The organism is Enterocloster aldenensis (assembly GCF_003434055.1).
Classification (GTDB): Bacteria; Bacillota; Clostridia; order Lachnospirales; family Lachnospiraceae; genus Enterocloster; species Enterocloster aldenensis.
Genome location: NZ_QVEX01000001.1, coordinates 1 through 57,671 on the forward strand (window position 1 = coordinate 1; position 57,671 = coordinate 57,671).

42 protein-coding genes and 1 riboswitch (1 of these 43 running past the window's edge) are annotated in these 57,671 nt (G+C 52.4%); of the genes, 10 read left to right on the top strand and 32 right to left on the bottom strand.

Annotated elements, in window-relative coordinates:
- Window positions 1-106: 106 nt before the first annotated feature.
- From DWX59_RS00005 to DWX59_RS00020, 4 genes are all read right to left on the bottom strand, one after another.
- Complete coding sequence (locus DWX59_RS00005; RefSeq protein WP_117555272.1) at window positions 107-991, bottom strand: ribokinase; 885 nt, start codon at window positions 989-991, stop codon at window positions 107-109.
- 119 nt (window positions 992-1,110) lie between these two features.
- On the bottom strand, window positions 1,111-2,211 hold the full coding sequence (locus DWX59_RS00010; RefSeq protein WP_117555273.1) for an alginate O-acetyltransferase AlgX-related protein: 1,101 nt from the start codon (window positions 2,209-2,211) through the stop codon (window positions 1,111-1,113).
- A gap of 21 nt (window positions 2,212-2,232) precedes the next feature.
- Complete coding sequence (locus DWX59_RS00015; protein ID WP_117555274.1) at window positions 2,233-3,645, bottom strand: MBOAT family O-acyltransferase; 1,413 nt, start codon at window positions 3,643-3,645, stop codon at window positions 2,233-2,235.
- Between the two features lie 32 nt (window positions 3,646-3,677).
- Window positions 3,678-5,039, bottom strand: coding sequence for an MATE family efflux transporter (locus tag DWX59_RS00020; protein ID WP_117557093.1), 1,362 nt, complete (start codon window positions 5,037-5,039; stop codon window positions 3,678-3,680).
- Between the two features lie 448 nt (window positions 5,040-5,487).
- On the opposite strand from DWX59_RS00020, the gene DWX59_RS00025 reads away from it, so the two are divergent.
- The gene (locus DWX59_RS00025; protein ID WP_117555275.1) at window positions 5,488-6,045 is read left to right on the top strand and encodes a manganese efflux pump MntP; all 558 of its coding nucleotides are present in this window, start codon (window positions 5,488-5,490) and stop codon (window positions 6,043-6,045) included.
- A 190-nt stretch (window positions 6,046-6,235) separates the two neighbouring features.
- On the opposite strand, the gene carB is transcribed toward DWX59_RS00025, so the two are convergent.
- The 3 genes from carB to DWX59_RS00040 all read right to left on the bottom strand — a co-directional run bounded on the left by carB (window position 6,236) and on the right by DWX59_RS00040 (window position 12,156).
- Window positions 6,236-9,454: a carbamoyl-phosphate synthase large subunit gene (gene carB / locus DWX59_RS00030; RefSeq protein ID WP_117555276.1), complete on the bottom strand. Its 3,219-nt coding sequence runs from the start codon at window positions 9,452-9,454 to the stop codon at window positions 6,236-6,238.
- Window positions 9,454-10,608, bottom strand: coding sequence for a carbamoyl phosphate synthase small subunit (locus tag DWX59_RS00035; protein ID WP_117557095.1), 1,155 nt, complete (start codon window positions 10,606-10,608; stop codon window positions 9,454-9,456). Before DWX59_RS00035 ends, carB begins: the two co-directional genes overlap by 1 nt.
- A 297-nt stretch (window positions 10,609-10,905) precedes the next feature.
- Window positions 10,906-12,156: a peptidoglycan-binding protein gene (locus DWX59_RS00040; RefSeq protein ID WP_117555277.1), complete on the bottom strand. Its 1,251-nt coding sequence runs from the start codon at window positions 12,154-12,156 to the stop codon at window positions 10,906-10,908.
- Window positions 12,157-12,304: 148 nt separating this feature from the next.
- A riboswitch (FMN riboswitch) is annotated at window positions 12,305-12,419 on the top strand.
- A gap of 322 nt (window positions 12,420-12,741) precedes the next feature.
- Between DWX59_RS00040 and ribD the strand changes: the two genes are divergently transcribed.
- From ribD to ribH, 4 genes are read left to right on the top strand one after another with little or no spacing between them, the layout of a single operon-like run.
- Entirely contained in the window at window positions 12,742-13,854 is a 1,113-nt protein-coding gene (gene ribD / locus DWX59_RS00050; protein ID WP_117555279.1) for a bifunctional diaminohydroxyphosphoribosylaminopyrimidine deaminase/5-amino-6-(5-phosphoribosylamino)uracil reductase RibD, read from the top strand.
- Window positions 13,836-14,486 carry a riboflavin synthase gene (locus DWX59_RS00055; RefSeq protein ID WP_117555280.1) on the top strand — a complete coding sequence of 217 codons (651 nt, stop codon included), beginning with the start codon at window positions 13,836-13,838 and terminating at the stop codon, window positions 14,484-14,486. The genes ribD and DWX59_RS00055 overlap by 19 nt, the downstream gene beginning before the upstream one ends.
- Window positions 14,487-14,519: 33 nt before the next feature.
- Entirely contained in the window at window positions 14,520-15,722 is a 1,203-nt protein-coding gene (locus DWX59_RS00060) for a bifunctional 3,4-dihydroxy-2-butanone-4-phosphate synthase/GTP cyclohydrolase II (RefSeq protein WP_117555281.1), read from the top strand.
- A gap of 42 nt (window positions 15,723-15,764) precedes the next feature.
- On the top strand, window positions 15,765-16,271 hold the full coding sequence (gene ribH, locus DWX59_RS00065; RefSeq protein ID WP_117555282.1) for a 6,7-dimethyl-8-ribityllumazine synthase: 507 nt from the start codon (window positions 15,765-15,767) through the stop codon (window positions 16,269-16,271).
- Here ribH and DWX59_RS00070 read toward each other — a convergent pair.
- Window positions 16,249-17,556, bottom strand: a complete 1,308-nt coding sequence (locus tag DWX59_RS00070; RefSeq protein WP_117557097.1) for an MATE family efflux transporter — start codon at window positions 17,554-17,556, stop codon at window positions 16,249-16,251. The genes ribH and DWX59_RS00070 overlap by 23 nt on opposite strands.
- Window positions 17,557-17,836: 280 nt before the next feature.
- On the opposite strand from DWX59_RS00070, the gene DWX59_RS00075 reads away from it, so the two are divergent.
- Complete coding sequence (locus DWX59_RS00075) at window positions 17,837-18,565, top strand: phosphatase (protein WP_117555283.1); 729 nt, start codon at window positions 17,837-17,839, stop codon at window positions 18,563-18,565.
- A gap of 61 nt (window positions 18,566-18,626) precedes the next feature.
- Here the strand turns inward: DWX59_RS00075 and DWX59_RS00080 are convergent, their stop codons facing one another.
- The 4 genes from DWX59_RS00080 to DWX59_RS00095 all read right to left on the bottom strand — a co-directional run bounded on the left by DWX59_RS00080 (window position 18,627) and on the right by DWX59_RS00095 (window position 25,583).
- Entirely contained in the window at window positions 18,627-21,509 is a 2,883-nt protein-coding gene (locus tag DWX59_RS00080) for a hybrid sensor histidine kinase/response regulator (RefSeq protein WP_117555284.1), read from the bottom strand.
- 172 nt (window positions 21,510-21,681) lie between these two features.
- Window positions 21,682-22,200 (bottom strand): anaerobic ribonucleoside-triphosphate reductase activating protein, encoded by a 519-nt coding sequence (nrdG, locus tag DWX59_RS00085; protein WP_117555285.1) that lies wholly within the window; start codon window positions 22,198-22,200, stop codon window positions 21,682-21,684.
- A gap of 1 nt (window position 22,201) precedes the next feature.
- A complete protein-coding gene (gene nrdD, locus DWX59_RS00090) occupies window positions 22,202-24,361 on the bottom strand; it encodes an anaerobic ribonucleoside-triphosphate reductase (RefSeq protein WP_117555286.1) in 2,160 nt (719 codons plus the stop codon).
- Window positions 24,362-24,554: 193 nt separating this feature from the next.
- The gene (locus DWX59_RS00095) at window positions 24,555-25,583 is read right to left on the bottom strand and encodes a LacI family DNA-binding transcriptional regulator (RefSeq protein ID WP_117555287.1); all 1,029 of its coding nucleotides are present in this window, start codon (window positions 25,581-25,583) and stop codon (window positions 24,555-24,557) included.
- A 295-nt stretch (window positions 25,584-25,878) separates the two neighbouring features.
- Here DWX59_RS00095 and DWX59_RS00100 point away from each other — a divergent pair, with 295 nt between their 5' ends.
- The 3 genes from DWX59_RS00100 to malQ are packed head-to-tail and all read left to right on the top strand — an operon-like array spanning window position 25,879 to window position 30,609.
- On the top strand, window positions 25,879-28,110 hold the full coding sequence (locus DWX59_RS00100) for a PTS transporter subunit IIBC (protein WP_117555288.1): 2,232 nt from the start codon (window positions 25,879-25,881) through the stop codon (window positions 28,108-28,110).
- A 46-nt stretch (window positions 28,111-28,156) separates the two neighbouring features.
- A complete protein-coding gene (locus tag DWX59_RS00105) occupies window positions 28,157-29,092 on the top strand; it encodes an endonuclease/exonuclease/phosphatase family protein (RefSeq protein WP_117557099.1) in 936 nt (311 codons plus the stop codon).
- 17 nt (window positions 29,093-29,109) lie between these two features.
- The gene (gene malQ / locus DWX59_RS00110; RefSeq protein ID WP_117555289.1) at window positions 29,110-30,609 is read left to right on the top strand and encodes a 4-alpha-glucanotransferase; all 1,500 of its coding nucleotides are present in this window, start codon (window positions 29,110-29,112) and stop codon (window positions 30,607-30,609) included.
- 44 nt (window positions 30,610-30,653) lie between these two features.
- On the opposite strand, the gene garR is transcribed toward malQ, so the two are convergent.
- The 18 genes from garR to DWX59_RS00200 all read right to left on the bottom strand — a co-directional run bounded on the left by garR (window position 30,654) and on the right by DWX59_RS00200 (window position 53,768).
- On the bottom strand, window positions 30,654-31,538 hold the full coding sequence (gene garR / locus DWX59_RS00115) for a 2-hydroxy-3-oxopropionate reductase (RefSeq protein WP_117555290.1): 885 nt from the start codon (window positions 31,536-31,538) through the stop codon (window positions 30,654-30,656).
- A gap of 124 nt (window positions 31,539-31,662) precedes the next feature.
- On the bottom strand, window positions 31,663-32,592 hold the full coding sequence (locus DWX59_RS00120) for a transketolase family protein (protein ID WP_117555291.1): 930 nt from the start codon (window positions 32,590-32,592) through the stop codon (window positions 31,663-31,665).
- Window positions 32,593-32,594: 2 nt separating this feature from the next.
- Complete coding sequence (locus DWX59_RS00125; RefSeq protein WP_117555292.1) at window positions 32,595-33,437, bottom strand: transketolase; 843 nt, start codon at window positions 33,435-33,437, stop codon at window positions 32,595-32,597.
- Window positions 33,438-33,449: 12 nt separating this feature from the next.
- Window positions 33,450-34,472 carry a zinc-dependent alcohol dehydrogenase gene (locus DWX59_RS00130; protein WP_117557101.1) on the bottom strand — a complete coding sequence of 341 codons (1,023 nt, stop codon included), beginning with the start codon at window positions 34,470-34,472 and terminating at the stop codon, window positions 33,450-33,452.
- Between the two features lie 47 nt (window positions 34,473-34,519).
- On the bottom strand, window positions 34,520-36,298 hold the full coding sequence (locus tag DWX59_RS00135) for a glycoside hydrolase family 2 protein (protein WP_235844822.1): 1,779 nt from the start codon (window positions 36,296-36,298) through the stop codon (window positions 34,520-34,522).
- Between the two features lie 2 nt (window positions 36,299-36,300).
- On the bottom strand, window positions 36,301-37,809 hold the full coding sequence (arfA, locus tag DWX59_RS00140) for an arabinosylfuranosidase ArfA (RefSeq protein WP_117555294.1): 1,509 nt from the start codon (window positions 37,807-37,809) through the stop codon (window positions 36,301-36,303).
- A gap of 80 nt (window positions 37,810-37,889) precedes the next feature.
- On the bottom strand, window positions 37,890-38,723 hold the full coding sequence (locus DWX59_RS00145) for a carbohydrate ABC transporter permease (protein ID WP_235844824.1): 834 nt from the start codon (window positions 38,721-38,723) through the stop codon (window positions 37,890-37,892).
- 14 nt (window positions 38,724-38,737) lie between these two features.
- Window positions 38,738-39,634: a carbohydrate ABC transporter permease gene (locus DWX59_RS00150; RefSeq protein ID WP_117555296.1), complete on the bottom strand. Its 897-nt coding sequence runs from the start codon at window positions 39,632-39,634 to the stop codon at window positions 38,738-38,740.
- A gap of 123 nt (window positions 39,635-39,757) precedes the next feature.
- A complete protein-coding gene (locus DWX59_RS00155) occupies window positions 39,758-41,113 on the bottom strand; it encodes an ABC transporter substrate-binding protein (protein ID WP_117555297.1) in 1,356 nt (451 codons plus the stop codon).
- A 213-nt stretch (window positions 41,114-41,326) separates the two neighbouring features.
- Window positions 41,327-42,859 (bottom strand): response regulator transcription factor, encoded by a 1,533-nt coding sequence (locus tag DWX59_RS00160; RefSeq protein WP_117555298.1) that lies wholly within the window; start codon window positions 42,857-42,859, stop codon window positions 41,327-41,329.
- Entirely contained in the window at window positions 42,834-44,690 is a 1,857-nt protein-coding gene (locus tag DWX59_RS00165; RefSeq protein WP_227116629.1) for a cache domain-containing sensor histidine kinase, read from the bottom strand. Before DWX59_RS00165 ends, DWX59_RS00160 begins: the two co-directional genes overlap by 26 nt.
- Window positions 44,668-45,864 carry a galactonate dehydratase gene (gene dgoD / locus DWX59_RS00170; RefSeq protein ID WP_459208978.1) on the bottom strand — a complete coding sequence of 399 codons (1,197 nt, stop codon included), beginning with the start codon at window positions 45,862-45,864 and terminating at the stop codon, window positions 44,668-44,670. The genes DWX59_RS00165 and dgoD overlap by 23 nt, the downstream gene beginning before the upstream one ends.
- A gap of 216 nt (window positions 45,865-46,080) precedes the next feature.
- Complete coding sequence (locus DWX59_RS00175) at window positions 46,081-47,643, bottom strand: xylulokinase (RefSeq protein WP_117555300.1); 1,563 nt, start codon at window positions 47,641-47,643, stop codon at window positions 46,081-46,083.
- Between the two features lie 33 nt (window positions 47,644-47,676).
- Complete coding sequence (locus DWX59_RS00180; protein WP_117555301.1) at window positions 47,677-49,647, bottom strand: oxidoreductase; 1,971 nt, start codon at window positions 49,645-49,647, stop codon at window positions 47,677-47,679.
- A 9-nt stretch (window positions 49,648-49,656) separates the two neighbouring features.
- A complete protein-coding gene (locus DWX59_RS00185; protein WP_165642290.1) occupies window positions 49,657-50,712 on the bottom strand; it encodes an NAD(P)-dependent oxidoreductase in 1,056 nt (351 codons plus the stop codon).
- Between the two features lie 5 nt (window positions 50,713-50,717).
- The gene (locus DWX59_RS00190; protein ID WP_117555302.1) at window positions 50,718-51,938 is read right to left on the bottom strand and encodes an MFS transporter; all 1,221 of its coding nucleotides are present in this window, start codon (window positions 51,936-51,938) and stop codon (window positions 50,718-50,720) included.
- A gap of 26 nt (window positions 51,939-51,964) precedes the next feature.
- Window positions 51,965-53,110 (bottom strand): iron-containing alcohol dehydrogenase family protein, encoded by a 1,146-nt coding sequence (locus tag DWX59_RS00195; protein WP_117557107.1) that lies wholly within the window; start codon window positions 53,108-53,110, stop codon window positions 51,965-51,967.
- 19 nt (window positions 53,111-53,129) lie between these two features.
- Window positions 53,130-53,768 (bottom strand): class II aldolase/adducin family protein, encoded by a 639-nt coding sequence (locus DWX59_RS00200; protein ID WP_117555303.1) that lies wholly within the window; start codon window positions 53,766-53,768, stop codon window positions 53,130-53,132.
- Between the two features lie 197 nt (window positions 53,769-53,965).
- On the opposite strand from DWX59_RS00200, the gene DWX59_RS00205 reads away from it, so the two are divergent.
- Entirely contained in the window at window positions 53,966-55,915 is a 1,950-nt protein-coding gene (locus tag DWX59_RS00205; RefSeq protein WP_117555304.1) for a BglG family transcription antiterminator, read from the top strand.
- Window positions 55,916-55,993: 78 nt separating this feature from the next.
- On the opposite strand, the gene DWX59_RS00210 is transcribed toward DWX59_RS00205, so the two are convergent.
- Window positions 55,994-57,319: an MFS transporter gene (locus DWX59_RS00210; RefSeq protein ID WP_235844826.1), complete on the bottom strand. Its 1,326-nt coding sequence runs from the start codon at window positions 57,317-57,319 to the stop codon at window positions 55,994-55,996.
- A gap of 279 nt (window positions 57,320-57,598) precedes the next feature.
- Window positions 57,599-57,671, bottom strand: partial view of an N-acetylmuramoyl-L-alanine amidase gene (locus DWX59_RS00215; protein WP_117555306.1) — the end only. The gene runs 710 nt beyond the window's last position; only the last 73 of its 783 coding nucleotides appear in the window; the start codon falls outside the window, past its right edge; the stop codon is at window positions 57,599-57,601.

A 57,671-nucleotide genomic window follows, 5' to 3' on the forward strand; every position in this document is an offset into this window, starting at 1 on the left:
AAAAACTCCGACATACTCAACAGGCTAAAGCCCATAAACAAGGCAGAGACCGTGCAGCCCACGGCCGCCCAGCTCTGCCCCTGATTCCTAACCTCAATCCCAATTCCTAAAACCGGTCCACTTCCTCCTTACAGGGAATTGAAGGCGCTGCCCCTGGCCGTGAAACCGCAATGGCTGCCGCCTTAGCCGCCCATTCAAGCGCATCCGCGGCGTCCATGCCCTGGACCAGTCCTCCGATAAAGAATCCGGTAAAGGTATCCCCTGCCGCAGTTGTATCTGCCACCTTGACCTTGTATATGCCCTGCTTTAAGATCCGGTCCCCATCCCAGTAAAGGGAGCCGTCTCCGCCTAATGTCAGTACGATTTTGGCGGATGGGAACTTGGAGGACAGTTTTTTAAGAAGTTCCCCTCCCTCTCCCTGTTGGCCGCAGATATCCCCTGCCTCAATCTCATTTAACAGGAAATAGTCCACACACTCAAGGGGATAACCTGCAATCTTGTCATCCATGGGCGAGGGGTTCAGAACGATCTTCATCTGCTTTTCATGGGCCTTCTCCATGATATAGCCGATTTCGCTTATCTCATTCTGAAGCACCAGATAGTCCCCTGCCTCAAAATGGCTGATGACCTCATCCACCATTGCCTTTGTTATCATCTGGTTGGCGCCGCCGTATAAAAGGATACAGTTGCCCCCGTCCTTTGCCTTCTGGATGATGGCATGTCCTGTCTTTCCTTCCAGTACCGCAATCAGCTCTGTATTAACCCCTGCGCTTTTAAGCTGCCCTACCAGGAAATCCCCGTCCCCTGTACCGATTGCCCCTGCATGCCATACCGCTGCCCCGCTCCTGCTCAGGGCAATGGACTGGTTCAGTCCCTTTCCGCCTGAAAACACATTCATGGTTTCTGAGGATAATGTCTCCCCGCCTCTTACAAAATGATCCACGCTGTAGGTGTAATCAATATTCAATGACCCAAAATTCAAAATCTTCATGTCTGTCCCTCTCCTTTACTTAAAATATGCCAAGCCACTCCATCTGATTATACGATATTTCACCGGAATGCAAAAGTCTTTCTTCACCTTTTCTGCATAAATTTTACAATTTGTTCCTGTTAACCGGCATCCCCGGGCACCATTTTTGCCACATCCTGGGGAATCCTGGTCAAATCCCTCTCCACAATTTCATAAATCACTGCATCCGGCGGATTTTCCTCCAGCATGGTATAATCAAATGCCTGCCAGTGATAAAAATCCACATTGGCAAAATACCTGGGCAGCTTGTCCATCAGGGCCGTGCCAAAGGAGTCACGGATCACGGCAATGCGCCTGCTGTCCGGCGCCCCTGGCGTGGACATGTGGAGGATGTTCTTATCCCCCAGCACATCCTCCACATGGACGGCCAGATGGTCGCCAAAGCCAGTGATGACCGCAGTTTCATCACTGCAGTATTTTTCCGGCAGATGGAACAGGTTCACCAGGTCGCCGGGCGCCCCCTCCTCATAGGTTACGGTTACATCCTCTATGGGAACCCCGGTTCCCCCCAATGCTTCAATGATCATCTGGGAACCCACATATCCCCCTGCAAAGTTCCAGTGGGTATCTGTCTTATAGTACCATGTATAATCCCGGTTGGTATTAAAATACTCCCTGGGGTCCAGCACCGTGATACCGGAATGTTCCCTGAGATATTCCTCCAGCTGGGCAGGGCGGTTCCCATCCCATACCCGCTCATAACAGTCCGGCATATATTCCCTGTAAACGCCTTCCTTGTTGGGCGGGATCATCATGAGGAAGGGAATCCCCCTGCCCTCATAATAGTTGGCGGCCCGGATGATTTCATTGCCGATCATAGCCACATCGTCCTGATAAAAAGGCTCTGTGCCAAGGGCGTCAAACAAGCTCATCCCGCCTGCAAAAAAGTACCAGCCCTCTTTCCCCCGTATGACGTCCTGGGAATCCGCATAACCGAACAGCTTCAGGTTAAGCACAGAATTAATGCTCAGGAAACGGTTCCTGAACGCTGCATGGTCATTGATGTAGCTGTCCACTTCGGAAGGATATGCCTCAAAGTCCTTTGCCTGAAAAACCGGGAATTCAGCCAGGGTCCGGTTCTCCGCGCTGCCGCTGTCCCCGCTCCCCTTTACCAGCGGGAACAATAGGTTGGGGAGAAGCACAAGGGCCCAGAAGCCTCCAATCATTATTTTCTTTATCATAAATGTACTCCCTTATATGTGTCAGAATCTGAAGTAGATAAATGCCTGATAGGTGCTGCTTACCATCAAGACAGTGCATAACAGGAGAAGGCCCGCCATGACAGCCACATCCACCGCCCCCGTCTGTTCCCCGTCATACAGATGCTTTGTAAGCCCCGGGAACCGTTTCTGCACAGGCCCGCAAAAACAGACCGCCAGGATCAGCAGGAAGATAATCCGGTTGTCCATGAAAATCCTCAGGTTCCACAGCCCGGCCCTGGGCACCAGCATGGCTGTTGCCAGCACCTTGGCCTGATGCAGGCTCCCGGCCCTAAACAGCAGCCAGCCAAACATGACCACCAGCAGCGTATATACATGATTCAGGGCCTTGCAGGGATTCTTTTCCAGAATCCTGCCAATCCACAGCCGCTCCGCCACAATGAAGATCCCATAGTAAATCCCCCAGCAGATAAAATTCATACTGGCCCCATGCCACAGCCCGGTTGCCATGAATACCACAAACAGGTTGATGCAGGTCCTTGTAAGCCCCTTGCGGTTGCCGCCCAGGGGTATGTAGAGATACTGCTTAAACCAGGTGGACAGGGATATGTGCCACCTGCGCCAGAACTCGCTGATGGAGGCGGACAGGTACGGATAATTGAAGTTCTCCTGGTAGGTAAACCCAAACATCCGCCCCAGCCCGATTGCCATGTCCGAGTAACCGGAAAAATCATAATATATCTGTAAGCTGTAGAGCAGGATTGTAAACCAGACAACGGCCGTGCCCAGCTGTTCCAGGGGAAGTCCCCATATCCGGTCCACCACCTGCCCGAACATATTGGCAAATACCATTTTCTTGGCAAGGCCGTAAACAAACCTCCGGATGCCATATGCGTGCATGGAAATGCTTTCCCTGCGCCCTTCTATCTGCGGCTCCAATTCGTTGTATTTCACAATGGGGCCTGAAAGGATCTGCGGGAACAGGGATATGTACAGGGCCAGCCGGAATATATGTTTCTGGACCGGCTTCACGCCCCGGTATATGTCGGCAATATAAGAAACAGCCTGGAAGGTATAAAAGGAAATGCCAATCGGCAGCGCAATATTCCTGGGTGTGAAGCCCTCCTTTCCCAATACGGTATAGGCAAGCTCCAGGAAGAAATTAAAGTATTTGAAATATCCCAGAAGGCACAGATTGGCCCCGACGCAAACGGCCAGCGCTGCCCGCCTAAGGCCCTTCCTGCCCCCAGCCTTTCCAATTGCAAGGCCAAAGAGGTAATTGAACAGGATGGATAAGAGGACCAGCGCCACATACCGTGGCTCGCCCCAGCTGTAAAACAGAAGGCTGGCAATGAGCAGGACCGCATTTTTAATCTTCCTGCCCGGCGCCAGATAATAGATGAGGGCCAGTGCAGGAAGGAAAAACCACACAAACGTAAGTGAACTAAAAAGCATATGGTACTTCTACCTTTCTTTTGTATCGTATTCTACGCCAACGGCACCGCGTCCTGCCTTGGTATCTTCCTGCGTATCTTGCGGAAGGTAATCATATGGGCAATGGCCGTGATGGCCCAGGACACCGGATAGGACAGATAAAGCACGTCCAGGGAACGGTATGCCGCAAACACGGTAAATACCCACAGCACACGCAATCCGCAGGCGCCTGTCAGGGAAACGAACATGGGAATGACGGAATATCCAAGGCCGCGCAGGCTGCCCACCATACAGTCCATGATACCGCATAGGAAATAGGTGCCGCAGATGATTTCCAGCCTCAGCATGCCGTAGCGGAGCACCTGTGCATCCGAGGAATAGATGCCAAGCAGCAGGTCCCCGGCCAGCACGGCCGTTATCCCCAGCGTGATGCCCACCACGGTCACCACTGCCAGGCAGATATACATGATCCTGTTAATCCGGCTGTATTTCCTGCCGCCAAGATTCTGGCTGGTAAAGCTGAGATTGGTCTGGTACACCGCGTTCATGGCCGTATACACAAACCCCTCGATGTTGGCGGAAGCGGTGTTGCCGGCCATAGCAATGGATCCAAAGGAATTGACCGAGGACTGGATCAGCACATTGGATATGGAAAAGATGGCGCCCTGCATGCCGGCCGGAAGTCCAATCTTCACAATCCGCTTCAGTTTCTTTGGATGGATCCGCAGTTCCTTAAGGTTCAGCTTCAGTGCGCCCGGGGCCTCCATCAGGCTTTTCAGCACCAGAAGGGCTGACACATGCTCGGAGATGACGGTTGCCCATCCGACCCCGTCCACGCCCATCCCAAGTCCAATGACAAAAAACAGGTTCAGCGCCACATTGACCACGCCGGCCATGAACAGGAAATACAGGGGCCGTCTGGTATCCCCGATTGCCCTCAGTATGGCTGCGCCGAAGTTATAGACCATCAGCACCGGCATACCCAGGAAGTAAATCCTCATATAGAGCACGGCCTGGTCCAGCACATCATCCGGCGTTCCCATCAGATGGAGCAGGGGCCTGGCTGCAATCCCTCCCAGGATTACCAGGAAAAGCCCGCTTAACAGGCTTGTCAGCACGGCCGTGTGTACGGTCTCGCTCATGTCCTTTTCCCTCTGGCCGCCGTAATATTTGGCCACCAGGACATTAACGCCCACGGAAAGGCCCACAAACACATTAATCAGCAGATTGATAAGGGAGGAAGTGGAACCAACTGCCGCAAGGGCGCTGCTGCCGGCAAACCGGCCCACCACAATGATGTCCGCTGCATTGAACAGAAGCTGTAAAATACCTGACATCATTAAAGGAACGGAAAATAAAAGGATCTTGCTCAGAAGCGGGCCATCGCACATATCAATCTCATATGACTTTTTCATCTCACATAATATCTCCGTATATTCTGTATTCTGCCTGAACCAAGGCGCCCTGCGGCCGCGGCTTCCTGCCTCTTCCAGCCGGTTAAGGACCAGGGCGCGTCTGCGTAAGGAATCCATGGGACGCCAGGCATGCGTACGTTTTTCAGTTTAGCACAGGGGCTGTTTTTTTACAATGGATTGAGAATTTTTCTTGACATTTTCTTCCTGGTCACTTAAAATATAGCAAGTGATAAGGGAGTAGTTGGCATGGGTTGCATGTAATAAAGTCAACATACTGATAGGTGTCCTATCTGGCTTTATTTCAAATAATGAGACTTATCTACGGCATGGAGACCATATTTCCGGCAGTCTGCAGGGACCAGACCCCCGGTGGATACCGTATCCGGCCGTAGGTGGGTCTTTTTTTATACGCCGTTCCATATATTAAACAAGTACGGGAGGATTCACTATGTCATTAGCAGAGCTGTTTATCATTGCCGTGGGGCTGTCCATGGATGCATTCGCCGTCTCTGTCTGTAAGGGACTGGCCATGCCCAGGATGAACTGGAAAGGCGCATTTATCGTGGGCCTGTATTTCGGGGGTTTCCAGGCAGCCATGCCATTGCTGGGATACTTCCTTGGCTCCAGGTTCAGCATGGCCATCAAGGCGTATGACCACTGGGTTGCGTTTATCCTTCTGGCCCTCATAGGAGCCGGCATGATAAAGGAATCCCTGGAAAAAGACGCGGAATGCGCCAACGCCTCCCTGGATGTGCGGGAAATGGTCCTGCTCTCCGTGGCAACCAGCATCGATGCCCTGGCCGTAGGCGTTACCTTTGCATTTCTGGACGTGGACATTGTCCCCGCCGTGTCCTTTATCGGCGTGGTCACCTTTACCCTGTCCATGGTGGGCGTAAAGGCGGGGAATGTCTTTGGCTGCAGGTATAAGTCCAAGGCGGAACTGACCGGCGGCATCATCCTTATCCTCATGGGGATAAAGATACTGCTGGAGCACCTGGGGTTCTAAGGAAATGAAATACATGGATGGGATACAGCCGGGTATATCCGGGTATATCTGAGTATATCCGGGTGCCGCCGTCTACACCCGGAATTGACTGTCCGTGAAACCGGCCAGGGCCGTGTCTGAGAATCTAAGTGCAGGAATGACCTGCACGTTTGATTCTCAGACACGGCCCTGATTTTATCTCCATGCCCATTTATGCGTTCTTTACCGTGGCAATATCAATTAACGTCAGTTCCTTGGCCCGGTTCTCCAGACTGGTTACAAGGGCTGCCGCCGTATCCAGGGAAGTCAGCACATTTACGCCTGTCTCGATTGCGTTGCGGCGGATGATGAAGCCGTCGCGGCTGCGCTCGGCGCCCTGGGCCGGAATGTCGATGATCAGGTCAATCTGATGGCCCAGCACCAGGTCCAGTACATTGGGCGATTCCTGTTCCAGCTTGCGGATTTCATATGCCTTTACGCCGTTTTTATTCAGGGTCCTTGCGGTTCCCCGTGTGGCAAATATCTGATAACCCACTGCCGCGAACCTGCGGGCAATGTCCACTGCCTCTTCCTGGTCGCTGTGGCGCACGCTCATGATCATCTTCTTGTATTTGGGCAGACGGATCCCGGCTCCCTCAAATGCCTTGTACAGCGCCTCGTTAAAGGTCTTTGCAATGCCCAGACACTCGCCTGTGGACTTCATCTCCGGCCCAAGGCTGATGTCGGCGCCCCTGATTTTCTCAAAGGAGAACACGGGCATCTTGATGGCAATGTAATCCGCTGCCGGCTGAAGCCCCGGCCTGTAGCCCAGCTCCCTTATGGTGTGTCCGCAGATAATCTGGGTTGCCAGCGGAACAATGGGTATGCCTGTCACCTTGCTGATATAGGGCACGGTACGTGAGGAACGTGGGTTTACCTCGATGATATACACGTCGTCCCCGTCCACAATGAACTGGATGTTAATCATTCCCTTTACATGAAGGGCTCTTGCCAGTTTCTCGGTATAGTCCACAATGGTATCAATGTTGTGCTGCGTGATATCCATGGCCGGATACACGGATATGCTGTCGCCGGAATGGATCCCGGTGCGCTCAATATGCTGCATGATGCCCGGAATCAGGATGTCGGTGCCGTCACAGATGGCGTCCACCTCGATTTCCTTGCCCATGATGTATTTGTCCACAAGGATTGGGTGTTCCTGGGCAATCATGTTGATGATGCCGATGAATTCGTCAATGTCCTCGTCGCTGATGGCAATCTGCATGCCCTGTCCGCCCAGCACATAGGAAGGCCTTACCAGTACGGGATAGCCCAGTTCATGGGCTGCCCTTTTGGCCTCTTCTGCCGTGAATACGGTGTGTCCTGCCGGTCTTGGAATCCCGCACTGCTCCAGGATTTCGTCAAAACGTTCCCTGTCCTCTGCCGCATCCACATCCTCCGCAGCAGTGCCAAGGATGGGAACCCCCATTTTCATCAGGGCCTCTGTCAGCTTGATGGCTGTCTGCCCGCCGAACTGTACCACGGCTCCGTCCGGCTTCTCAATGTCCACGATGCTTTCCACATCCTCCGGGGTCAGGGGCTCAAAATACAGCTTGTCCGCAATATCAAAATCCGTGCTCACTGTCTCCGGATTGTTATTTACGATAATGGTCTCATAACCTTCCCGGCTGAACGCCCAGGTGCTGTGCACGGAACAGAAGTCAAATTCAATCCCCTGCCCGATACGGATGGGGCCGGATCCAAGGACCAGCACCTTTTTACGCCCTTCTGTCTTTTCTGCCTCGTTGATGCTTCCGAAACAGGAATAGTAATAAGGCGTCTCAGCTGCAAACTCAGCCGCGCAGGTGTCAACCATCTTGAATGCCGCCCGGATATCATTGTCATGGCGCTGCTTCTTGATTTCTTCCTGGGCAATTCCGGTAAGCCTTGCAATCACGTTATCCGGGAATTCAATCCTCTTGGCCTCTGCAAGAAGCTCCGCGGTCAGCCCGGCCTTGCCTTCCCCAACCGCCTTAAGGGCCTGTTCCATTTCCACCAGGATGGCAAGCTTGTCAATGAACCACAGGTCAATCCGTGTGATTTCATGGATATCTTCATAGGAAATGCCTCTGCGCAGGGCCTCGGCAATCCTCCAGATCCTCATGTCGTCCACCTTTTCCAGCTGTTCCCTCAGCTCACTGTCAGTAAGTCCGGTAAAGTCATAGGACAGGAGGCAGTCCACATGCTGTTCCAGGGAACGGATTGCCTTCATCAGTCCGCCTTCAAAGTTGGTGCAGATACTCATGACCTCGCCGGTGGCCTTCATCTGGGTTCCCAGGGTACGCTTGGCGCTTATGAATTTATCGAACGGGAGCCTTGGCATCTTGACCACGCAGTAATCCAGCATTGGCTCAAAGCTTGCGTATGTCTTTTTTGTGACCGCGTTCTTAATCTCATCCAGGGTATAACCCAGGGCAATCTTGGCAGCAACCTTGGCAATGGGGTATCCGGTTGCCTTGCTGGCCAGTGCCGAGGAACGGCTTACCCGGGGGTTTACCTCGATGACGCAGTACTCAAAGCTGTCCGGGTTCAGGGCATACTGCACATTGCAGCCGCCGGTAATCCCCAGTTCGCTGATGATATTCAGGGCCGAGGTACGTAACATCTGGTATTCCTTATCGCCCAGGGTCTGTGAAGGAGCCACCACGATACTGTCGCCGGTATGGACGCCCACCGGGTCAATGTTTTCCATATTACATACCGTAATCACATTGCCGGCGCCGTCGCGCATGACCTCGTACTCGATTTCCTTCCAGCCCGCGATGCAGCGCTCCACCAGGACCTGCCCCACCCGTGAAAGCCTGAGGCCGTTTTCCAGGATTTCGGCGCACTGTTCCGGATTATGGGCAATACCGCCGCCGGATCCGCCCAGGGTATAGGCCGGACGGAGCACCACGGGATAACCGATCTGCGCCGCAATCTCCAGGCCGTGCTTCACATCCTCCACAATGTCGGAAGGAGCCACCGGCTCGCCGATTTTCTCCATGGTTTCCTTAAACATCTCACGGTCTTCCGCCTTCTTGATGGTCAGGGCCGTGGTGCCGATCAGGCGTACATCGTGTTCCTTTAAAAAGCCTGCGTCCTCCAGCTCCATGGCCAGGTTAAGACCAGCCTGTCCGCCCAGGGTGGGCAGCACGCTGTCCGGCTTTTCCTTTAATATAAGCTGTTCCACCACTTCCACGGTCAGGGGTTCAATGTAAACCCGGTCCGCAATGTCCTTATCCGTCATGATGGTGGCGGGGTTGGAGTTTAAAAGCACCACCTCCACGCCCTCTTCCTTTAAGGAACGGCAGGCCTGGGTGCCTGCATAATCAAACTCGGCGGCCTGTCCGATGATGATTGGGCCGGAGCCAAGTACAAGGACTTTCTTAATATCAGGATTCTTTGGCATCAGTCATTCACCTCCATCATTTTCAGGAAACGGTCAAACAGGTAACCGGAATCCAGTGGTCCGGGGCAGGCCTCGGGGTGGTACTGCACCGTGAAAATATTCTTGCCCACATATTTAAGCCCCTCGTTGGTTCCGTCATTTACATTCACAAAAGCAGGAACCGCGATATCCGGGGGCACGGTCTCCATATCCACCACATAACCATGGTTCTGGGAGGAAATGTACACCCTTCCTGTCTCCAGGTCCTTAACAGGATGGTTGCCTCCCCTGTGTCCGTATTTTAACTTATAAGTATCCATGCCATTGGCCAGCGCCATAAGCTGGTGTCCCAGGCAGATGGCAAAAATCGGCACATCCGATGCATAAAGTTTCTTTATTTCTTCTATGACAGCCGTATTCTCCTTGGGGTCACCAGGGCCGTTGCTGAGCATGATGCCGTCAGGGCAGGCTGCCAGCACTTCCTCTGCCCGGGTGTCTGCGGGATATACGGTAACCTCACAGCCAAGGCGGTTCAGTGAGCGGGCAATGTTCTTCTTTGCGCCGTAATCCATAAGGGCCACCCTTTTGCCGGCGCCCGGAAAGCAATTGGCAGAAGGGCCATTCTTGCCGGAAAGGCCGCTGTTGCCGGAAAGGCCGCTGTCCGAAAGGCTTTTTCCAGGAAGCACATATTTCTCCTTTGTGGTGGTCTTCATGACCACGCCGGATACGCAATGCTCTTTCATACGCTTTATGGGCCCGCTTAAATCGGTATATTCCCTGGTGGTAATCATACCGTTCATGGTGCCTTTTTCTCTTAAGATTTTGGTAAGGGCTCTTGTATCGATACCGCAGATACCGGGAATGTCGTGGCATTTTAAGAAGTTCTGGATGGTATCCTCGCTACGGAAGTTGCTGGGGATTCTTGATAATTCTCTTACAATATAGCCGTCCGGCCAGGGTTTTGCTGATTCCATGTCTTCATGGCAGATTCCGTAATTGCCAATAAGGGGATATGTCATGACAACTGTCTGTCCCGCGTAAGACGGATCGGTCAGCACTTCCAGATAACCGGTCATTGATGTGTTAAACACGATTTCACTGATAACTTCACGCTCTGAACCAATACTTGTCCCGGTGAATACAGTTCCATCTTCCAGTATGAGGTATGCTTTCATATGGGGGTACCTGTCCTTTCTTATGTGTTTGCTCATGGGCCAAGTCATCTCAGCCCAAATTGTAAAGATTATACTGTATTTCGATTTATTATTCAATAGCTTTAGGGGCTAAATTTTTTTGTTGTAATCTAATAGTTTTTAAGGCGGGCAACAGGGAACAGCGGAAGGCAGACAGGGCCCGTGCTGGCGGTTGTCCGGCGGGCTTTGGTAGTTTCTGGACAGGCTTTTCACGGTTTTCCGGCGGGCTTATGGCAGCCGGGAATCGGCAGCCATAAGCCCGCCTGTAGGTTGTATTCCCTACACCAGTTCCGCAATCCTTGTTATCCCTACATAGATATGGGATATCCTATACCAGGTCGCAAAGTCCACCACACCGGTCTGGGGAAGCCCGAATATGGACTGGAACTCCCTTACCGCGTCCGCTGTCCTCTGCCCATAGATACCATCCGGGGTCACCCTTGGGATGGCGGAATACACCGTTGCAATCATATCCAGCTGCTCCTGCATCTGGCGCACCTTATCCCCTGTGCTGCCAATGGTCAGGTCATTTCCGGGCCAGGATGCCGGGATACCGGATATCTGTTCTGCTGTGTTGACGTAGATGCTGTCGCCGTAAAAATAGCGGAGGATTTCAATGGGGCTGTACCCCTGCTCTCCCAGGGAGCATGACCCCCACTGGGTCATCCAGTTGGGACACTGTACCTGGCGCCCGTCGCAGTACTGGGTCAGGATGGGCTGGCGCACGCCCGGCCTGGACAGGTAATTGTCAAATATCTCATCCACTACCAGGGAAATGCTCTCAAATATGTTCCTGCCGTATATCCATTTGTGGTCAAAGGCAGTGGAGGATGTGATGGTAAAATCATATCCCTGGTTCCTGTACCACTCCGTATAAACGCGGTTCAGGGTAAATGACATGATGGCCAGCACATTGGCCGTGATGGTGGCCCTGGGCCAGGTGGAATAGATTTCACTGGAAGCTACATTTTTAATGTAATCCCTGTAAGGCACATAATAATCCTTTGCCGTCCGGTCTGTTGGCGCACCGTCATGGACCACCACGGTCTGCGGAACCACCACACGGCTTAATACGATTTCCCCGCTTTCATTCACAGGCTTTATCTCTGCCTCCGCAATCTTGGGCGGATAATTCCCATAGAGCGTGTGGTCCGGGATTACGATTGGGTTCTCGGGAGGCGTTCCCTCCCCTGCCGGTGTCAGGCTGACTGGCTGGATAGCCGTGGAGTCAGCCAGTATCTCGGTTCCCGATACCTCCACCGGGTCAAATCCCTCAGCCTCCACGGTCAGGTTGTATTCCGAATATGGCTGGATGATGCCTGGTTCCAGGCTCAGTTCCACCGGAGGCGCCGGAAGGGAGACGGTCTCTGTCTGGCCTGAACTATTGGTCTGAAGCTGTTCCAGGGCGCTTGCAGGCTCTCCCTTATAGCTGATTGTAACCCTGGCATTCTGGATGGGAAAGTTGTTCTGGATGTTGATTACATTAATCTGCAGCATTCCACTGGATGTCCGTTCTGGATTGGTTGCCATGTAATACCTCATAATCTCTTATCATTACCTAAATATAAGCAGTGCCTTCTTATTATATGCATGTCCGGGCCGGAAAAAGAAATTTAAGATTTTTCCGGAACTGCTTGACATCCGCCCTCTGCCTGTCTATAATAACACTCAATTGAATCAATATCTTCAGGGCAGGGTGCGATTCCCTACCGGTGGTACAGCCCACGAGCCGCAAGGCATGATTCGGTGTGATTCCGAAGCCGACAGTATAGTCTGGATGAAAGAAGATGGACATGGATGTTTTATGATGGATGGATTATCGGATTATCCCGGCCAGTATTCCCGGGATGGATTGGATGAGCGGTTCCGTCCATATAGATGTTAATGGCTGCCCTGGTATGATGTCATACCGGGGCTTTTTTAACATAACATGCAAAACAGGCCATATTATGTTAATTTCATGGGATTGGTGCATTGGATGGATGATGGATGCATCCCAATCCATATACGGTATTGACATATCCTAAGGATTACTCCCCCGCCCTGGACAATATGTTCAAGGCGTTTTTTATTTCATCCTTATACATTTTCCCATTACACAAAGGAGGTGTCGAAATGTGGGAAACAACCGATAACACCTGCATGGGCCTTGCCCTTTCCCTTGCAGCCAAAGGAGAAGGGCGGGTAAACCCCAATCCCCTGGTGGGCGCTGTCATTGTCAGGGACGGCGCTGTCATCGGCCAGGGATACCACGCCTTTTTCGGCGGTCCCCACGCTGAACGGGCTGCCCTTGACTCCCTGACCGCGCCGGCCAACGGGGCCGTGCTCTATGTCACCTTAGAGCCATGCTGCCATCATGGCAAAACCCCGCCCTGCACGGATGCCATCATAAAAAGCGGCATCCGCCGGGTGGTCATCGGCGCCAGTGACCCCAATCCGCTGGTTGCAGGAAAAGGGATGGCTGTGCTTAGGAGCAGCGGAATCGAAGTAATCCAGGGCGTTTTAGAGGAGGAATGCATCCGGCAGAACGAGGTATTCTTCCACTTTATCCGCAGCAGACAGCCATATGTGGTCATGAAATACGCCATGACCATGGACGGAAAGACGTCCACATCCAGCCGTCAGTCCAAATGGATTACCGGGGAACAGGCCCGGGAACATGTCCATAAGACCAGGAACCGGTTGAGCGCTGTCATGACCGGGCTTGGAACCATCCTTGCAGATGACCCGCAGTTAACCTGCCGGATCCCGGACGGAAGGAATCCGGCGCGTATCATCTGCGATACCCATCTCAGGACACCACTTACATCAAATGTAATCATCACGGCCCCCCATGTCAGGACCATCCTGGCCACCTGCTGCCAGGACCCAGATGCCATGGCGCCCTATGAGGATGCGGGCTGTGAAATCCTGGTCCTTCCTGAAAAGGACGGCCACACGGATCTGCAGGTCCTGATGAAACGCCTGGGCGGGATGGATATTGACAGCATCCTGCTGGAAGGAGGCAGCGCCCTTAACTGGTCTGCGCTGGACCAGGGCATTGTCCATAAGCTTCAGGCCTACATTGCCCCTAAGGTTTTCGGCGGCCAAAAGGGTCTGTCCCCCATAGGCGGGACAGGGGTGGGAATGCCTGAATCGGCTTTCCTGCTGGATTCCCCCAGGATTACGGTCCTTGGCAGGGATATCCTATTAGAAAGCGGGGTGGTTCCATGTTCACAGGCATCATAGAGGAAACAGGAATCCTGGTGTCCTCTGCCCGCGGCCCCCGCTCCTGTGTGCTAAACATCAGGGCGCGCGCTGTCCTGGATGGCACCGGGCCAGGTGACAGCATCGCGGTTAACGGCGTATGCCTCACTGCAGCCACTGTCTCACCAACCGGTTTCACGGCTGATGTCATGCCGGAAACCTTGGCACGTACCGGACTTGGGTCCATGAAACCCGGCGCCCTTGTGAACCTGGAGCGGGCAATGGCTGCAGACGGGCGGTTTGGCGGACATATTGTTTCCGGCCACATTGACGGCACCGGAACCATTTCCATGGTAAAGCGGGACGGCAATGCCATCTGGTATACGGTGGACACTTCCCCCTGCATCCTGGACTTCATCATTGAAAAAGGCTCCATTGCCATGGATGGGATCAGCCTCACCGTTGCCAGTGTAACGGACCAGAACTTCCGTGTATCGGTCATCCCGCACACTGCCAGCCATACAAACCTGGTCCATAAGGCAGTGGGCGACACGGTGAATCTGGAAAATGACTGTGTGGGGAAATACATTGCAAAACTGCACAAAGGCACGGGCCGCAGCAGCCACCCCCGGTCCGGTGTCACAGAGGAATTCTTATTGAAAAATGGTTTCTGATTATACGGATTTATAACAAAGGAGGTTATTATCATGTTTCACTTCAGCACGGTTGAAGAAGCCCTGGACAGCCTGCGCAAAGGCAGGATCATCCTGGTCACGGATGATGAGGACAGGGAAAATGAGGGCGATTTTATCTGTGCCGCCCAGTATGCCACCACGGAAAATGTCAATTTCATGGCGGTACACGGCAAAGGACTTATCTGCATGCCCATGAGCCGGGAACTCTGCCAGAAGCTTGCATTCCCACAGATGGTAACAGACAACGGCGATAACCACGAAACGGCATTTACGGTATCCGTGGACCACATAAGCACAACCACCGGCATTTCAGCAGAAGAACGCGGGTCCACGGCCCGGTTCTGTGCGGACGCGGACGCAAAACCTGAGGATTTCCGCAGGCCTGGCCATATGTTCCCCCTAATGGCAAAGAAAAACGGCGTCCTGGAGCGCCCCGGCCACACAGAGGCCACCGTGGACCTGATGCGTCTGGCCGGTCTTAAAGAATGCGGCCTTTGCTGCGAAATCATGAAGGAGGACGGCACCATGATGCGCACACCCCAGCTCATGGAACTGGCCGCAGAATGGGGTCTTGCAATCACCACCATAAAAGCAATACAGGACTACCGTAAACAACATGAGTGTCTGGTGGAACTCATGGCCTGCACCAAGATGCCCACGCGTTACGGGATTTTCCGCGCTTACGGCTACGTGAACAAGCTAAACGGCGAGCACCATGTTGCGCTTGTGAAGGGAGAAATCGGGGATGGCAGGGACCTTCTATGCCGCGTACACTCCGAATGCCTGACAGGCGATGCATTCGGCTCCATGCGCTGCGACTGCGGGCAGCAGTTTGCAGCCGCCATGAAACAGATTGAACAGGAAGGCCGGGGCATCCTGCTCTACATGCGCCAGGAAGGACGGGGCATTGGCCTGATCAACAAGTTAAAGGCATATGAACTTCAGGACAATGGGATGGATACCCTGGAAGCCAACCTGGCCCTGGGATTTAAAGGCGATCTGCGGGAGTATTACATTGGCGCCCAGATTCTAAAGGACCTGGGCGCCAGGACCCTGCGGCTTTTGACCAATAACCCGGATAAGGTGTACCAGCTTTCCGGATTTGGGATTGACATAATAAAACGCGTGCCCATCCAGATGGACCCTACCAGCCATGACCTTTTTTACCTGAAGACCAAACAGAAAAAGATGGGGCACATCCTGCACTATTCCTGACATCCTTATACTAAAACCATGATTATAGAAGGAGAATCCATTATGAATGTATATGAAGGAAAACTGATACCTGGCAAAATAAAGGTAGGCATCGTAGCCGCCCGCTTTAACGAATTCATCACCTCCAGGCTCTTAAGCGGCGCCCTGGACGGATTAAGACGTCATGAGGTTGGGGATGAGGACATTGACATTGCATGGGTGCCCGGGGCCTTTGAGATTCCGCTGGCAGCTTCCAAAATGGCTTCCAGCAGCCGATATGACGCCGTCATCTGCCTTGGGGCCGTCATCCGCGGCAGCACAAGCCACTATGACTATGTATGCAGCGAGGTTTCCAAGGGAATCGCCCATGTTTCCCTTACAAGCGGGATTCCGGTGATGTTCGGCGTGCTGACCACGGAAACTATCGAACAGGCCATTGAACGCGCCGGCTCCAAGGCCGGCAACAAGGGTTATGAATGCGCGGTGGGAGCCATTGAGATGGCGGACCTGATGCGCAGGATGGCGGGAATGAATTTTCAAACAGACCCTAGGGTGTGCCAGCCCTCATAATACCCGCCGCGGACACCACACAGGCCGCGGCCTCAGCCAATACAAATGAAAGCCACACTCCATCCATCCCCCATATGCCGGGCAGCAGGAATGCAAGAGGGATGATGGCCAGGCATCCCCTGACAATGGATATGCAAAATGCCTTCCCGGTTTCCACCACAGCGCTTAAAAAAGCCGCGCTGACAATATTGACCCCTGCAAAGAGGAATCCTGCAAAATACAGCTGGATTCCCCGCCGTGCAATGGGAACCAGATCCTGGCTGCCTTCGCTGTTAAATATGGCGATGATTCCCTGCCAGCATGTGTTGGCGCCAGCATAGATACACACCGACAGCACAATGGAAAGCATGGCCCCATACCGGAACACAAGCTTCAGGGCATTTCCATCCCCTGCCCCATAACTGCGGCTTGCCAGGGGCTGCAGCCCCTGGGCAATCCCTGTGAATACAGCGGCCACCACCAGGGCCAGGTTTGCCACGATCCCGTAGGCCGCCACCCCGGTATTGCCTGCAAGGGACAGGATGACCAGATTGAACACCATAAGTACGATGCCCGAGGACAGTTCTGTTATAAAGGATGACACGCCCGGCGAAAGGATGGATATGGCTTCCCTCAGGCTCCATCTGCATCTTAAGATGGACAGGGTGCTCTTTTTACTGAACAGGTGCAGTGAGAGCACTCCCATGCTGATGACAGGAGCCAGCCCGGTTGCAATTGCCGCGCCGGACATACCCATGGAAAACGGGAACATGAACAGGTAGTCCAAAGCAATATTGGCCAGGCTGCCTGTTAGCATGGCTGCCATGGACAGCCTGGGATTCCCGTCATTGCGGACAAAGGCCAGCAGGGTATTGTTCATGATGAAACACGGCGCAAAACAGAGGATGACGCGCAGATATGCCGTTGTTTTGTCCATGGTATCCGCATCCGCCCCCAAAAGGGCTGCAATGGCAGGCACGCAAAAAAGCCCCGCCAGAAGGAACACGCCTCCGGCGGCCAGCGCCAGTCCCACGGTCCTTGTGTATACCCGCCTTGCCTCATTTTCATGTCCCTGGAACATGAAAATGGAGAACCGGGTGCCTCCCCCGGCGCCCATCATAAGACCGGTGGCATTGATGACGCTGTACACGGAAATAGCCAGGTTAAGGGCGGCCAGGCCGCTGGTCCCCAGTGCTTTGGACACAAAATATGTATCTGCCAGGATATAACATGACAACCCGATCATCCCCAGCACGTTAAGCCCCACATACCTGAAAAATTCACGAAATATGCTGTTCTTTCCCATCTTCATCCTCCATATCCGGCTGGCAGCCAGCGTTTCTTGAACCGATTCCTGCCAGGCCAGTTCTGTTTCCAGACATATTTTCCCGAAAAAAAGCCCGGACACATTCCTTCTTTGACCTACTGGAATGTGTTCAGGCACATAAGCGCTGCATACCCGGTGGCAGGCAGCTGTGTTTACTTATTCATATAATGGTAAAGTCTATCATAAACCTGTGTTTTTATCAAGGATTTGTGATAGACTATACAGTAAATATTTTATGACTGGAAATGAGGGATCCTATATGAAACCAATTGAACTTGATGTCCACACCCATACGGTTGCCAGCGGGCATGCCTACGCAACACTCACCGAGATGGCAAAGGCTGCTTCCCAAAAGGGACTTAAGCTGCTTGGCATTACCGAGCACACCAAAGGCATTGCCGGAACCTGCGAGGACATTTACTTTGTCAACCTGAAGGTGGTGCCCAGGCAGATGTTTGGAATAGAACTGATGCTTGGGGCTGAAATCAATATCCTGGATTACAAGGGCACCTTAAGCCTTGGCAAACAATACATGAAACACCTGGACCTGAGGATAGCCGGCATCCACAAGATGTGCTATAAGCCAGGCACCCCAAGACAGAACACAGACGCGGTGCTGGGCGCCATTGCCAATCCGGAGGTGGATATCATCAGCCATCCGGACGACGGGACATGCCCTCTGATTTATGAGGAAATCGTCAAGGCTGCCAAAAGCTGCCACACCCTGCTGGAAGTAAACAACAATTCCCTGCGCACCCCCACGCGCAAAAATGTCCATGAAAATGTACTCACCTTTTTAAATCTCTGCAAAAAGCACCGTGTGCCTGTCATTGCCAGCAGCGATGCACATTATACTGCGGATATCGCCAACCTGGACCATGCCATTCCCATATTGGAGGAAGCGGATTTCCCCCAGGATCTGGTGGTGAATTATAGTCTGGAACAGTTTAAGGAATATATTGCTTATAACAGGGCCCACTCCCAGTGAATACGGACTGTCTCCATAAAACCGCATGAATATAGGGATGCAGCATGCTGCATCCCCAAATCTATACATATTTCCTGATTTCATCCAAAACCATCTCTATATCCAGCGGTTTTACCAGGTACCCTGTCATCCCGGCTTTCATGGCCGCAATCCTGTCTTCCTCAAAGGCATTGGCTGTCATGGCCAGGATTGGGATCCGGCCGGCATCCGGCCGGTCCAGTCCGCGTATGGCACGGGTCGCCCCCAGACCGTCCATGACAGGCATCCGGATATCCATGAGCACTGCCTGGTAATAATCCTGGCCATTTTCTTCAAACAGCTCAAATGCCTCCTGACCGTTTTGCGCGGCATCCACTTCCATTCCATGCATCTTAAGAAGGGTCTTGGCAATCTCCCGGTTCAGTTCGTTGTCCTCTGCCAGCAGGATACGGCAGTTGTCAAAATCCGGCTTTTCAGCCTTTTCCTCAACAGGACGGCTCCCTTTGACAGCACCTGCAAACGCGCCGAAAAGCGAGTTCCTGAACAATGGCTTTGGTATGAAACAATCCACCCCTGCCTTCCTGGCATCTTCCTCTATGAAGTCCCAGTCATAGGCCGATATCATGATGATTGTGGTATCAGGTCCCACCAGACTGCGGATCTGTCTGGCTGTCTCAACCCCGTCCATATCCGGCATCTGCCAGTCAATCAGGGCAATGTCATAGTATGTCCCCTGACCCAGCCGGTGCCCCACTTCCTCCAACGCCTTAAAACCGGAATCCACCCAGACAGGGTTGGCTCCGGCGTCCTTAAGGATTTCTATGCACTGGCCCCCTACCGCAGGGTCATCATCCACCACCAGGACAGCCAGCCCGTTTAACAGTTCCTGCTGCTTCCTCTGCCGCTCCTTCTGCTCATCGTCCTCCACCAGCCGCAGGGGAATGATCACTGTAAATACAGCCCCCTTGTGCTTCTCGCTCTCCACTTCAATGGTCCCGCCCATAAGCTGCACCAGATTATAGACAATGGACAGTCCCAGTCCGCTTCCCACATTGTTGCGGGCAGTCTCCGGGGACTCCTGCTCAAACGGCTGGAAGATGCGGCTGCAGAACTCTTTTGACATCCCGATTCCCGAATCCCTGACACAGAACCGGATATAGGAAAACCCATTGGTGCGCTTCTGTTCCTTTATATTGACCTGTATCATGCCGTCAGTTGGAGTGAATTTAAGCGCATTGGACAGGAGGTTCAGGAGTATCTGCTTGACCCTCAGCGGATCCCCCACATAATGCTGGTCCAAGGGTTCCTCATGATAGATTTCATACCGGATGTTCTTTTCCCTGGCCTGCGGATAGACAATCTGGTCAATGTCCTCTATCAGTCCGGCAAAATCAAAATACTCCTGGGACAGATTCATTTTCCCGTTCTCTATCTTGGACATATCCAGTATGTCATTAATCAGGGACAGCAGGTACCTGGAAGAGGAATCAATCTTCCTGAAACAGTCCTGCATGCCCTTAACGTCCCCTGCCTTTAGCTGGCCAATGGTACTCATGCCGATGATGGCATTCATGGGCGTGCGGATATCATGGCTCATCCTGGAAAGGAAATCCGATTTTGCCCGGTTGGCAGCCTTGGCAGACGCCAGGGCATCCCGAAGCAGCTGCTCCTGGCGGGCCTGTTCCGCCCTCTGGGCATCCAGGATCTTAACCAGGTTAATGGCAAGCATGTCGCTGTTAAACGGATTCTCCACATAGATGATCTGCACGGAAATCCAATGATACCTTCCGTCGCTCCCAATCTGCTGGAACTCCATATAGATGTCGCGTTCCCCAGCCGCAAAGCGTTCCATTACATGCCCGCGCCTGAAGTAATCCATATAATCTTCCTGGTAAGCAGGATACACAAGCGGACAGAAATGCTCCAGCATCCCGGAATAGCTGCCCTCCCGCTTTCCAACGTATACCTCATGCCCTTTTATAAAGCAGTTATAGGTATCTTTGGTCAGGTTCAGGCTCATGATCAGGGGGTACGCGGTACAGATTGCCGCCTGCAGTGACCTGTTCTCAATCATCTGCTGGCGCTCCTGCTCCAGTTCCATGCGCCTGAGTTCAGTGACATCCGTAAACACGGCCTGTATCACCTCCAGGCCGTCCGCATTGACAAGCCGCCCCATGACCACGCTGATCCATATCTGACGCCCATCCCTGCAGACCCCCTGACGGATATAAGACGTTGTATCCCCGTCCAGCACAAGTCCGCCCACCTGTTTTTCAATCCATTCCCTGTCCTGGTCAAGCACCAGGTCATAAGGACATTTGACCGCACAGCGGTATTCCTCCTCTGAGGCAAACCCATAGGCTTCCCATACCATCCGGTTCACATTGATGATCCTGTGTTCCGGGTCCGTGGAAAACTGCAGGATGCCACAGGGTACCGAGTTATACAGCTGTGACAGGAAATCCGCCTGCTGCTTATACTCCTGTTCCTTTTTTTCCAGCACGGACTCCAGTTTCTGATATGCCTGTGTGGCTGACTCCAGCGGGAAAAGCTCCCCATCCCGTATGTCCCTGAAGGGCACTGAATTATGCATATGTATTGTTTTAAGGCCGTCCTCCCGCTCCTGGAAAATAAAGGTAATCCTTTGGCGTATGTCCAGGAATATCCCGGTCCCCGCCTTGGACTTAAGCAGGCTCATCCCCTCGCACAGGTAACTGCCGCCGCCCAGATTCCTGGTTTCATAAACTTCATCAAACATATCACAAGGTGACAGTTCATCCTGTCCGGCCCGGAAGCATGCGGCCACGGCTTCCTTCCCCTCCGCCTTCTGCATTTCCCCGGCTCCAAGCCATACAATATCATCCGCAAATGTGGATATAAGAAATTCCACATCCGCTTCACAGAAATACCGGATCAGGATCTTCCTGGCAAACCCCTCAATCTCTTCCGCTGACCTAATACCCATATAAATAGCCTCCTACGGCAAGCGTTACACTACTGCATCTGGTTGATCACGATTAGGTAATTATACCATCATGCGGATGCAAACGCAATGCGCCGGGAGGCTTAGAAGTCTTTCATTTATCTCTTATTTCATCCATTGATATATTCTTTTACAAATTATCCCATCCGTCCAATCACATCTTTATGACAACACGCCCTTCATCCAGCGACCGTTTCACATCAATGATCCTCTGGTTCGCCGACCCCTTAAACGCCAGGCTTATATCCTTTTCTTCCTCCACAAACCTGCCGTCCACCAGTACGTCTATCAGGCGAAGCATTTCATCCGTGCATTCACATCTGGCGCGGCTCTGGGCAAGGAGCTGCGCATCAAACAGATATCCGGTATAACACCAGATATCCTTCTCCGGGAAGCGTTCCCTGACCCGTCTTAAAAAGGGCAGCAGCGCCCTCTGGTTCTCCGGTTCAAAGGGTTCCCCTCCCAGCAGGGTAAGGCCATTAATATACCCGGGCTCCAGGGCTTTTAATATCTCCTGCTGGGTTTCCCCGGTAAAGGGACGGCCGAACCGGAAATCCCATGCTTCCTCATTAAAACAGTTCCTGCAGTGGTGCGTGCATCCTGACACAAACAGGGATACCCTGACGCCCTCCCCGTTGGCAATATCATTTTTTTTAATTGTCCCGTAATTCATATTATAAGTGCAGCACCCTTTCCTTTATCTCCTGGGTCCTTCCCTGGTTCCAGAACTGGGTTCCGATATAACCGCAGGTCCTGCGGGCCACGTTCAGCTTGTTCTCATCCCGGTTGCCGCACTTGGGGCATTCCCATACCAGCTTGCCGCTGTCATCGGTCACGATACGGATTTCCCCGTCAAAACCGCATTCCTGGCAGAAATCACTTTTTGTATTCAGCTCCGCATACATGATATTGTCATAAATGTAGCGGATCAGCTGAAGGACGGCCGGAATATTGTTCTGCATGTTGGGGACCTCCACATAGCTGATGGCGCCGCCTGTGGACAGGGCCTGGAACTGGGATTCAAATTTCAGCTTGGAAAATGCATCGATTTCTTCTGATACATTCACATGATAGCTGTTGGTGATATAACTCCTGTCCGTCACTCCCTCAATAATCCCAAAACGCTTCTGGAGGCATTTTGCAAACTTGTAGGTTGTGCTCTCAATGGGGGAACCGTAGATGCTGAACCCGATATTGGTCTCCTCTTTCCAGCGGTTGCAGGCTTTGTTCATATATTCCATGACCTCCAGGGCAAAGGGCGTTGCCTCCGGGTCGGTGTGTGACCTGCCTGTCATATACTTCACGCACTCATAAAGACCTGCATATCCAAGGGAAATGGTGGAGTATCCGCCGTACAGCAGCCGGTCAATGGTCTCCCCCTTCTTAAGCCGGGCCAGGGCCCCGTTCTGCCACAGGATGGGGGCTGCGTCTGAAAGCGTGCCTTTCAGACGGTTGTGACGGCACATCAGCGCGCGGTAGCAAAGGTCCAGGCGCTCATCGAATATTTTCCAGAACGCATCCATATCGCCGCCGGAAGACAGCGCCACATCCACCAGGTTGATGGTGACCACGCCCTGGTTGAAGCGGCCGTAGAATTTATAATTGCCTTCCTCATCCTTCCATGGGCTTAAGGCGCTGCGGCATCCCATCACGGGGAAGCAGTTGCCTTCCTTTAGTTCCATCATCTTTTTCTCGGAAATATAATCCGGGACCAGGCGCTTTGCAGTGCATCTGGCAGCCATTTCCGTCAGGTAATAGTATTCTGTCCCCTCGGTTATATTATCCTCCTCCAGCACGTAAATCAGCTTTGGGAACGCCGGCGTGATCCATACCCCTGACTCATTCTTAACGCCCTGGTAACGCTGCTTTAAGGACTCTTCGATAATCAGGGCCAGGTCCTTTTTCTCCCTCTCGTTCTTAGCCTCGTTCAGGTACATGAACACGGTCAGGAAAGGCGCCTGCCCATTGGTGGTCATCAGGGTTATGACCTGGTACTGGATGGTCTGCACGCCCTTAATCACTTCTTTGCGCAGCCGGTTCTCCACCACCTGGCGGATGGCCTCCTCGGAAGGGGTGCAGCCAAATGTCTTAACCTCTTCCAGTACCTCCGCATGTATCTTCTTCCTGGATACGTCCACAAAAGGAGCCAGATGGGCCAGGCTGATACTCTGTCCGCCATACTGGTTGCTGGCCACCTGGGCAATGATCTGAGTGGCGATATTGCAGGCCGTGGAAAAGCTGTGGGGCTTCTCAATCCTGGTCTCGCTGATGACCGTGCCATTCATAAGCATGTCCTCCAGGTTTACCAGGTCACAGTTATGCATGTGCTGGGCAAAATAATCGGAATCGTGGAAATGTATGATCCCCTCCTTGTCCGCCTCCACAATATCCTGGGGAAGAAGCATCCGCTTGGTCAGGTCCTTGCTGACCTCGCCTGCCATATAGTCCCTCTGCACACTGTTGACCGTTGGGTTCTTATTGGAATTCTCCTGCTTCACATCCTCATTATTGCACTCAATCAGGGAAAGGATACGGTTATCCGTGGTGTTGGCCTTACGGATAAGGGAACGCTGGAAGCGGTACCTTACATAATCCTTGGCCAGTTCAAAAGCGCCGGTGGACATAATCTGGTTCTCCACCATGTCCTGGATTTCCTCCACTGACACTGCACGGTTCAGCTTATCACATTTATACTCCACATAATCCGCAATGTCCTTAATCTGCTCCATGCTCAGCTTGCTCTTGCCCGCTGCCACATTGGCTTTGGACACAGCCACCACAATCTTATTTATGTCAAAATCTTCCTCAGCGCCATTCCTCTTGATAATCTTCATTGTCAATACACTCCTTTTATCCCTATACTCTCATAGGCCGCCGCTTCACCCGCGGCCTGCCGTATCAGTATACTATCATATTATCCTGGAAAAATCTGTTGCTTGTGCAACAGTATATGATTTTAGCACTAAATGTTGTGTTTTTCAAGAAGAATATATACGATAGGATGTATTTCAGGAAAATGTATAAAAGTCACGCCCTGCCGGCCCTTGCACAGCTTCCCCGCTCCACCATATGATGGGGCACGATGATTTTTGTTGCAACCAGTTCCGGATTCTCCACATGGTTGATCATCTGGGCCGCTGCCTCAATGCCCAGCTGGATGGAATTTACATCCACGGATGTGAGGGGCGGCGTGGTGAACCTGGAGAGCAGGGAATTATTAAAGGAAATAATGGAGATATCCCCGGGAATGGACAGCCCCAGCCCGATACATGCTTTTTCAAGGGCCACTGCCAGTATGTCATCACTGACCAGGACAGCGGTGGGACGGTCCTGCATTGTAAGAAGGGCGGTCAGCACCTGGTTCTGGTCTTCCGGTATGGCCGGCGCCTCCACACACAGCTCGGGCCTGAATGGGATCTGATGCTCTGTCAGGGCCAGCATGTACCCCATCTTCCTGTCGTTGTTAAACAGCAGGGAGTGGTCGCCCGACAGATACGCAATCCTCTCATGCCCCAGGCTTAAGAGGTAAGCCGCTGTTTCCCGGCCCGCAAGCACATTGTCATTGTCCACATAAATGGTCTGGTTCACATTCCTGTATGCCTTTCCAATCAGCACATATAACAGCCCTTCCTCATACAGGTAGTCCAGAACCGGGTCCTGTTCCTTGGAATACAATACAATAAAGCCTTCCGCCAGGCCGGTCCTTGCCATATTCTTTATGACCTTTAGTATCTCATCCTCGTTCTGGCCTGTAACCACTGTATTGATATATTGTTTCTGATTACAGTACTGGCTGATGCCGCGGATGACTTCCAGATAAAACGCATTCTGGTACGCCTCCCACTGGGATGGCGGCAAAATAATCCCGACGGTCCTGGAATTCTGGGTAGCCAGGCTGCTGGCCTGGAAATTCGGCTCATACCCCAGTTTTGCCATGGCCTGGCGTACCTTCTCCTTGGTCTGGCGGCTGATGGACGGATGGTCCTTGCAGGTCCGGCTCACGGTGGACGGGGATACTCCGGCAAGGGCGGCAACATCTTTAATCGTAACAGGCATAAGACGCCTCCTTAAATGTTCAGATTCATATGAGGATTATCTTCCTCTGGTTCCATTGTAATGTTTAATGCAATTTTTGTCAAACTTTTTTGCATTAATTGCGCTGTATCCGCCTTTTGTTTGCGCTGTCCGTTGCCAGGATTTTGCACAATATCATGGTCCTTTTTTTGTGCAAAACGTAGAAAGCATAGGGTATTCACAAGAAAGGCTTGCATTGTGTGCGTAAACAGGATATATTTAACGCAAGCGGTTGCGCAAATCAATGCAACAATTTTTTCAGGAGGTCAGGTTACATATGAACAGGAATAACGATGGCTGTACCGGCATCAGGATTTTGTCCCCTTTAACAGGGACAGCAGTAGCATTAGGTGAAGTACCGGATCCGGTATTTTCCCAGAAGATTATTGGGGATGGCGTTGCCATCATCCCGCGGGACGGGAAACTGGTAAGCCCGATTGACGGTGAGGTTGTGTCCGTGGCAGAGACCCTTCATGCATACGGGCTGCGCTCCAAGGACGGCATTGAGGTCATGGTGCACTTCGGCCTGGAGACCGTGGCATTAAAAGGGGAATTTTTTACATGCCATGTAAAACAGGGAGATAAGGTAAAGGCAGGGGACCTGCTGGCAGAAGCCGACATTCAGATGCTGGAAGAAAAACAGGTGAACCTCATCACTCCCGTACTCATCTGCGGCGGCATGGAAAACCGCACCATGAACACATTTTCCGGCCCTGTATCCGCGGGAAGCGATACCGTAATCACGCTGTTTGATGCGTGTCCCCCGGATGACGCGGCCCACAGCCCGTCCGGCCACGGGCCTGTCTTAAAGGCTGACGCCGTAAGCGGCTCCGGCCAGGCAGCCCCTGAACCCAAAAAGAAAAAATCCAAATTCCCCATTAACTTTGATTTCCTCCAGAAGCTGGGCAAGGTGCTGATGACCGTAATCGCAGTCATGCCGGCTGCCGGACTGATGATCAGCGTGGGAAAACTGGTGCAGATGGCTGGCGGCGACATGAATTTTGTCCTTACCCTGGGCAGGACCATGGAAACCATTGGGTGGGCCGTCATCAATAACCTGCATATCCTCTTTGCCGTGGCCATCGGCGGTTCCTGGGCAAAGGAACGTGCCGGCGGCGCATTTGCGGCCGTGATTGCATTTGTCCTTATCAATGTCATCACCGGAGCCCTGTTCGGCGTCAGCAGCGCTGACCTAAATAATCCGGAGGCCGTCACCCGCACCCTCCTTGGCCAGGAAATCCTGGTGAATGGATACTTCACCTCAGTCCTTGGCGCGCCCGCCCTGAACATGGGCGTGTTCGTGGGTATCATATCCGGTTTTGCAGGCGGGGTCATCTATAACAGATATTACAACTACAGGAAGCTGCCGGATGCATTGGCATTCTTTAATGGCAAGCGTTTCGTCCCCATGGTGGTCATTGCATGGTCCGTCATCATTTCCCTGGTACTGGCCATTGTGTGGCCGGTGGTGCAGACCGGAATCAACTCCTTTGGCGTGTGGATTGCCAATTCCTCAGCCACATCCCCCATACTGGCGCCCTTTATCTACGGAACCCTGGAACGTCTCCTTCTGCCCTTTGGCCTTCATCATATGCTGACCATACCGATGAACTACACATCCTTTGGAGGAACTTACACCATCCTTACCGGGGTCAACGCAGGCTCTCAGGTATTTGGCCAGGATCCCCTGTGGCTTGCATGGGCCACGGACCTGATCAACCTGCAGAATGCCGGGGATATCACCGGATACCAGAACCTGCTCACCGCCATAACCCCTGCCCGCTTTAAGGTGGGACAGATGATAGGCGCAACCGGCCTTCTCCTTGGTATTGCACTGGCCATGTACCGCCGTGTGGATGCGGATAAACGCAGCAGCTACCGCTCCATGTTCATCTCCACCGTACTGGCCGTATTCCTGACCGGTGTGACGGAACCCTTAGAATTCATGTTCATGTTCTGCGCACTGCCATTGTACCTGGTATATGCGGTGCTTCAGGGATGTGCGTTTGCCATGGCCGGCATCATCCATCTGCGCCTGCATTCCTTTGGCAACCTGGAGTTCCTGACCCGTATCCCCATGTCCCTGAAGGCAGGGCTGGGAGGCGATATCGTTAACTTCATCATCTGTGTGGCGGTTTTCTTTGCCGTGGGATATGCCATTGCGTATTTCATGATTGGCCGGTTCCATTTTGCCACCCCGGGACGTCTGGGCAACTACACGGATGACAGCGGGGCCGGGAACGGCCAGGATGGGCCTGAAAAGCAGATTTCCGGCAATCGTCAGGCTGAGCGCATCATCACGCTGTTGGGCGGCAGGGATAATATCCTGCTGGTGGACGCATGCATGACCCGGCTGCGCGTTACGGTAAAGGATATCACAAAGGTGGCTGAACTGGCTGACTGGAAGGCGGAAGGGGCCATGGGCCTGATTAAGAAAGACCAGGGCATCCAGGCAGTATACGGCCCGAAGGCAGATGTGCTGAAGTCCGATATTAATGATATACTGTAAAGCAGGGCGGGAACGGAACATCCAGCAGCCCACAGGAAGGAGTACCATGAAACTGATGACATTAAACACCCACAGCCTTGAGGAAGAGGACTACGAGGCCAAGCTCCACGCCTTTGCCGAAGGCGTCTGCCGGGCTGAGCCGGATATCATAGCGCTTCAGGAAGTCAATCAGACCCAGACCGCTGCCCCGGTGGACAAAAAGGATCTGGAACTATATGGATATGTGCCATGTGCTCCCTGTACTCCACATCCCCCATATGTCCCATGTGCATCCGCCTCCCCATGCAGCAGCCATCCCTCCCCCATCCCCCGCATGGATAACCATGCATACCGCGCGGTGAGGATCTGCGCGGAGCATGGCAGGCCCTACCACTGGACCTGGATTGGGGCTAAGACCGGATACGGTAAATACGATGAGGGCCTGGCCATCTTAAGCCGGATTCCCATTGCGGAAACAAAGCAGTTTTATATCACAGCCTCACAGGACTATGCCAACTGGAAGACACGCAGGATTCTAGGGATAGGGATTGCCACGGAACATGGCATGGAATATTTTTACAGCGTCCATATGGGATGGTGGAAGGATGAAGACGAACCTTTTGAAGGACAGTGGGAACGGATTAGAAAGCAGCTGGGGGGCGGGGCGTGTTTGGAAACATACCCTGGCCCTGTGTGGCTCATGGGCGATTTCAATTCCCCGGCCCATGTCCGGGGCGAGGGCAGGGACCTGATACGCGGCTTCGGATGGCTGGACAGCTACGAACTGGCCCGCAGCAAAGACAGCGGGATCACGGTGGGCCATGCCATTGACGGCTGGAGGGAACAGGAGGATGTTTCCGGTATGCGGATTGATTATATCTGGACCAGCCGCAAGGTCCCGGTCCGGTCCTCCCGCGTCATATTTAACGGCTCCTGTGAGCCGATTGTGTCGGACCACTATGGAATCATCGTGGAATATGAACCAGGGCATCATTGCCCATGAAAAGGAGTATATAGAAAATGAAACGAGAAAGCGGAATCTTACTGTCCATTTCCAGCCTGCCTTCCAGATATGGAATCGGCTGTTTCTCAAAGGAAGCCTACGAATTCGTGGACCAGCTGAAACAGGCCGGCCAGTCCTGCTGGCAAATCCTTCCCCTGGGTCCAACAAGCTATGGCGATTCCCCCTACCAGTCCTTTTCCACCTTTGCCGGGAATCCGTATTTCATCAGCCTGGAGGATTTGATTGAGGAAGGGGTGCTGACCAGAAAGGAATGTGACAGCGCTGACTTTGGGACGCATCCCGGGGCCGTGGACTATGCAAAGATATATAAGGAACGTTTTCCCCTCCTGCGCCTTGCCTATGAGCGCAGCAACATCAGCCAGGATGAGGAATTTAAACAGTTTTCAGCCGATAATAAGTGGTGGCTTGAAGACTACGCCCTGTTCATGGCCGTAAAATCCAGATTTGACGGAAAACCCTGGACACAGTGGGCAGAGGATATCCGCCTGCGCTGGCAGAATGCCCTGGACTACTACCGGAGGGAACTGTATTATGACATTGAGTTCCATGAATATCTCCAGTTTAAATTCATCCGGCAATGGAATAAGCTAAAATCCTATGCCAACCATAACGGCATCCGCATTGTAGGCGACATCCCCATCTATGTGGCCATGGACAGCGCCGATGCCTGGGCGCATCCTGAACTGTTTGAACTGGACCGGGACAATGTCCCCACTGCTGTTGCCGGCTGTCCGCCGGACGGCTTCTCCTCCACGGGCCAGCTCTGGGGCAATCCGCTGTACCGCTGGGGCTATCACAGGCAGACCGGATACCAGTGGTGGATCAGCCGCCTGTCCTACTGCTATCGGCTGTATGATGTGGTGAGGATTGACCATTTCCGTGGATTTGACGAATACTACTCCATCCCGGCGGGCTCTGACACAGCCGTCGGGGGCCACTGGGAACAGGGGCCTGGCATCGGATTCTTCCATGCAGTAAAACAGGCCCTGGGCGAAAAGGAAATCATTGCCGAGGACCTTGGATATGTGACGGACTCTGTCCGCCAGCTGGTTAAGGACTGTTCCTTCCCTGGCATGAAGGTGCTGGAATTTGCCTTTGACTCCAGGGATTCAGGCTGCGCCAGCGATTATCTGCCCCACAACTATCCTGAAAACTGCGTGGCCTACACAGGCACCCATGACAATGAAACCATCACGGGGTGGTTTAACTCCATCACGCCCGCGGAGCAAACGCTTGCCAGGGACTATCTGTGCGATTCCCATACGCCGGAAAACAGATTATATCTGTCCTTCATCAGCCTGATCATGCGCAGCCAGGCCCGGCTGTGCATCATCCCCCTTCAGGACTATATGGGACTGGACAATGACTGCCGCGTCAACACCCCCTCCACGGTGGGCGAAAACTGGAAATGGAGGCTCCTTCCCGGCCAGGTCACAAAGGAACTGCTTCAGACCATCGGGGCTGTCACGCTGCGGTACGGGCGGTGGAACTGGTAAGGACATGGGATGGATATCCCCCATCCTTTATAGTCCCCGCCATATCAGACGCGGATTTCCGTCCCTGTCAGCTTCTCATAATACCTTGCAATGGCGCTGTGGTCGCTTTCCCCCAGCCCGTCCGCGTGCAGGTTCTGCATCATCTCCATCACCTGGGAGGTAAGGGGCAGCGGGGCGCCCACACCGTGGCCGGTTTCCAGGGCATTGCCCAGGTCCTTGATGTGAAGGTCAATCTTAAATCCAGGCCTGAAATTACCGTCTGTAATCATAGGAACCTTGGCATTCATGACCGTGGAACCGGCCAGCCCGCCTTTGATGGCCTCAAATACCTTAAGGGGGTCCACACCGGCCCTGGTGCTCAGCATGAAGGCTTCCGATACAGCCGCAATATTAAGGGCCACGATTACCTGGTTCGCCAGCTTCGTGGTGTTCCCTGCGCCGATATCCCCGCAGTGGACCGCGCTGGCGCCCATGGTCATGAGCACGTCATAGACCTGGTCAAATACATCTTTATCACCGCCCGCCATGATGGACAGGGTTCCGTCCACTGCCTTGGGCTCCCCTCCCGACACTGGAGCATCAATCATCTTTACGCCCTTTTTTTCACATTCCCGGCATATTTCCTGAGAAGCCAGGGGCGCGATGGAACTCATGTCTACCAGGATGGTTCCCGGGGCAGCGCCTTCCAGAACCCCCTCTGCTCCCAGGACCACACTTTTTACATGCGGTGAATTGGGCAGCATGGTGATGACAAGGCCGCACCGGGCGGCTGCATCCTTTGAGGAGACAGCCGCTTTGGCTCCGTCCTTTACCACCTGATCCATATTGGATTCCACCACGTCGTATACAATCACTTCATGTCCAGCCTTTAACAGGTTCCTTACCATAGGCTTTCCCATGATTCCCAAACCGATAAATCCTATTTTCATCGTCCTTTGCTCCTCTCTCTTTACCTAACCGCTTATTATTCCTAACCGCTTATATATCCGCCGTCTTTGGCCGCCCGTATGTCCGCCGTCTTTGGCCGCGCACACGTCCGCTGTCCCCGCACGCCTATATGCCCGCCATCTCCCTGACTGCCTCTGCAATGGCTGACTTTGTCAGCCCATGGTATTCCAGTACCTCCTGGTAATTGTGTCCGCTGCACCCGAAGGTATCCTGAATCCCCACCATTTTCATGGGTTTTGGCTCCCTGCAGAGGACTTCTGCCAGTGCGCTTCCAAGACCGCCCCTTACATTGTGTTCCTCCGCCGTCACCACAGCCCTGCAGCCGTCTGCCATACGCCTCACGGCCTCCAGGTCCATAGGCTTGATGGTGGACACGTTGACGACCCTGACGGAAACAGCGCCTTCCAGTTCCTTTGCCGCCTCCATGGCCAGCCGGGCCATGTATCCTGTGGCAAACAGGGCCACATCCGTTCCTTCCTTTAATACGCTTGGAACACCGATGGTGAATTTCTCCCCTTCTTTTGTCACATTGGGATAGTCATTCCGGTTCAGGCGCAGATAGCAGGGGCCGTCCATGGCTGCCATGGCCTTTACCGCTTCCACTGTCTCATTGGCGTCAGCCGGGCAGATGACCGTCATGTTGGGCACTGCACGGAATACTGCCAGGTCCTCCACACACTGGTGGGTTGCGCCGTCCCCAAAGTCCGACAGGCCGGATGAGGAACCGCAGATCTTCACGTTCAGTTTCCCGATTGCAATGGTCTGGCGTATCTGGTCATAGGCGCGGCCTCCTGCAAACACTGCAAACGAATTGGTAAACGGGATTTTCCCTGTCTGTGCCAGTCCTGCCGCCACACTGGTCATGTTGGCCTCTGCAATCCCCATCTCAAAGTGTCTCTGGGGAAATTCCGCCTCAAACAGCTTTCCCATGGTGGATGCGCCCAGGTCCGCGTCCAGCACCACAATCCGCTCATCCTGCCTTCCCAGCTCCACTAATGTATTGCCATATGCAACTCTCTGATTTGTATAGCCCATGCCTATGCCTCCTGTTCCTGTACGGTTAATTCCAAAAGCGCCTGTCTGTAGGTTTCCTCGGTCAGCATCCCGTTGTGGTATCCCACCACGTTTTCCGCAAAGCTGACGCCCTTTCCCTTGACCGTGTTGGCTATGATGGCCGTTGGAACGCCCTTCACGGTTTCCGCCTCATCCAAGGCACTGAGGATTTCCCTCATGTCATGTCCGTTGATTTCAATCACATGCCAGCCAAAACTTAAAAACTTGGCCATGATATCCCCTGTGTCAAACCGTTCCTTGGTCCTTCCGTTGGCCTGCAGCCGGTTCCTGTCCACAATGGCCACCAGGTTATCGGCCTTAAAGGCGCTGGCCGCCATGGCCGCCTCCCATATCTGGCCTTCGGCAATCTCCCCGTCCCCAACCAGCACATATGTCCTGCTGTCCAGACGGTCCAGCTTAAGCCCCAGGGCCATGCCCAGGCCAATGGAAAGCCCCTGTCCCAGGGAGCCGGTTCCCGCCTCAATGCCCGGGGTTTTCTGTACATCCGGATGCCCCTGCAGGTAGGAGCCGATTTCCTTGGTATGCTTTAAATCCTCCACAGGAAAGTATCCGCTCTCCGCCAATGCCGCATACTGGAGGATCCCCACATGTCCCTTGCTCAGCAGGAACCGGTCCCTTTCCCTCCATTCCGGATGTTTTGGGTCGTGTCTCATTTTATGGAAATACAGCGCAGCCACAATATCTGCCGAGGAGTTGGAACCCCCGATGTGGCCGGCCACTCCCACGCCAATGCTGATGACCACGTCCCTTCTCAGCTTCTGCGCCTTGTCCTCTAATTTCTTAATCAGTTTTTCATCATATCCCATCACAGATTCCTCCTAATCCACCATGACCACTTTTATCAGGCTGCCAGGGTCCTTTGCCAGTTTTTCAAAATATGCAGGCGTTTCCTCCATGCTTACCTCCCTGCTTATGAGCGGGGCCACATGGATCCTGCCCTGGTTCACAAGGCCTACCACGGTTTTAAACTCTTCATAGCCGTACAGGAACGAGCCCTGGATGGACAGCTCCCTTGTAACGATTTCCTGCATGTCCACATCCACAAATGGCTTATTGTTGCCAATCCAGATGGCCCGACCCCCAAACCGCAGGGCTGCCATGGCCTGCTGCACCGTGGGGGCGGCGCCCACCGCTTCAATGGCCACATCCACTCCCTTTCCACCGGTCTGTGCCAGGATCTGTGCCTTCCAGCCGCTGTTTCCCGGGTTGACGGTCACATCCGCCCCCATCTCCCTGGCAATCCCAAGACGGTAATCACTTAAATCAGACAGGATGATCTTGGCAGCGCCTTTCATTTTCACACATGCCAGGGCCAGCAGCCCGATGGTCCCCGCCCCCACGATAAGGACCGTCCTGCCCGTCAGATCCCCGGCGTGTTCCACGCCCCGGTAACTCACTGCCAGGGGTTCCATCAGGGTGCCTATTGAATAAGGAATCTGGTCCGCTACCCGGAAACAGCACTTTGCAGGAACACAGATATACTCTGCAAATGCCCCATCCACATCCAGCACACCAAACGCCCTCTTATTCAGGCAGAGATGGACGTCGCCCTTCCTGCACATTTCACAGCGGCCGCAGAAATCCACGGGATATACGGCAACCCGGTCCCCTTTCTTCCACTGGTCCACTCCCTGGCCCAGCTCCGCCACCTCTCCGGCAAATTCATGGCCCATTATCATGGGCGGCAGCCTTCTGCCCGTGATGCCCAAATAACCGTGTACATCACTTCCGCAGATCCCGCATGCCCTGACCCTTAATTTTACCTCTCCCGGCCCCGGACTCACGTCCCCGACTTCCTGTAAACCCAGGATATTCGGTCCTTCATAAACAATTCCCTTCATTTCCCTGTCCTTCCCTTCCATACAGGCGCCATGCCTGTCTTAAGATTCTATAGAAAATTCTTCAGATTCACATTGCGTATCTGTTCCACCGGCACCTTCGGCTCCCTGTCATAGGTCAAAAGCCCGTTCATCTCCTGTTCCACATCACACAGCTGGGTATACACAAAGCCCTGTACCAGAGGCGATGCGGCCAGGGCGGCAATCAATCCCTCATATTCCTTCAGGAACCCCTCCCCGCTTTCAGCCTCCGCATACCCCCAGCCCTCTTCCTTATGAAGCCTGTACGCCACGCCGCCGAATTCCGACACAATGACCGGCTGTCCTTCATACCCATATCCATGGGCAAACAGGGTCCTGTTTGTGGGCATGGATGAAAGCAGGGTTTCCAGGTTCCCGTACCGTTCCCTTAATACCTCCGGATTGCAGGTATAGTCATGGACAGTGAGCAGATCCGACTTTGTGTGGTTCCACCCGTCATTGGAGATGACCATCCTGGTGGTATCCATGGATTTTGTCAGATAGTACATGCACGCGCTGTGGGCCTGCTCCTCCTGGCTGTACATGATGCCATCCACGCCCCAGGACTCATTAAGCGGCACCCAGGCCACGATGCACGGATGGTTATAATCCCGCTTCACAATTTCCATCCATTCAGGAACCATCTGTCTGACATAATCCCTGGAATAGAGATAAGCGCTGGCGCATTCCTCCCATACCAAAAATCCCAGCCTGTCGGCCCAGTACAGGAACCGCTCCTCCTCCACCTTCTGATGCTTCCTTACCCCATTGAACCCCATTTCCTTGCAAAGGGTGATGTCCCTTATCAGGGCCTCATCGTCCGGCGCCGTCATAAGGGAACCGCGCCAGTATCCCTGGTCCAGCAGCATTTTCTGATAATAAGGACGGTTGTTCAGGAGAAATGTCCCATTCTCCACGCTGACCTTACGCATGGCAAAATAGGAATCCGCCTCATCCACTGCCGCCCCTTCACATTCCAGCTTATAGTGTACATCGAACAGGACCGGATGTTCCGGCGTCCACTCATAGGACTTGTGCTCCCATTCCAGATTCAGGTTCTGGTCCAGCTTCCATTCCCGGACCGCCTTTCCGTTCAGCACGGTGACGGTATCACAGACCATCCTGGTTCCCTTATATGTAATCTCCACCTTAAGCCTGGCCTCTGTTTTTTGGTCCAGGAGGATTTCCATGCCAATCATCTTCTGGTCCACATCCGGCGTCATCCACACCTGGCGGATGAACTGGCTTTCCACTGGTTCAAGCCACACGGTCTGCCAGATTCCGGTTGTGCGTGTATAGAAAATGGATGCGGATTCCTGTTTCCAGAACTGCTTTCCCCTGGGCTGTTCCAGGTTCTTCGAATCGTCCTCGGCCCGTACCACCAGGACATTCTCCCCATCCCTGAGCAGGTCCGTGATTTCAAAGGAAAAGGAGGAATGTCCGCCCACATGGGTCCCGGCCCATTCCCCATTGACCCAGACCTCTGTCTTGTAATCGCAGGCCCCAAAATGAAGGATGAAGCGCTTCCCTTGTTCCAATGCCCGTCCGTCAATGCTGCGGCGGTACCAGACCACATCGTGGAATCCCGTGTCATGAATCCCGGACATTTCTGTCTGGTATGCAAACGGCACCGTAATCTGTCCGGGAAACGGGTGGGACAGATACCATTTTTCCTTCTTCCCCACATCCTTGTCATCAAACCCAAACTCCCACTTCCCGTTCAGGTTCATCCAGTTTTTCCGCCTGAATTGGGGTCTGGGGTATTCGTTCTTAGGTATATCGGTCTGATCTGCATATGCTCCCATCATGGTCATCCTTTCGTACGGAAACAGAACATGTGCCAGGAAGATCTGGGAATCACTGCTTCCATCCGTCCATTTTCCAGGATGTCCGTGGGTTTATGGGACGGTACCACACGGTCCGGTTCCAGGGCAGAGTTGGCTTCCTCATAGCCGTAACCTTCAAGGGCCGTATGGCAGATACAGGATTCCGCCTTGACGCTCCTTAAATCACAGGAAAGGGCAATGTCCTCCTCCATGCTACGGTTGAGTACGAACAAGGTTACCGTGTCCCCGCCTTCATTTAAGACAGCCACTGCATCCAATGCAGTCACATCCGTGTACTGCCTGCAGTCGTATCTGGGACACTCCATGTTCACCTTCAGCGCGGTTCCGCGTCCATGGATGCTGGTGTAATAGAATGGGTAATAAATGGTCTGCTTCCACGCCTTCCCGCCTGTCTCGGTCATGATTGGCGCAATCACATTGACCAGCTGGGCCAGGCATGCCATCTTCACGCGGTCGCAATTCTTTAAGAGGGAAATCAGCAGCCCGCCCACCAGCAGGGCATCCTCAAAATTATAGATATCCTCCAGTCTGGGCGGCGCCTGTATCCAGTGTTCAATCTGCTTGTCGCTCTCCTTGGTGTGGTACCACACATTCCATTCATCAAAGGAAAGGTGAATGGTCTTCCTGGAACGCTTCTTTGCCTTCACATAATCACAGATAGCCGTGACAGACCGTATGAAATCATCCATCAGGACGCCGCCTGACAGATAGGACTGTGTATCGCCGTCAAAATTGCCCCAGTAATTATGCAGGGACAGATAGTCCACCTGGTCATAACACTCTGTCAGGACCGTTGCCTCCCAGTCCGCAAAGGTAGGCATCACCATCTTGGAACTGCCGCAGGCCACCAGTTCAATAGAGGGGTCCACCCATTTCATCATCTTGGCCGTCTCATTGGCCAGCCGCCCGTACTCATATGCGGTCTTGTGCCCCATCTGCCACGGGCCGTCCATCTCATTGCCCAGGCACCATGTCTTTACGTTGTAGGGTTCCTCTTTCCCATGGGACCTTCTAAGGTCACTCCAGTAACTGCCTTTCCCATGGTTACAGTATTCCACCAGATTCCTGGCCGCGTCCGCTCCCCGGGTTCCCAGGTTCACTGCCAGCATCAGCCCTGAATCCACTTTCTTAAGCCAGCTGTCGAATTCCTGCAGCCCTACCTCATTGGTCTCCGTGGTAAACCAGGCCAGGTCCAGCCGGGCCGGACGCTGTTGCTTAGGCCCCACACTGTCCTCCCAGTTAAAACCAGATACAAAGTTGCCCCCCGGATACCGTATGACAGGGACTTTCAGTTCCTTCACCAGCTGGATTACATCCCTGCGGAACCCGTCTTTGTCCGCCAGGGGATGACCCGGCTCGTAAATCCCGTTATACACAGCCCTCCCCAGATGTTCGATGAAGGAACCGTAGATGCGCTCATCAATAGCTGAAATGATATTCAGACGGTCTACCGTCATATCTGCCTTTTTCAAAATGTTGTCTCCTTCCTGTGGTGTGCCGGGGCATCCGCTCCCGCCCGGTCATGCATTACAAATATAACCTTAAACCATGATTATCCCTTAATACCGGTCATGGCAATGCCCCGGATGATCTGCTTCTGGAATATGAGGAATACGATGATGGCCGGCACGGAAGCAATTACGCTGGCCGTCATTGGCAGTGTGAATTCTGAAAGGTTGGCCCCCTGGAACTGGGGGATTCCCACAGGCAGGGTCATCATTTTCTCTGATGTGATGGATAAAAAGGGCCAGAGGAAATTGTTCCAGGAATTGGTGAATGTGAATATCCCCACGGCAGCCATGGATGATTTGGATACCGGAATGCAGATATTCCACCACCGCTCAAAGGCATTGGCCCCGTCCAGCACCGCTGCCTCAATCAGTTCATCGGGAATGCCGTCATAACACCGTTTCATGATCAGCACGCCGATGGGCGCCGCCAGGCTGGGGCACATCAGGCCCACATATGTATTGAGAAGCTTAAGTTCCGCCATCTCCTGGTACAGCGGTATGATGATGGATTCAATGGGCACCATCATACCGGCCGTGATAAGGAGGAAAATGGCTGTGCGCCCTTTAAATTTCAATTTTGAAATGGCGTAGGCTGCCAGGGAAGTCAGCATCAGGGTGCCTATGGTAACTGCAATGGCAACGGACGCACTGTTGAAAATCCATTTGATGATTGGCGCCTTTTTGGCAACCACCGCATAATTATCCAGGGAGAACACACCGGTCAGCACCTTGGACAGGATGCTGACAGGGGTCCCATAGGGTTTTAATGACGATACCAGCATCCAGATTACCGGGAAAATCCAAAACAATGCCGCAATATAGACAATAATATATAAAGCAGCCCTTCCCACGGTCATTTTTTTCTTTGTCTTCATGGGTTTCCTCCTTCTCAATCTTTTTTCCTGCCCAGGACTTTGTTCTGCAGCATGGTGATGATGAACACCATCACAAAAAACGCAACGGACATGGCTGCCGCCCGTCCCATCCTCCGGTTTGTAAAGCCTGTCTCATAGATGTAGTGCACAATGGTCCTTGTATGGGTACCGGGACCGCCTCCCGCCATCAGGTAGGTCTGCCCGAACAGTTTAAAGGAGGCGATGGTCTGGAGCATGATTACCAGTACCGTGGTGTCCTTTAGCATGGGAATCGTAACCGAAAACAGCATCTGCCGTGAATTGGCCCCGTCAATCCTGGCTGCCTCGTAGATGTCCTCCGGTATGTCCTGAAGCCCTGCCAGGAAAAGAATCATGTTAAATCCAACGGTCCACCACACAGTGGTAATCAGGATTGCCAGCCATACCAGCCATTTTGTATTGAGCCAGTACATTTCCCCAATGCCCAGTACATTGGTAAGCTGTGTCACAAGGCCGGTGTAAGGCTGGAAAATAAAAATCCAAAGGCCGGTCACCACGGACATGGACAGCACATAGGGAGAGAAAAAGCAGGTCCTGATAAAAATGGTGCCCTTTAACCTGGAGTTGATGAACATTGCAAAGATAAAACCTACCAGGACAATCGTAGGCGTGGAGATTACCACAAAAAACAAGGTATTGAACATGGCCTGCCAAAATCCTTTGTCCTGAAACATCGCAGCATAATTCTGGATGCCGATAAAAAATGTCCTGCCGCCCAGTGTCGCATCAAACAGGCTGAGTTTCATGCCCTTAAGGATGGGGTACAGGAGAAAGCACAGGAAAAAGAGCAGGAACGGGATGATAAAGCACCACGCCGTTATGTTCTCCCTCACCGCATTCTTCCGCTTGATTGATTGATATGACTTATCCATGGAATGCCTCCGATTTCGTTGCTGTTAAGTTCCATTGCTGCCTTTTTTAAAACTGCTGCAGTATTACCTGCAGCAGTCTCAAAATATATGTTCCTAACCCGGTACTTCCATTTTCCCGCCGCCCTATCTGTTATAGGAATCCAGAATCTCCTGGAACTGCTCCTGCATATGGTCCATGGTCGCCTGCACGTCCTGCTCCCCTGCAATCATGGCAGCCAGTTCCCTGTAGGTCATTTCCGTAAGGCCGGCCACGCCGCATACCTGGGGATAGAATTTTGCATAGTTTGCGGACTCCGCATAGTTTTCCCTGTAGGGAAGGGCCTTGAATTCCTCGGATTCCATGACGGAGGTCCTGCTGGGAATGTGGCCGGACTGGGCCCATTTGCCAGTGTTATCCGTAATCCATTTCATGAATTCCATGGCAGATGTCTTTTCCGCATCCGTAAGATTGGCGTTCTTAGGAATCACCAGTGTATGGGAATCCGCATAAACGGATTTGGTGGTGCCTAACTGGGGGAATGACATTGACACGAAGTTCAGCCCATTGGTTCCCTCAAAGGTGGGGATTGCCCAGTCACCGTTGATGGTGGCCACCGCCACATTGCCGGTAAACAATTCCGCGCCGTTCTTCTGGTTCTTGGGCCAGATCTCACTGTCCACCATCCGCATCATGATTTCCAGCGCCTTTCTGTTGGCATCGCTGTCCAAGGTGGCGGTCCTGCCGTCAGCATCGCACACATCGCCGCCAAACTGGGTCAGCAGGGTATACCACACATACATGGGAAGCCCGTTCATGGAGGTTCCTGACAAAGGCATCTTGCCGCTGTCCGCCTTTACTTTTTCAAAATATTCAAAGAACGCCTCTTCCCCGTCCGGCACAATGACTGTCCCGTCGTCTTCTAAAAGGCCCATCTTCTCAAATTCATCTGTGTTGAAATGCATCAGCAGCAGATGGGTATCCATGGGCATGCAGTAGTGGGTGCCATCCACCTGGGAAGCTTCCTGAAGCCGTTTGGTAAACCCGGTCCAGTCCACGGAGGCGTCTGCTGCCAGGCTGTCCAAGGGTTCCAGCAGTTCATCGGTCACATACTCCTTAATCCTGGTAATATGGTTGACCGCCACCGTGGGAGCGGAATCAGATGTCATGGCTGCCAGCAGCTTTGTATAGTATTCCTCTGATTTGATGATCATGAATTCCACTTCCGTGGTGGGGCTTTGGGCATTGAACTCATCCACAAGGGCTGTCATGATATCGCCGTCCCCGCCTGAGAACGGGGCCCAGTAGGTTATTTTTGTCTTTTCCCCGGACGGGGCCGCGGTATCCGCTCCCTCTGCCGCCTTACTTGTGTTTTCCGTGGCCTCGGACGCCCCGCCGCCGGAGGCTGCGCCCTGTCCTCCTCCACACGCTACCAGTGACGCCGTCATGGTCCCTGCCAATACCAATGCTGTCATTTTTTTTACAAGGTTTCTTTTCCTCACGTCTGTTCCTCCTTTTTTCTCTGGGCAGTAGCCGGGGCGGGTTTGGGAATCCATTTACGCCCCAGGGGATTTCCCCAATAAAAAGACCTGCCACAAGACAGGTCTTTTCCATTCCCAGGATGCATGTTCCTAACAACAAGAGCCATCTCATTTGATGAGATAAGCATACCATGTAATCCACACACCGTAAATTTGACTGTTTTAATAAAAGTGTCAATTCTTAAACTGATTTTTCCCATTTGTCCGGATATATTCCCCCGGACTCACCCCCGTATATTTCTTAAATACTTTTGTGAAATATTTCACATCCGGAAAACCGCTGGCCTCGGCCACCTCATAAATCTTAAGCTTTCCCTCACTGAGCAGGCGTTTGGCCACATCGATGCGTATCTGGGCCCGGTAGGTGGTATACTTGATTCCCAGTTCCTTCATGAACAGGGTGCTCAGGTATTCCGGGGTCACATTCATGCGCTGCGCCATCTCATCCAGGGGCAGGTCGCTTTTATATTCCCTGTCCATGATTTTAAGCACCTGGTTGATGATCGGGTGGTTGCCCGACCTGAGATTCCTGGTATACTGCTCATACTGCATCAGCACGTTCAGGATAAGCTGGGGATAATGTTCCAAAAACAGGCTGTCCCTGACCCATTCCAGGATATTCAGGTTGCTTATATTCTCATACAGCCCATAGCTGGCCTTGCGTATGGCATACAGGACAGCGGCCGTCAGGCAGATAAGGGCTTCCCGGATATCGGTGTAGGAATAAACCTTCTGCTTGAGATACTGAAGGAATTCTTCCAGGCAACCTTCCACCGGCGATATATCCCCCTCATTGATGCAGGTAATGATCTTCCTCTCAAGTTCCGAGGGATAGCTGAATTTCTGTGTCTCAATCCGGTTTATCACCTCCTCTGTGAGAACCGCCGGTTCCCCCACGGAAAGGTTCCAGTTGGTCATATCCAGGAGCCGCTCCCTCTTTGCCTTTATCTCATCCGACCCCTTAAGGCAGGTTCCGGCAAAAACCAGATAAGGGTTAACCTGTTCCCTGCACCGCCTTACTGCCGGGTTCAGCCTCTCATTCATCCCCTCCTCATATCCATGGAGCAGGATATAATTTTCCTTGTGCCGCGCCTCCCTGCACACGCAGGATTCAATTCCCGGCAGCGCCTGTCCCAGTTCTGCCACGATCCGCTCCCAGTCGGCCTGTACCACCCGGTTCTCTCCCCGTATGAGGAGAAGGAAGTTCATGTCCCGGGATTTGAACCGTTTCTTCCATTCCGCCTCGAATTTGGACCCTGAGAATCCCTGCATGAACAGCGCCCGCTCCAGGATCTGCTCCATGTCCATGGATGAGGTCCTGATGTTCTGCGCCTCCTCCTCAATGGCTGTCCTGACCTTGCGCAGGGATTCCTCCAGTATTTCCTTTGTAATCGGCTTCAGCAGATAATCCATGCTGCCCAGGCTGATGGCTTCTTTGGCGTACTGGAACTCCGCATAACCGCTGAGTATGATATAACGGCAGGCCAGTTTCTCCTCATTCAGCGCTTTCATCATCTCCAGCCCCGTCATGCCGTTCATCCGGATATCCGTAATGATGATGTCCGGGCGCAGTTCCATGGCCATACGGATCCCCTCTTCCCCGCTTCTGGCCTGGCCGGCAATCTCATACTCCCCTCCCAGCTCCGCAATCAGGTTTGATAATCCTTTTAATGTCTTCCATTCATCTTCCACTATCAGTATTTTCACGAATCTCCTCCTGATCTGACCTCATGCATTGCCTGGGTATCACGGTTTCAATGGTAGTGCCTTTCCCCTCGCTGCTATCCACATGGATGGAGTAGGCGGACCCATAATATAAATCCAGCCTTGCCAGCACGTTGAGGACGCCGATGGAATTCCCTGCATTCATCCTCCGGACAAAAATAGCTTCCATCTGTTCCTTGGACATCCCCTGTCCATTGTCGCTGACAATGAAGGCCAGGCGTTCCTCATCCTGTTCCCGTATCTGGACCTTGAGCAGGCCTCCGTGCTCCACATCCGCCATCCCGTGAAGGATGGCGTTCTCAATGAACGGCTGGAATATCATCTTATGGATCTTGCAGGTCTTCACCGACTCCTGGCACTCTATCACATACTCAAAACTGTCCATGAAACGTACCTTCTGAAGGTATAAATACCGCTCCAGATAGGAAAGTTCCTCGGAAATCATGACAATCTGGTTGCTCTTCTGGATCTGGTAGCGGAGTATCTGGGCAAATTTGCTCAGCATACTGCTGATTTCCTTCTGGTCGTTCTCAATGGCCAGCCAGTTAATGGAATCCAGGGTATTGTAGATGAAATGCGGGTTAATCTGGGCTTCCAGCGCCCTGATTTCCGCCTCCTTCTCCCTGATACCTGACTCCTTCACCATCTGCATCTGTTCATTGACCGTGTTCATCATGATGTTGAAATGGGTGGCAATCTGGCTGATCTCATTTTTCTCATCCCTGTGGATTCCCACCTTTGCGTTCAGTTTGCCGCCCTGGACCTTATTCATCGTGTTGACGATATCCGTAATGTATTTGGACATTTTCTTTGACACGTACAGTACTGCCCCCAGTACGGCCAGCGCCAGCAGGAATGAAACAGCCAGCACGGTCTTCTGGATTTCGTACAGCCTGTGATACACATAATTCTCATCCAGCACGCTGTACATCCTCCATCCGGTGGACGGGACCTCCTCCATAAGCACCATATGCGGGCTGTCCGGATCCATCCTGTCTTCCTCCTCAAAGTACCCGTCCACAAAACTGCCTATGACTTCTTTATCATAGTGGGAAATAATCCTGCCGTCAGCATCCGTAATCAGCAGGTAATTGATGTCCCTGTCCCCGCTCACCTGGCCGTTGGCGCATATCTCGCTTAACACATTTTCCTCAATGCTGATTATCCCCGTCCCCACCTGGCGGTTGGTATAATAGTCCATGATCTGCTTTCCGTAGGAATACACATAGTACTCCCGCGTCCCCTTCCGGTCCAGATACTGGGTGGGCATCCATTTCCCCTTAAGGCCGCCGTTGTCCTCAAAAATCCCCTGGCTGAAATACCTCTGGTGCAGGCTGGATATCTTGGGATTCAGCAGTTCCACTTCCTGGCGGTCATAGCCATAGCTTATGTCCGATATGGTGCGGATGGACATGCTGCGCACCTCGGAACGGTAGGTGAGGAACTCCTTCATGGTTTTATCCAGCTCTGACTTTATCTTCCACTCATTCTCATCATTCATGCTGTTCAGTGCATTTACCGCCATTATGAAATCCGTGTCCCGGAACAGCTCGTCAATGGCCTTCTTGTAGCCTTTTAGGGAGGTGTCCAGGTTCAGGGTGGTCTGGCGCAGGGAGTTCTGGTAGGATTCCTCTATCTTCTCCTTCATGAACCTGCGCATATAGGAACTGCTGAGTCCCTGTACAATGACCATCTGGAACAGGAATACCCCCATGAACACCATGGTAAGCTGCCTGGCAAATGTCTGTCTTTTCCAGATATGTAATATACCCTTCATGTCCTGTTCCCCGTCACCACTCAGCCACGGAGCCATCCTCATGCCTCCAGACCGGGTTCTTCCAGTTATGGGGCGTCCGGTTCTCCTCAAGGACCAGTTCCTTATTGACCTCAACGCCAAGTCCCGGCTTTGTGGGAAGCTTGACATAACCGTCCACAAACCGGAAATCCTCCGGATTATCCACATAATCCAGCACGCTCCTGCCCACATTGTAGTGGATTCCCATGCTCTGTTCCTGGATGACCGCATTGTAGCAGGTGGCGTCCACCTGCAGGCAGGAGCTGAGGGCAATGGGACCCAATGGACAGTGGGGTGCCAGGGCCACATCATGGGCTTCCGCCATGGATGCAATCTTTTTTACCTCTGTGATGCCCCCTGCATGGGACAGGTCAGGCTGGATGATATCCACGCCGCCCATCTGGAACAGGCGCTTGAAATCCCATTTGGAATACAGCCTCTCTCCTGTGGCAATGGGAATCTGGCAGGCAGCTGCAATCTCGCGGAAGCATTCCATGTTCTCGCAGAGCACCGGCTCCTCGATGAACATGGGGTCGTAAGCCTCCAGCTTCTTAGCCAGGATTTTAGCCATGGGCCTGTGCACCCGGCCGTGGAAATCAATGGCAATGCCAAAATCCTTCCCGCAGCTTAAACGGATTGCATCCACCCGTTCCAGTACCGCGTCAATCTTATCATAGCTGTCAATGAACTGCAGTTCCTCCGTGGCATTCATCTTCACTGCCGTGAAGCCCGCCTCCATCTTCTCCCTGGCCGCCGCCCCCACATCCGTTGGCCGGTCGCCGCCAATCCAGGAATATACACGCATCTTATTCCTGCAGCTCCCGCCCATCAGTTCATGGACCGGCGCATTAAAATATTTGCCCTTGATATCCCACAGGGCCTGGTCAATACCGGAAATAGCGCTCATCATCACGCCTCCTCCCCGGTAAAAGCCGGCCCGGTACAGGACGGTCCAGATATCCTCAATATGGGCCGGGTCAGCCCCAATCAGATAATCCTCCATCTCATGCACACAGGCCAGCACCGTGCCTGCATGTCCCTCCAGCACAGCCTCTCCCCAGCCGCTTAACCCTTGGTCCGTGATAATTTCCACAAATCCCCAGCGCGGACGGACAAAATACGTGTTGATTTCCTTAATCTTCATATAATCCCTCTCCTTTCCCAACAGGTTCACCCCATCTGTAAATTGCATTATCCACACAACACGTGGCATCATTCAAAATATCACACAAAAATCCCCATGTCAATTTTTATCTATATTCCGCTGTCCAGGGGGGCTTTTGGCATCAAATTGCACAATGGTCATTGGATATGCAGGGGCAATCCCCATAAAGTAAAAAAGCAGGGCTTATCCATACCATGATAAGCTTCCTGCTTTTACTGTCCTGCCCCATCCACCCAGTACCATTCACATGTCCAGGCGTTCCACCACGGTACGCAGCCTCCTTAGGTCCTGGTCTAAATGGAGGAATATTTCTTTATAAAACGGATAAATCTTTTCGTACCGATCCACCCATTCCTGATCCGGTTCAATCACCTCATCAATTTTAACCAGCCGCTCTGCGGCCTCTGACAGATCAGGAAATACGCCCAGCTTATGCCCTGCAATTAGAGCATCGCCAACCGGCACATTACCTGACCTCTCATCCAGCACATATACAGGCATGTCCAGTACGGCTGCTTTAATCCGTGACCATGTCCGGCTTTTTGCCCCGCCTCCTGTAATACGCAGCATCCCTGCGCCCGCGCCTGCTTTACCGATTGTCTCAATCACATGACGCAGTGCAAATGCTGTCCCTTCAAATACAGACCGCGCCATCTCCGCGCGCGTGGTGGAAATGGACATGCCGATAAACATACTCCTGGCATAATCCTTCCAGATTGGCGCCCGCTCCCCCATGAGATAGGGATAAAACAACAGACCTCCTGAGCCAGGATCTGCTTCCAGGGCCAGCTCGTTCAGGTAGGTATATATATCCTTTCCCTGCTCCTTTGCAGCAGCGCGTTCCTCTGCCGCCATGGTTTCAATATACCAGTTAAGCGCCAGGCCCGTGGTGGTAATAGGAGCGTCAAATACCCATGGCATGCCTGTAATGGCACAGGGCTTGGTCACAACCGGAAGATCCGGCGCGCTCTTCACATCGCTTCCCACAAATACCAGGGAACTGGTACCCGAGGATTCCCCGGCCTCCCCCAGCCGGCTCATCCCCATGGCGTACATGGATGCCATGGCATCGGAACATCCGGCTATCACAGGTATCCCGCTTACAAGGCCTGTCGCATCTGCCGCTTCATCTGTCACAAAACCAATGATTTCATTAACCAGCTTTAACGGCGGCATGACCGAATCCAGGTCAACGCCTATGACGTCTCCAATCTCGGATGCCCAGTCCATGGTGCTTATATCCAGACATTGCGTACGTGCTGCCTGGTCAATATCAATCGTCCTTTTTCCTGTGAGCTTAAAATTAATATAGGAACTGGCCTGCATGAAGGAGGATGTCCTGGCAAACAGCTCCGGTTCATTCTTTTTAAACCAGAGTATCTTGCTTGGCAGGAATCCTGCCCCCGGCCTTCCTCCCACCATATTCACAAAACGCTCCCATCCAATGGTATCCACTATACAGTCCAGTTCCCCGCCAGAACGGGTATCCTGATAGGTCAATGCATTCCTTAAGGGAACGCCGTCTTTATCCACCGGGAGCATGGTGACCGTATGGGAACTGATTCCGATTCCCCTGATCCGCCTTACAACCTCCATACCCGCCTCTTCGCACAGGGCGCGGAATATCTCCACGCTGTTTTCCCACCACCGGCCTGCATCCTGCTCCTGCATACCTGGTCCGGGACAGATAAAACAATTGGGCCTTGAAGCTTCTGCTGCCACTGTTCCGTCTTCGCCAATGATGACAGCCTTAATATTGGTTGTTCCGCAATCCATTCCCAGCAGATAATTTTCTACTTTGTTCATATCCTAAGCCCCCTTTCGGTATTACGACATCCCTTATACCCTAAGCGCTGCATAATAAGCCTGATTGATTGCATGGTAAATCATGCCAACCTGACTGCAGTCACCCACAATATAATACTCATCGACCAGTGCGCACAGGGCATCCACCTTGTCATATGGCGCCCTAAAGCCCAATGCACAGACCACACTGTCAGCTTCCACTGTAAAAACAGTACCATCGGTTTCACATACCACACCTTCCGGTACGATTTCCTTTACCTTTGTATTTACATAGATATCTGCCGCCTTTTCCACCTGCGGCATGAGTCCGCCCCGGTAAAATGAGTTGACTTCCGGCGCAACCTCCTGCTTCATCTCTATAATAGAACACTGCCTGCCTTCATGGGCAAAGGATATAGCTGCTTCAGCCCCCACCAGGCCTCCGCCCATAATGGCTATTTTCTTTCCAAGCTTTTCAGGATGGAGTTCTGCTTCAACTGCCATGATTACATTGCTGCCATCCATCCCTTTTATCGGCGGTTTCAGTTCATTGGAACCAATGGCCACAAAAAGGGCATCCGGCGCCATTACCTTTATATAATCCGCAGTCACTTCGGTATCCAGCACAACTTCTACACCGGCTGCCTTCACCCTGGACTCCAGGACATGGCAGAGTTTTTCAATGTCCTTTTTAAAGAATGGCGCTGCAGCAGGATGCAGGTTCCCGCCCAGGCGTCCTGCCTTCTCTACCAATGTTACCATATGTCCCCGCCCAGCTGCCGTAATTGCTGCTTCCATTCCCGCAGGACCCCCGCCCGCTACCAGCACCCTTTTTTTCTTTCCTGGCCGCGGCAAGGGGAATTTGCAGGCCAGCTGCTGCCCCATGGTGGGATTTACCGTACATTTGACTGTCTCGCTTTTACCTGTCTCACCAAAACATTCGTAGCATCGCAGACAGGGCGTGATATCTTCTTCATTGCCTTCCAGCGCTTTCTTTGGCAGATACGGGTCAGCCAAAAGGGCGCGGCCGATTTCCACAATATCTGCCTGGCCGGAAGCAATGATTTCCTCCATCTGTCCCGGGTCATTCAGGGAACCAACACAGGCAACCGGCTTTTTCACATGCTTCTTGATTTCCGCGGCCAGATATACATTGACCCCTCTGGGATAAAATGCCGATGGATGGGTCCGGCAGAACATGGCCGGATCCTCATGGTTCCCACAGGAAATATTAAACAGATCCACCTTGGGTTCCACCATACATGCCACCTTAATATACTCCTCCAGGCCGATGCCTGAACCGGTCATGTCATCACCGTTCAGCCGCAGTTCAATGGGGAATCCCGGCCCAACACTTTCCCGCACCGAATCAAGTGCCATGCACAGGAATCTGGCCCTGTTTTCCAAAGAACCCCCAAACTCATCCGTCCTCTGGTTCAATACCGGAGAAAGGAACTGGCTGAACAGCCAGCCATGGGCCGCATGTACCTGCACCATGTCAAAGCCGCAGTCTTTGCACAGCTTTGCCCCTGTACCGTAGGCTTTTACAATCTCCATGATTATTTCTTTTGGCATGGACTTCACAGGCCCTGCCGGCATCATGATATCGCTGGGTCCGTAAGCCACCTCGCATGTATCATGTTCCCCTCCCACGCTGGCAAGTCCGCCGTACATTCCGCCGTGGGACAGCTGGATGTTAGCATATGCGCCTGCGTTATGGATAGCCCTTGCAGCCTCTGCCATGCCCTGCTTCACACCATAGGAATCCAGCTGAAGCTGCTTGTTATGGGATTTTCCGGTTGCCGAATGGACAATGGCCTCCCCATATGTCACAACCCCTGCGCCGCCCATGGCCTTTTCTTCCAGATAAGCAATCATCTCCGGGGTAAAGTGGCCTTGCGTCGTAATCATGCTGGGACTGGTCGGCGCTGCTATGATTCTGTTCTTCAATCTTATATTACCAATTCTAAGCGGTGAAAAAAGGGATGGAAACCTTTCACCTTTCCTGAAACATGTCTCCCCCATATGCCCTCCTTACTTTTTAACCTTCCAGATATATTTTCTTGGCTCACCCTTTATATATGCTATAATTTCTTCTCCCATCATGGTACCGGACCAATTATCCACATCCGTGGTCAGCCCCGCCATATGGGGAGTCAGCACCACGTTCCTCATGGAAAGAAGAGGATGGTTGGCCGGGATTGGTTCCTGCCAGTATACGTCAAGGGCGGCACCTCCGATGGTTCCTGCCTGCAGGGCCTCCACCAGGTCCTTCTGGTCAATTACAGCCGCCCTGGCCGTATTAATCAGATAGGCTGTGGGCTTCATCCTGGAAAACCAGTCTTTGTTAACAATTCCCCTGGTTGACTCAAGTACAGGCAGATGGATACTGACCATATCACTTTCAGAAAGCATGGTCGCAAGATCCACTGCCCTGGAGCCGTCTGCTTCGATGCGCTCAGCCGGCATGTAAGGATCGTAGGCAAGTATCTCCATACCAAAGGCCCTGGCCCGTACCGCAACCTCCCGTCCAATGGCACCATAACCTGCAATGCCTAATTTTTTACCATATAACTCAAATCCAATCCCATAATCCGTAAACGGATGGTTCTCATCCAGGGGGCCCCATACAACATTCTTCACATCCGGAACATCATATATATCCTGGACCGCCTGCCCCAGATGTTCTCCTTTTTGCAGTCCTGTACCGGCAAGACAGATTTTTCTTGCAGCACATATCATCAGGCCGATATTAAACTCAGCCACCGCCACACGGTTCCTGCCCGGCGTATAGGAAAGCTCCAGTCCTGCCTCTTCAATCGCGCGGTAATCCACGGTTGCCGGGGTGCCTTTGGCCACTCCCATAAACTTCATGCCTGAATCAGCCCAGGCCTTGATGGTCCCTGCTCCCGCATATTCGTCACCCAGTACTACCAGTTCATGACCCATGCACTCTTTTCTTGTCTGTTCCTCTGCCACATTTCCTTTTCCATGCTTTAATTCACCGCAGACAGTAATGTCACATTGCTCATTGATGAATCCCATGAATTTTTCCGGGATTGGTGTACATAATGCCATTTTCCTCTTCATTCTAATCACTCTCCTAATTTGATTTTATCTGCATGTTCAAAACATGCATGTGTTCCCATCTTCACAAATCCTGCAAGGACTGCTGCCAGGAACATCCCCACCGCTGCAGCCACATACACATGTGTGGTTGTCACAGATTTAAAAACAGCAAAAGAAACCGCATTCAATACCACGGGCGATATAAACTGCCCTATGCATTGGGCACATCCGTAACATGCTGCTGCCATGGCTGTTGCAGCAGGCAGGACCGCGCCTGACACCTCAACCATTGCTGTTGGGACAAATATACCCTGGGATATGCCGCAGAACACAGCCCCAACCGCCAGCATCAGATAGTCGGACGGAAATGCTGCCAAAATCAGGCTTCCCACTGTAAAACTCACCATGGCAGCAGGCAGGGCTGCTTTTTTGATAAGACGTGTAATCCTGCCCAGTACAAGACCCACAATGATCTGTGTCCCTGAAAAGATTCCTGTAATGCTGCCTGACGCACTGCTGTTACCTGCCAGTCCTCCACTCATATGCATTGCGATATTGGTGGTAAAGGAAATCAGGAATAGGAATTCCAGCATCCCCAGAAGGCATATCATGAACACTGACCGGTTGAGTCTGATGGATTTTGTACCGTCCCCGGGTATCCTGCCTGTTTTCTCCCTGTACGCTTCTCCCGGATTGGTTTCCGGCAGGAAAGCTGCCAGCACGATCATGGAAATAAATCCAATTATATTCACAAGATAAGACAAACGAAAGTCCAGGCTTCCAAGGGCGCCTCCAACAGCAGAAACCACCACCATCCCTCCTCCGATGCTGGCTGCCTGGATTCCCATGGCAGAGACACGCTCATCACCCTCAAAAAAACGGGCAACCACTGCGGTGTTAAGGGCGAGCGCCAGCCCAAGGCTTATACCGTATATCATCCTGCAGGCAAACAGCAGAGGAAAGCTATCACACAAAAAGGGGGTGATGCCGGCCGCCCCTGCCAGGAAACTTCCGGATACCAGCAGCTTCTTCATGCTGATTTTCACTGCAAGCCAGCCGGATATCAATGAGAATACCATTGCAGTCAGCGCAGGTCCTGTAATCAGCATCTGTACCAGGCTGATATCCACGGCCGGATAATGCCGGCTGATCTGCCCCAGCACAGGAGAGACACTGAACTGTAGTCCCTGGATAAAGGAAACGCTGGCAATGGAACAATATATCTTTACTTTTTCTATCCTGTTCAATCCCCTTCCCCTTTCCTTTCTACTGTTTAAAATGCTTTTCGCAGGATTGCCAGTATGTCTTCCTTCCCCACATCCTGCCGGGGATTAAACCCTAATACGGGTTCGCGCATGGCTTCCTCTGCCAGCATATCTAAATCCTGCTCCGTAATGCCCTGTTCTGACAATGTCTTTATCCCCAGCTTCTGAACCAGATGTAACAGTTCGCCTGCAAGCAGATATTTGTCATCCTCCATATTTCCTGACATTGTCAGGCCAATGGCCCTTGCCAGCTCCGCCATTTTTTCCGGACACCCATCTGCGTTAAATTCCATCACATAGGGCAGGACTGCCGCATTGGCCATTCCATGGGCAAGATGGAAATGGGCGCTCAGTGTATGGGCAATGGCATGTACCAGGCCCAGGTTGGCATTGGAGAACCCAAAGCCTGTAATGACGCATCCCAGCATCATCTGTTCCCTGGCCTCCATATCTGCTCCATCCGTTACGGCTCTTGTAATATTCCGGTACAGGATTTCCAATCCTTTTATGGAATTGTACTCCGTCAGCGGATTGGACCTATTTGAAATATAGCTCTCCACTGCATGTGTGATTGCATCCAGCCCTGTGGCAGCTGTCACGGAGGCCGGCACGGTCCTGGTAAATTCCGGATCAATGATAACCTTGGAAGGAACCAGTTTATCATCAATCACCACATACTTTACAACCTTTTGGGTATCTGTCAGCGCACTCACATTGGTGATTTCACTGGAAGTTCCGGCTGTGGTAGGGATGGCCACCAGGGGAAACAGCGGATGCCTAACTTTGCCAATTCCCGCATAATCGCCAATGGATCCGGGATTCGTCATCAGCACATCAATGGCCTTAGCCAGGTCAATACTGCTTCCTCCGCCCACTGCAACAAATGCGTCCACTCCATTACACCTGGCCAGCCCGGCCGCCTCCTCCACCACTTCGTTGGTAGGATTGGGGATGACACCGTCAAATACAACATAAGGGATACTGGTTTCTTCCACCATGGCTAAGACCTGTTCTGCAATGCCTGCCGCCTTCACGCCTGCATCATACACAACCATGACTTTTTTTGCGCCATATCCCTTTAAGATTCCCGGAAGTTCTTTGACAGAATCCCGTCCAAATACAATGTCACTGTTTACATAGAACCGATATGCCATTTTGTCTTCCTCCCTGTCCTTAAACTGCCTGGTCTGCCGCAATCAACTCCTTCATCTTTCTTACCGCTTCCTCGGGCATGGGCTGGAACACGCCGGCTGCCTTGGCATAGTAGGAGGTCTGGGCCATTTCCTCCGTATAGACGGTTGCAGACATGGCTGCCTTCATATCCTTGCCGCAGCAGAACAGACCATGGTTTTTAATTAATACAGCCCGTCCCGTTTCCCCTAAGGCCTCAACTACCCGGTCAGCCACCTCATCTGAACCCGGCATTGTGAACGGTACAATCCCCACCGGTACAAACTCTGCCTGCGGCGGCGTGGTTGGCAGCAGCTCACCGTACATGGCTGCAATTGTGGCAAACATACCATGTGTATGTACGGTTGCTTTCACATCCTTCCTTGCACGCATGACTGCGGTATGCATGGGCACCTCTGATGATGGTTTAAAAGGACCGTCCAGCCATTTTCCGTTCAGATCCACAATGGCAATCTGGTCAGCCGTCATATGTTTGTAGGAGATACCGCTGGGGGTAATCGCCACCACATCGTCCTCATCATCCCTCAGGGCGATGTTGCCTGAAGTCCCCTTAATAAGTCCCTGGTCAACTGCATCCAGGATAGCTTCCAGAACCTGTTTCCTAATGTTTTCATATTTCATTTCCATATCCTCCTCAAGATTTATTTGGGTTGATTTCATTTAACATTGTTTACTCCTTTATGCTAATACAAATGCCGGCTTCCCTCAAATTCACTTTTTCCTCTTTAAAGAGGAAATATTTTCTGATACAATGAAGCCTGTGAAGCAAATGGACCGCAGACAGGCCAGAGCAGCAGCACGCGGAAAGGACAAGGAAGATGAGCGCTGATAATCTAACCCTCCGCCAGAGGAAAATCCTGCATTTTCTCCAGAACCACACCGGGTTCATCACTGGCTCGGAGCTTTCAAAGCACCTGGAAGTATCATCAAAAACAATCCGTACGGATATATCAGAGATAAACCAGCAGCTAAACCATTCTGACATCCGGATTGTATCCGAACACAGCAAGGGTTATTACCTGGATGCCGGGAACCCTGCCGCCCTGGCAGAACTTAACAAGATAGACCGGGTATTCCTTACAAAAGAGGACCGGGTCCGCTTTCTGACCCTTCGGCTGTGCCTGGCTGATTCCCCTCTGGATCTGTATGACCTGGAGGACGAAATGTATGTAAGCCGCACCACCCTTGACCATGACCTGCACCAGCTGAAACGCCAGCATGTCATGTCACCGCCCCATATCCAGCTGTTCCAGTCCCGGAATCAAATCTGGTTTGAGGCAGATGAACGGAAACGACGTGATATCCTGAACCAGCTGTTTCACAAGGACTGGGATTATAACAACAAGGGAAATGCCTACTATGGTTATGACTTCCTGGATGAACGTATGCTGGACCTCATAACATCCGAGGTTTCAGACCACCTGAAACAGCAGGGGCTTCAGATGGAGGACACCAATCTTGTAACCCTGAATCTGGCCATTGCCATCATGTACCACCGTCTGGCAAATGGGCATGGGCTGCCTGCGGACCAGCCTGCGGCGCGCTCAAATGCGGCTGCGGACAGGGCCTGTGAGGTTATGCTGGATTCCCTTGAATCCATACTGAAAACCTCTTTCCCGCCCCATGAGCGGGACAGGATATATGAAATCATTGCTGCCGGTCATTTAATGGACGCATCCCTTCTGAATTTTAAAACCGTTGCGGAATATTTTGAACCTGATGTCCTTCAAATGGCCCATGAATATCTGGAGCATATAAAGGACATCTTTGGAATTAACCTAAGTGAGGATGAAGATTTCTATATCACCCTTTTGCAATATATCCGCTGCCTGAAGATACCCGGACACATATTCAATGACCAGGAAAACCCGGACCTGATACGAAGCAACCTTCTCATTGAGTATGAACTGGCCTGCCTGTTCCAGCCGCTGGCGCTTAAGTATCTTGGGAGTTATCCGGACCGCACCGAGCTCTTATACCTTGCCCTCTGCCTTTCCGGAGCCATTGAGTTCCTCAGCACCCAGCATCCTGAGCAGAAGCTTAAAACAGTTATCTGCTCCCACTTAAACCTGCCTGCCACCTGGGCCCTGAAGCGGAAAGTCCTGGGGGCCTTCGGCAATTACCTGGAAATCACCGCCCTGCTGCCGGTCAATGCGAAAAGTTCCTTTTCGTTTGAGGACACGGACCTTGTGCTGACAACTGTCAGAAAGCCCATTACCTGCCATGAAGATACCACCACCATCCGTATCTCCTCATATATGGCCCCCAATGACTATCTGAACATTGAATGCTATATCAGCAGCATGCGTTTCCTCAGGATCTGCCCGGCACATGTCCCTGCGTTTCCCCACCTTTTAAGGACTGCTTACTGGCATACAGGACTTGGCAGCCACAGTCCTGTTTCACTGATTGAACTGATGGCAGGGGACTTTCTGAGGGAAGGGATTGTATCCCCGTCCTTTCCAGAGGAAATACTTCACAGGGAATCCATTTCAGGCTTTGCCTTAAAGCCAGGGATACTGCTCCTTTACTCTTTGTCACCTTCCAAAAAAACCCAGCTGGGTGTTGCTTTGATGGAACACCGGCTGTTGTGGAAATCCCATAAAATCCGGCTCATAATCATGGCCTGTTTTACAAGGGAGGATGTGAACCTTATATTCCGCCTGCTTCAGACCTTATATCAGGAACACTACAGCGAGGAAGAGATACGGAACCTGAGAACCAGGGAAGAGGTGGAGGAATATTACTCTGCAGGGTATACAAAATAACATAAAAAGGCCGCCGGCCATGTCTTACCCGCCGTTTAGAACGGCGTAAGCACTATGACCAGCGGTCTTTCAATATGACTATTTCTGATGGAACAGTTCAGGATGCAGGTTCTTATCCCATTTTCCTGATTCAGTCAATGCCACAATGATGACATTCAGGATGAACAGGCCCAGATACACGATATACGCGCCTGTAAGCGAACCTGTTATCTTAAGTGCAACTGCATTTACCACAAAGTTAAGACATCCGATACAGTAGCAGATAGGGAATATGAATCCGTTTACCTTCGGATAATCCAGTACCCCGAAAAGAGAAGCAGGATAAGACAGGGTCATATTGGTGCACCCGCCAAGGGATGTGCCCACAACAAAAATGGATACGTAAACCAGCGGAAGCCAGAACGTTGAGAGAAGGTTGCAGAGTATGCCAAATGCAAAATAAGCGCAATACAGCATACATGTCTTCTTTGTACCAATCTTTGTATCAATATATCCCACCAGATAGCTTCCCACAATCCCCAATATGCCGCAGATTGTCATTGCCCCCACTGCCTGCTGCTGTGTAAGGCCCACAGAAATATTCCTGTTCACAAACTGGGTGATGATGCCTAAAAGTCCGATGGTGATAAAGCCGGGGACAATGGCCGCAATCCATACTTCCTTTGTTTTCAGCATACGGCCTGCAGTCCAGTCACTGACATAACCGTCCTTTTCTTCATTTTTATAATCCCTGTTGTACTCCTCTTCCGATACATTATCCGGGTACATTCCGGCATCCTTTGGGTCATCCCTCAAACATAAAAAGGCAAATATGCCCAGTGCAATGGAGGCCATTGCAAATACTGAAAGGCCAGTCCTGTAATCACCAAAGGTGCTGATCAGGGTGGTCATGATAGGCACGAGTAATGCCGTAGCCAGGTTGGAGCCAATGGTGGATATGCCATTTACCACACCGCGTTTTCTAGGAAACCATGTTGACTGCATGGGGCCGGTGCAAAGATAAAAGGTTCCCTGGCCGCAGCTGACCATGATGCACTGTGAGAGTCCATACATGAATATGCTGGTGGCCCTTAAGAATAAAAAATAAAATGTCAGTCCGTTAATAATGAACAGCGCTGCCGCCATCATGCGGCCGCCAAACCGGTCACGGAGCTTGGCGATTAAAAGCATGGCTGCCACGCCTGCAAAACCAGCCACTGTTCCCATACTGAGGCAGACCTCATAGTCCAGCCCCGCCCCCTCTGATATTGCGGGGAGCGCCACATTTAACCCATCGTTAACTCCTGCATTGCTTACAAACATTGCCAGAATGGCAAACAACATCAAATACCAGCCTTTTCCCAGCCGAAAGCTTTCTCTGATTGTGATTTTCTTGTCCATACCATGCTCCTCTTTCCTTTTCATTGACGGCAGGCCTGACCGTTTGTTAATTGATATCACAATTATAGAAAATATCACGGTGTTCAACAAGCTGTCTTTTTCCACTAGCTAGAGGAAAAAATAAATCCCCGGCAGATTTCCCGGGATGCCAAAACATAAGCCTATTCTTTCACCAAAACAGGAGAACAGGTTCCGCACTCCGCGGTACCCGTTCTCCTTCCTATTCACCTTCCGTTCCATATATCGGTGCAGTGCGGCACCACCTCCACAGAAACACCTCCGGCGCAGGGCAGTCTGATTGGATCAGTACACCGCCCGCTCCTTCACAAGCACCGTAGGATACCCCAGGTTACGAAGGGTCCGCTCCATGCGCACC

What these genes read in the sequence shown, in the direction of transcription:
- DWX59_RS00005 (WP_117555272.1), bottom strand. Translation starts at nt 991, where the DNA reads ATGAAGATTTTGAATTTTGGGTCATTGAATATTGATTACACCTACAGC.
- DWX59_RS00010 (WP_117555273.1), bottom strand. Translation starts at nt 2,211, where the DNA reads ATGATAAAGAAAATAATGATTGGAGGCTTCTGGGCCCTTGTGCTTCTC.
- DWX59_RS00015 (WP_117555274.1), bottom strand. Translation starts at nt 3,645, where the DNA reads ATGCTTTTTAGTTCACTTACGTTTGTGTGGTTTTTCCTTCCTGCACTG.
- DWX59_RS00020 (WP_117557093.1), bottom strand. Translation starts at nt 5,039, where the DNA reads ATGAAAAAGTCATATGAGATTGATATGTGCGATGGCCCGCTTCTGAGC.
- DWX59_RS00025 (WP_117555275.1), top strand. Translation starts at nt 5,488, where the DNA reads ATGTCATTAGCAGAGCTGTTTATCATTGCCGTGGGGCTGTCCATGGAT.
- carB (WP_117555276.1), bottom strand. Translation starts at nt 9,454, where the DNA reads ATGCCAAAGAATCCTGATATTAAGAAAGTCCTTGTACTTGGCTCCGGC.
- DWX59_RS00035 (WP_117557095.1), bottom strand. Translation starts at nt 10,608, where the DNA reads ATGAAAGCATACCTCATACTGGAAGATGGAACTGTATTCACCGGGACA.
- DWX59_RS00040 (WP_117555277.1), bottom strand. Translation starts at nt 12,156, where the DNA reads ATGGCAACCAATCCAGAACGGACATCCAGTGGAATGCTGCAGATTAAT.
- ribD (WP_117555279.1), top strand. Translation starts at nt 12,742, where the DNA reads ATGTGGGAAACAACCGATAACACCTGCATGGGCCTTGCCCTTTCCCTT.
- DWX59_RS00055 (WP_117555280.1), top strand. Translation starts at nt 13,836, where the DNA reads ATGTTCACAGGCATCATAGAGGAAACAGGAATCCTGGTGTCCTCTGCC.
- DWX59_RS00060 (WP_117555281.1), top strand. Translation starts at nt 14,520, where the DNA reads ATGTTTCACTTCAGCACGGTTGAAGAAGCCCTGGACAGCCTGCGCAAA.
- ribH (WP_117555282.1), top strand. Translation starts at nt 15,765, where the DNA reads ATGAATGTATATGAAGGAAAACTGATACCTGGCAAAATAAAGGTAGGC.
- DWX59_RS00070 (WP_117557097.1), bottom strand. Translation starts at nt 17,556, where the DNA reads ATGGGAAAGAACAGCATATTTCGTGAATTTTTCAGGTATGTGGGGCTT.
- DWX59_RS00075 (WP_117555283.1), top strand. Translation starts at nt 17,837, where the DNA reads ATGAAACCAATTGAACTTGATGTCCACACCCATACGGTTGCCAGCGGG.
- DWX59_RS00080 (WP_117555284.1), bottom strand. Translation starts at nt 21,509, where the DNA reads ATGGGTATTAGGTCAGCGGAAGAGATTGAGGGGTTTGCCAGGAAGATC.
- nrdG (WP_117555285.1), bottom strand. Translation starts at nt 22,200, where the DNA reads ATGAATTACGGGACAATTAAAAAAAATGATATTGCCAACGGGGAGGGC.
- nrdD (WP_117555286.1), bottom strand. Translation starts at nt 24,361, where the DNA reads ATGAAGATTATCAAGAGGAATGGCGCTGAGGAAGATTTTGACATAAAT.
- DWX59_RS00095 (WP_117555287.1), bottom strand. Translation starts at nt 25,583, where the DNA reads ATGCCTGTTACGATTAAAGATGTTGCCGCCCTTGCCGGAGTATCCCCG.
- DWX59_RS00100 (WP_117555288.1), top strand. Translation starts at nt 25,879, where the DNA reads ATGAACAGGAATAACGATGGCTGTACCGGCATCAGGATTTTGTCCCCT.
- DWX59_RS00105 (WP_117557099.1), top strand. Translation starts at nt 28,157, where the DNA reads ATGAAACTGATGACATTAAACACCCACAGCCTTGAGGAAGAGGACTAC.
- malQ (WP_117555289.1), top strand. Translation starts at nt 29,110, where the DNA reads ATGAAACGAGAAAGCGGAATCTTACTGTCCATTTCCAGCCTGCCTTCC.
- garR (WP_117555290.1), bottom strand. Translation starts at nt 31,538, where the DNA reads ATGAAAATAGGATTTATCGGTTTGGGAATCATGGGAAAGCCTATGGTA.
- DWX59_RS00120 (WP_117555291.1), bottom strand. Translation starts at nt 32,592, where the DNA reads ATGGGCTATACAAATCAGAGAGTTGCATATGGCAATACATTAGTGGAG.
- DWX59_RS00125 (WP_117555292.1), bottom strand. Translation starts at nt 33,437, where the DNA reads ATGGGATATGATGAAAAACTGATTAAGAAATTAGAGGACAAGGCGCAG.
- DWX59_RS00130 (WP_117557101.1), bottom strand. Translation starts at nt 34,472, where the DNA reads ATGAAGGGAATTGTTTATGAAGGACCGAATATCCTGGGTTTACAGGAA.
- DWX59_RS00135 (WP_235844822.1), bottom strand. Translation starts at nt 36,298, where the DNA reads ATGATGGGAGCATATGCAGATCAGACCGATATACCTAAGAACGAATAC.
- DWX59_RS00145 (WP_235844824.1), bottom strand. Translation starts at nt 38,723, where the DNA reads ATGAAGACAAAGAAAAAAATGACCGTGGGAAGGGCTGCTTTATATATT.
- DWX59_RS00150 (WP_117555296.1), bottom strand. Translation starts at nt 39,634, where the DNA reads ATGGATAAGTCATATCAATCAATCAAGCGGAAGAATGCGGTGAGGGAG.
- DWX59_RS00165 (WP_227116629.1), bottom strand. Translation starts at nt 44,690, where the DNA reads ATGGCTCCGTGGCTGAGTGGTGACGGGGAACAGGACATGAAGGGTATA.
- dgoD (WP_459208978.1), bottom strand. Translation starts at nt 45,864, where the DNA reads ATGCAATTTACAGATGGGGTGAACCTGTTGGGAAAGGAGAGGGATTAT.
- DWX59_RS00175 (WP_117555300.1), bottom strand. Translation starts at nt 47,643, where the DNA reads ATGAACAAAGTAGAAAATTATCTGCTGGGAATGGATTGCGGAACAACC.
- DWX59_RS00180 (WP_117555301.1), bottom strand. Translation starts at nt 49,647, where the DNA reads ATGGGGGAGACATGTTTCAGGAAAGGTGAAAGGTTTCCATCCCTTTTT.
- DWX59_RS00185 (WP_165642290.1), bottom strand. Translation starts at nt 50,712, where the DNA reads ATGAAGAGGAAAATGGCATTATGTACACCAATCCCGGAAAAATTCATG.
- DWX59_RS00195 (WP_117557107.1), bottom strand. Translation starts at nt 53,110, where the DNA reads ATGGCATATCGGTTCTATGTAAACAGTGACATTGTATTTGGACGGGAT.
- DWX59_RS00200 (WP_117555303.1), bottom strand. Translation starts at nt 53,768, where the DNA reads ATGAAATATGAAAACATTAGGAAACAGGTTCTGGAAGCTATCCTGGAT.
- DWX59_RS00205 (WP_117555304.1), top strand. Translation starts at nt 53,966, where the DNA reads ATGAGCGCTGATAATCTAACCCTCCGCCAGAGGAAAATCCTGCATTTT.
- DWX59_RS00210 (WP_235844826.1), bottom strand. Translation starts at nt 57,319, where the DNA reads ATGAAAAGGAAAGAGGAGCATGGTATGGACAAGAAAATCACAATCAGA.